Below are 56,507 nucleotides of genomic sequence, written 5' to 3' on the forward strand. Positions count from 1 at the left end.
CTACGTTGATCGAAACATTGACGCGAGCAGGTTGGCGTGGTGCGGGAAGGACGGTCGATGAGCAACAAGAATAAGCTACTCACCGTCTTTTCTGACGCAGAGCAGGAAGCCTTGTACGGCCTACCGGACTTCGACGATGCTCAGCGGCTGGAATACCTGGCGTTGGCCGAATCTGAACTGGCGTTCGCCAGCAGCCGGCCTAGCCTGCAGGCCCAAGTCTATTGCGTCTTGCAGATCGGCTACTTCAAGGCCAAGCATGCTTTCTTCCGCTTCGATTGGCATGAGGTCGAGGACGATTGCGCCTTCGTGCTGAGTCGCTATTTCCACGGCGAAGCGTTCGAACGCAAGGCGATCACCAAGCATGAGCACTACAGCCAGAGGGGTCAGATCGCCGAACTGTTCGGCTACCGGTCGTGGGCGGCTAGCTTCCTGCCGCAACTGGCACAGCAGGCTGAACAGATCGTGCGGCGCGACGTAATGCCAGGATTCGTGGCCGCCGAACTGATCGTTTGGCTCAGCGAGCACAAAATCATCCGGCCCGGCCACACCACCTTACAAGAGCTGGTCAGTGAAGCCCTGTCCACCGAACGCAGGCGCTTGGGCGGCTTGCTGGCAGAAGTGTTGGACGAATCGGCCAAAGCTGCGCTGGGCCAGCTCCTGGTGCGTGACGACACCCTGTCTCAACTGGCAGCGCTCAAGCAGGACGCTAAAGATTTCGGCTGGCGTCAGATGGCAGGGGAGCGCGAGAAGCGCGCCACGCTGAAGTCCTTGCACGGGATCGCCAAGGCGCTGCTGCCCAAGCTCGGCATCTCGCAGCAGAACCTGCTGTACTACGCGAGCCTGGCGAACTTCTATACCGTCCATGACCTGCGCCACCTGAAGGCGGAGCAGACCCGGCTCTACCTGCTGTGCTATGCCTGGGTACGTTACCGGCAGCTCACCGACAACCTGGTCGACGCGATGGCCTTCCACATGAAAAAACTTGAGGACGAGAGCCGCACGGGTGCGAAACAGTCCTTTGTCGCCGAACAGCTGCGACGCCATCAGGAAACGCCGCAGGTTGGCCGCCTGCTGTCGCTGTACGTGGACGACAGCGTGGCCGATCCGACGCCGTTCGGCGAGGTGCGCCAACGCGCCTACAAAATCATGTCCAGGGAATTGCTGCAAAACACGGCGCAGCGCATGAGCGTCAAGCCACTGAACAAACTGGCGCTGCACTGGCAGGCGGTGGACGGCCTGGCCGAACGCATTCGACGCCATCTACGGCCGCTGTACGTCGCGCTCGACTTCGCCGGCACGGCCCCCGATAACCCATGGCTCGCGGCGCTGACTTGGGCCAAGAGCGTGTTCGCCAAGCAGCAGCGCCTATCACAACGGCCACTCGACGAATGTCCGGCGGCAACGCTGCCGAAACGCTTGCGTCCGTACCTGCTGATGTTCGATGCCGAAGGCACGCCGACAGGCCTGCATGCCGATCGTTACGAATTCTGGCTTTACCGTCAGGTCAGGAAACGCTTCCAGGCGGGCGAGCTCTACATTGACGACAGCTTGCAGCACCGGCATTTGTCCGACGAGTTGGTTTCGATGGACGAGAAAGCCGCCGTGCTCGCGCAGATGGACATCCCCTTCCTGCGGCAGCCGGTCAGTGCCCAGCTCGATGCACTGGCGGCCGAGTTGCGTGCGCAATGGGTGGCGTTCAATCGCGAGCTGAAACAGGGCAAGCTGACGCACCTGGAATACGACAAGGACACGCAGAGACTGACCTGGCGCAAGCCCAAGGGGGAGAACCAGAAGGCGCGCGAGCAAGCTCTCTACGAGCAACTGCCATACTGCGATGTCGCCGACGTGTTTCGCTTCGTCAACGGTCAGTGCCAGTTCCTGTCGGCGCTGACACCATTGCAGCCACGCTATGCGAAGAAGGTAGCCGACGCCGACAGTCTGATGGCGGTGATCATTGCCCAAGCCATGAACCACGGCAACCAGGTTATGGCACGTACCAGCGACATCCCGTACCACGTCCTGGAGAGTACCTACCAGCAGTACCTGCGCCAGGCGACGCTACATGTGGCCAACGATTGCATCAGCAACGCCATCGCCGCACTGCCGATCTTCCCGCATTACTCGTTCGACCTCGATTCGTTGTACGGTGCCGTTGATGGGCAGAAATTCGGCGTCGAGCGACCAACTGTGAAGGCGCGCTACTCGCGCAAATATTTCGGCCGCGGCAAGGGCGTCGTCGCCTACACGCTGCTGTGCAATCACGTGCCGTTGAACGGCTACCTGATAGGCGCACACGAGTACGAGGCTCACCACGTGTTCGACATCTGGTACCGCAACACGTCGGACATCGTGCCGAGCGCGATCACCGGCGACATGCACAGCATCAACAAGGCCAACTTCGCCATCCTGCACTGGTTCGGACTTCGTTTCGAGCCGCGCTTCACCGACCTCGACGACCAGTTGCAGGAGCTGTATTGCGCCGATGATCTGGCATTGTACGAGAAATGCCTGATCCGGCCGGCTGGCCAGATCGACCGGCAACTCATCGTCGGTGAGAAGGCGAACATCGACCGAATCGTCGCCACACTGGGCCTGAAGGAAATGACGCAGGGCACGCTGATCCGCAAGCTGTGCACCTATACGGCGCCGAACCCGACGCGGCGCGCAATCTTCGAGTTCGACAAGCTCATCCGCAGTATCTACACACTGCGCTACCTGCGCGACCCGCAACTGGAGCGTAATGTTCACCGCTCGCAGAACCGCATTGAGTCCTATCACCAGCTACGCTCGACCATCGCCCAAGTCGGTGGGAAGAAGGAATTGACCGGCCGCACCGACATCGAAATCGAGATCAGCAACCAGTGCGCCAGGCTGATCGGCAACGCGATCATCTTCTACAACTCGGCGATCCTGTCCCTGCTGCTGACGAAGTACGAGGCAGCTGGCAATGCCAAGGCGCTGGCGTTGATCACGCAGATGTCGCCAGCGGCCTGGCGGCACATCCTGCTGAACGGGCATTACACCTTCCAGACTGACGGCAAGTTCATCGACCTGGATGCGCTCGTGGCGGGACTGGAGCTGGGCTGACGGAAATTTCTGGGATTCCGGCGTACAACCCCTATCTGGAAGACTATCCGGTAGAGCGGTATTACCGCGATGCGCGGATTACCCAGATCTACGAAGGCTCCAGTGAAATTCAGCGGATGTTGATTGCTCGTGAGCTTAAGCATTACGCGTTGTAGCCGCATCACGGGGCAAGCCCGCTCCCACCATACCCGGTAGGAGCGGGCTTGCCCCGCGGAAAAAGCTGTTCTACTCGTCCACATGCACGCTATCAAGGTAACTGCGCACCGCCCATAACGCCTCCTGGCTCAGGTAGTCAGCCATCTTCGGCATGTACACCCGGCCATCCCGCACGGCCCCGTTGCGCACCCGTTCGACAAACCATTCATCCCCCGCCGCGCCTTCATCCAACAGGCGCAGATCCGGTGCGATACCACCCGACTTGGCCTCCAGACCATGGCAGGCGGCACAGTTCTGGTTGTAAGCCGAGGCGCCAATCGACACCGCTTCGTCATGGTCCTTGCTGTTACGGTAGGGATTTTCTGCACGCCACTGCTCGCCGAGTTTCTCCAGGTTTCCGGTATTGACCGCCGTCGGTGTGACGTTGCCATGTGCCAACACGGCGCCGCTGCTGATCAGGCAACCCGTCACGATCAGGCCCGCCCAGGCGTTTTTTGCTGTTGTCATTGTTCTGCCCTCGACTGCTGTTTGCACGCGAACCCCTCTCTGCTGAAAGGGTGTCCGCCAGCCTAGGCCGAGGCAACAACAGGCCCCATGCTGCTTTAGGGGCCGCGTTCTACTCCCTTGGTCGTAACGCTTGTGGAGCAGTGCCAAATCATGCGCCGTTTGGGAAATTTTCCCGTCAATAGCGGGAATTTTTCCGTTTAACCCTCAGGGCCAAGGTTCCAGGCTAAGCAGGCCAAAACCTTCTCTGGGAACTCCAACCATGACAATAAGATCGGTACCCGACCCACGTTCTCCACTGTCTTGCGCTGTGCAGGCGATCATGCTGTTCACCGGCCTCGCCCTGGCCGTGCCCGCGAGTGCGACGCCGGTGAGCTGGGAGGACATTGCTGACGACCACAAGAGCACCGGCAACGTCCTGCAGTACGGCATGGGCACCAATGCCCAGCGCTGGAGCCCGCTGGCCCAGGTCAACGACAGCAACGTGTTCAAGCTGACCCCGGCCTGGTCGTACTCGTTTGGCGATGAAAAACAGCGCGGCCAGGAGTCCCAGGCCATCGTCAACGACGGCGTCATCTATGTCACCGGTTCCTACTCGCGGGTATTCGCCCTCGACGCCAAGAGCGGCAAACGCCTGTGGACTTACAACCACCGTTTGCCAGACAACATCCGTCCCTGCTGTGACGTGGTCAACCGTGGCGCAGCGATTTATGGCGACAAGATCTTCTTCGGCACCCTTGACGCTCAGGTCATCGCCCTGAACAAAGACACCGGCAAAGTGGTGTGGAAGAAAAAGTTCGGTGACCACAGTGCCGGCTACACCATGACCGGCGCCCCGACCCTGGTCAAAGACCAGAAGAGCGGCAAGGTGCTGCTGATTCACGGCAGTTCCGGCGATGAGTTCGGCGTTGTCGGGCAACTGTTCGCCCGTGATCCGGATACCGGCGAGGAAGTCTGGATGCGGCCCTTCGTTGAAGGCCACATGGGGCGTTTGAACGGCAAGGACAGCACCCCGACGGGCGATGTCAAAGCACCGTCCTGGCCGGATGATCCGAGCACCGAAACCGGCAAGGTCGAAGCCTGGAGCCATGGCGGTGGCGCGCCTTGGCAGAGCGCCAGCTTCGATGCCGAAACCAACACCATCATCGTTGGCGCAGGCAACCCCGGCCCCTGGAACACCTGGGCGCGCACCTCCAAAGACGGCAATCCCCACGACTACGACAGCCTTTACACCTCAGGTCAGGTCGGCGTTGACCCGAGCACTGGCGAAGTGAAGTGGTTCTACCAGCACACCCCAAACGATGCCTGGGACTTCTCCGGCAACAACGAGTTGGTGCTGTTCGACTACAAAGGCAAAGACGGCAAGCAATACAAAGCCACCGCCCATGCCGACCGCAACGGCTTCTTCTACGTGGTCGACCGCACCAACGGCAAATTGAAAAACGCCTTCCCATTCGCCGACAACATCACCTGGGCCAGCCACATCGACCTGGACACCGGGCGCCCGGTAGAAAACCCGGGGCAGCGTCCGGCCAAGCCTGAACCGGGGCAGACCAAAGGCAAGCCGGTCGAAGTTTCGCCACCGTTCCTTGGTGGCAAGAACTGGAACCCGATGGCCTACAGCCAGGACACCGGACTGTTCTATGTGCCGTCGAACCAGTGGAAAGAGGAATACTGGACTGAGGAAGTGAACTACAAGAAAGGTTCGGCGTACCTGGGCATGGGCTTCCGTATCAAGCGCATGTATGAAGACCACGTCGGCTCGCTGCGAGCCATGGACCCCACCACCGGGAAAATGGTCTGGGAACACAAAGAACGCCTGCCACTGTGGGCCGGGGTACTGGCAACCAAAGGCAACCTGGTGTTCACCGGCACCGGCGATGGCTACTTCAAGGCCTTCAATGCCAAGACCGGCGAAGAACTGTGGAAATTCCAGACCGGCAGCGGCATTGTCTCGCCGCCGATTACCTGGGAGCAGGACGGTGAGCAGTACATCGGTGTGACCGTTGGCTATGGCGGTGCAGTGCCGCTGTGGGGAGGCGACATGGCAGAACTGACCAAGCCGGTGGCACAGGGTGGTTCTTTCTGGGTGTTCAAGATCCCGGCCTGGGATAGCAAGACCGCGCAGCGTTGAAACCCTCGCGGGGCAAGCCCGCTCCCACCGAAGCCAGTGGGAGCGGGCTTGCTCCGCGAAAGCGCCCCACCAAGGAGCCGCACATGAACTACCTACCGCTACTACTGGCCTTCACCCTCTCCCCCGCCTTCGCCAGCGATGACGAGGCACCGATCCTCAATGGCTGCGTCCTCGCCCCGGAAAGCCAATGCGCCAACGCCGACCTGCGTGGTGCTGACCTGAGCAACCAGGACCTGCGCAAGATTAATCTGGCCGGTGCCGATCTGCGTGGCGCCAACCTGCGCCACACGCGCCTGGACCTGGCCAACCTAGAGAAGGCCAACCTGCAAGGCGCCAACCTCACCCGCGCCAGCCTGCAACAAAGCAACCTGCGCCTGGCCAACCTGCAAGACGCCACCCTGATCGCGGTACAAGGCTGGGGGCTGTTCGCCCAAGGCGCCATCTTCGACAACGCCAACCTCAGCGCCGCTTACCTGGAGTTTGCCCGCCTTTCCGGCGCCCGGCTGCACCACAGCAACCTGCAGGCCGCCGACCTGGAAATGACCTGGCTGAGCAAGGCCGACCTCAAAGGCGCCAACCTGGCTGACGCCAACCTGCAAGAGGCCAAGCTGGGTGAAAGCAATCTTGAGCGTGCCGACCTGCGCGGCAGCCGCCAGCACTACGCCAACTTTCAAGACAGCAATATGGAAGGCTGTCAGGGCTGTCCCGACAGCTGGAACTAAGGTTATTCATTCAGACTGTAGGGCTTGTCCCAGTGGGAGCGGGCTTGACCCGCGATTTGCGGTATCGCGCCAGATCGCGGGGCAAGCCCGCTCCCACCGTTAGGGACGACCCAGCCACCTCATCAAACAGATAAGCCGACAACCCGTGAACAGCCGGAATCAAGCCGCGACGCGCAACAGGCCAGCCTCGATGGCCAGGTGAACCATTTCGGCCTGAGAGCTGACCTGCAGCTTGCTCTTGAGGATGGTGAGGTAATTGGACACGGTCTTGTTGCTCAAACACAGCTGCTGGGCAATCAAACGATTCGAGCTGCCTTTGGCCAACATCAGGAAGATTTCGACTTCACGCGCGGTCAGGTCCTGCAAACAGGCATGCGCGGCTTGCCCGCCGTACGCCTGCACCGCCAGCGCGGTGGCCAGCGGCTGCTCGATGTAAGCCTGCCCGCACAACACCCGGCGTACTGCCTCAAGCACCACCTCAGGTTCAGCGGCCTTGGACAGATAACCGCAAGCACCGGCATCCAGAGCCTGGCGCACCAACCCCAGCTCCGTGTGCTCACTGAAAAATAGCACCCGCAGTTGCGGCAGACGCTGACGCAAGCGCCGGGTGGTTTCCAGGCCACTGATGCCCGGCAGGTCAAAGTCGATGATCACCAGCCCCGGCAACTGCTCGGCCACCTTCAGCAGCGCCGCTTCACCGCTGCCAGCCTCAATGATCGCCAGCCCCTCGAACGTCTGGGACAGCAGTCGGGCCAGCCCCAAACGCAGCATCGGGTGGTCGTCGACCAGTAAAATGGCCATCCCGGCCCCTCCTTCGTGGCTCTGCCCTGGCAAGTTGCATCCATGCTAAATCGCCCCCCTGCCCCCCGGCCTACTACTTTGGTACTGTTTGCGTTGTCGATGGTCGCATTTCCAAAGCGCTATAGCTGGCCTGTAATGCAAGGGTGCAGCAACAACCACAACAATAAGGTGCAAAGCCATGTACAAGATTCTGATCGCCGACGACCACCCGTTGTTTCGCGAAGCCATCCACAGTGTGATCAGCGATGGTTTTCCAGGCAGTGAGGTGATGGAAACCGCCGATCTTGACGGCGCCCTGGCCTTGACTGCCGAGCATGACGACCTCGACCTGATCCTGCTCGACCTGAACATGCCGGGCATGCACGGTCTGGGTGGCCTGATCAACCTGCGCAACAGTGCACCGACGGTACCGGTGGTGATTGTCTCGGCCGAACAGGACAAACAGATCGTCCTGCAAGCCATTACCTATGGCGCGGTGGGTTTCATCACCAAGTCGTCGCCGCGTTCGCAAATGACCGACGCCATCGAACAGATCCTCAATGGCAACGTGTACCTGCCACCCGACATCATCCGCACACAAAGCGCCAACAGCCGCCGCAGCCACAGCGAACACACCCCGTTCGCCCCGGAACTGCTACAGGCGCTGACCCGCAAGCAGTTGCTGGTGCTGCAGCGCATGAGCAAGGGCGAATCGAACAAACAGATCGCCTACAACCTGGACATCGCCGAGACCACCGTCAAAGCGCATGTCTCGGCGATTCTGCGCAAGCTCAATGTGCACAACCGTGTGCAGGCGATCCTTAGCGCAGGCGACATCGATTTCTCCGCTTACCTGCGACGATAGTCGGCAGTAATCGCCGTTATGCAAATTAGCCATTGAAACCGTGCCTGTGCCTGCAGTAAGCTCAGGACCATCACTTGGAGAGTCCCATGTCGCCATCCACCCTCACTCACGCACAACACGCAGGTCGCCCATCGCGTCCCCTGCTGGCTGTGGCCGAGTGCGCGACAATCGCTCCAGCTGCATTTTATTTTGGGTATTGGTTTAGCCACAGGCGCCGCTGATACCCACACCGGCGCCCACTTTCAAGGGGCCGCCGAACACGAGAATACTCAACCCCCGGTCGGCCCCCCGACCGGGGGTTTTGCATTTCAGGCCCCCGGACAACCGAACAGATAACGAGGATTACTCCATGAACTACGCCACTTATTACCGTTACCCAAGCTTTACCGCCTGGCGATTTAGCCAATCCCGTTCGGGCCAGTTTGCCGCCTCCGACCGGTCCAGCACAGGTGGCACAACTACACACAATGCAAATCCGGATCTTTGTCGAACACTTCGATAGGGCCGACCGCGCGGGTCAGAACCCGCCGTCCGCCCAGGGAACATAATCGCCATGCAAACGTCTTCGCTCGCTCTGCCCCTGACCCAACCGCAAGCCGCCAATACTGCTGTCAGCCAACGTCTGCCCAGCGCCCACCTGCTCAAGCAACAGATGCCCTTGAGCTGCGCCCTTGGCCATCAGGTCGAACAGCATCGCCAGGCTGTACGCGCCATCCTTGAAGGCCGTGATCAGCGCCTGCTGGTAATCGTCGGCCCATGCTCGATACACGATCCGAAATCGGCCCTTGAATACGCCGACCGCCTCAAAGCCCTCAGTGACGACGTCAGCGACCAACTGCTGTTGGTCATGCGTGCCTACGTGGAAAAACCACGCACCACCGTCGGCTGGAAAGGCCTGGCCTACGATCCGCACCTCGATGGCAGTGACGACATGCACGCCGGTATCGCCCTGTCCCGTGGGCTGATGCTGGGTATGCTGGAGCGCGGCTTGCCGATTGCCACCGAGCTGCTGCAGCCGATGGCCGCTGGCTACTTCGACGATCTGCTCAGCTGGGCGGCGATTGGTGCACGCACCACCGAATCGCAGATCCACCGCGAGATGGTCAGCGGCCTGGGCCTGCCGGTCGGTTTCAAGAACGGCACCGACGGCGGCGTTGCCATTGCCTGCGACGCGATCCGCAGTGCTGCCCATGCGCACCGCCATTTCGGCATCGATGCGCAGGGCCACCCGGCGATTATCGAAACCTTGGGCAACCCCGACACCCACCTGGTGCTACGCGGCGGCCATCAAGGCCCGAACTACGACGCCGCGAGCATCGCCCAAGCGCGTCAGGGCCTGGCCAAGGCCGGGCTGGCTGCACGGATCATGGTCGATTGCAGTCATGCCAACAGCGGCAAAGACCCGCTGCGCCAGCCTGAAGTATTCGCCGAGGTCCTGCGCCAACGCCTGGCCGGGGATCAGTCGATTGTCGGCATGATGCTCGAAGGTCATCTGTTCGATGGCTGCCAGGCACTGGGTAAAGCGCCGCTGAAGTACGGCGTGTCGATTACCGACGGCTGCCTGGGTTGGGCATCGACGCAACAGATGCTGCTGCAGGCCAGTGAAGCACTGGCTCGGTAGACTCCAGTTAGACGCCAAGAAGCAGAAGCATTGCAGTGACATTTGCGCTAGGCTTGCCGTTCATTCACCAGGAGACTTTCCCATGGCAAAAGCCACTGCCCGCCACATCCTCGTCAGCAGCGAAGAGAAGTGCAACGAACTCAAAGCTCAGATCGAAGGCGGCGCTGATTTCGCCGAAGTTGCCAAGGCCAACTCCACCTGCCCGTCCAGCCGTCAGGGTGGCGATCTGGGTTCGTTCGGCCCGGGCCAAATGGTCAAGGAGTTTGACACCGTGGTATTCAGCGCCCCGCTCAACGTGGTGCAAGGCCCGGTCAAAACCCAGTTCGGCTACCACCTGCTGGAAGTGACCAGCCGTCAGGACTGAGTCCTGCCGATGCGGCCTGTTGCCGTGGCGCGCCGGGTAACCTTACCCGGCCTGCTATTGGCATGCTTGCTGCTGACCTGCCCGGGCCTGCTGATGGCGGCGCCCGGGCATGCCCTCACCGTCTATGGTGAAGCACCGCGTTACCCCGCCAACTTTCAACACTTCGAATACGTTAACCCTGACGCGCCCAAAGGCGGCAGTCTGCGCCGCTCGGCCATCGAGATCGGTCAGTTCGACCATGTGCTGCCCTACATCGATAAAGGCATCGGTGTTGCCGAGGTCGATGGCTGGTTGTATGCGCCATTAGCGATACGCGCCCAGGATGAGCCCTACACCGTGTATGGGCTGGTAGCCCAGCGCCTTGAGCGCGACCCCGACGGGCACTGGCTGCGTTTCTACCTTGATCCCCTCGCACGCTTTGCCGATGGCCAGCCGATTCGCGCCGAAGATGTGCGCTACACCTTTGATCTGCTGATGCATCAGGGAAGCCTGAAATACCGGACGCAGTTCGCCGAGGTCGACAAAGTAGAAATCGAAGGCCCGCGCCAGGTGCGTTTTCTGTTCAAGAGCAACCAGAACCGTACACTGCCGCTGGACCTGGCCACCCTGCCGGTGTTGCCTGAGCACTGGTGGAAAGACCGCGACTTTGCCAGCGGTGGTGGTTTCGAGGCGCCCTTGGGCAGCGGCCCCTACCGTGTCGGGCGGATCGATAACGGCCGCAGCATCACCTTTGAACGCAACCCGCAGTGGTGGGGGCGTGATTTGCCGGTCAGCCGTGGGCGCTACAACTTCGATCAGTTGCGCATCGAGTACTTCGGCGATACCGAGGTGGCGCGTCAGGTACTGCGCGGTGGCGGCTTTGATTACAACCGCGAGTTTTCCGCCACCGGCTATTCGATCGGTTACAACAGCCCGGCGCTCGACGACGGCCGCCTGCAACGCGCGCAACTGGCCAAGGACGCTCCGCAAACCGCCCAGGGTTTTGTCTTCAACCTGCAGCGCCCGGTGTTCAAAGACCGTCGGGTACGCCAGGCCCTGGCCCTGCTGTGGGACTTCGAGTGGAGCAACCGGCAGATGATGCGCAACCTGTACATCCGCCAGCAGAGCTTCTTCGCCAACAGTGCCCTGGCCGCCCGCGCCTTGCCGGATGCACAAGAGCTCAAGCTGCTTGAACCGTTGCGCGGCCTGGTGCCCGATGAGGTGTTCAGCCAGGTGTTCGAAGCACCGCGCACCGACGGCTCGGGGCTGATTCGCGACAAGCAATTGCAGGCCTTGGCGCTGCTCGAGGCTGCCGGCTGGAAGCCGCAAGGCGATCAGCTGGTCAATGCCCAGGGCGAGCCGCTGCAGTTCACCTTCTTGAACGGCCAGGCCGGATTCGAGCGCTTGCTACTGCCCTGGAAACGTACCCTGGCGCAGATTGGCATCACCCTGGAGATCCGCCGCATCGATGCCTCGCAGTACGTCAATCGCCTGATGGCCCGCGACTATGACCTGATTGTCACCGGCTACCCGGTAACGCCATCGCCGGGGCTTGAGCTGTACAACTTCTTTGGCTCGGCGGCGGCCAGCGACCCGGGCTCGAACAACTACATGGTGCTGCAGGACCCGGCGGTAGACCGCCTGCTCGACGGCCTGGTCAAAGCCGAGACCAAGGCCGACATGCTGCGCCATGCCCATGCCCTGGATCGGGTGCTGAGCTGGAACTACTACTGGATTCCCAACTATTACCCCCCCGGCAGCTCGACCGTGTGGTGGAACCGCTTCGGCCTGCCGAAGGTGCAGCCGAGTAACGACGAAGGTCTGGACAGCTGGTGGGAAGTCAGCCCCACGGCGCTGACCAATGTGCAGATGGCCGAGCGCCTCAAGGAGCCGCGATGACGGCTTACATCCTGCGCCGCTTGCTGCTGATCATCCCGACCTTGCTGATCATTCTGCTGGTCAACTTCGTCATCGTTCAGTCCGCACCGGGCGGACCAGTGGAACAGGCCATCGCGCGCTTGCAAGGCATTGGTGGCGGCGCGCCGGGCGCCAGCGTGGAAACTGTGCACAGCAGTTCCAGGGCCAGCCGTGGCCTGGACCCCAAGCTGATCGAAGACATCAAGCGTCAGTACGGTTTCGACAAGTCGGCACCGGAACGCCTATGGCTGATGCTGAACCAATACGCGCGCCTGGATTTCGGCAACAGTTTCTTCCGAGGCGCCAAGGTCACTGACCTGATTCTGGAAAAAATGCCGGTGACCCTGTCGCTGGGCTTCTGGGCCACCTTGATTACCTACCTGGTGTCGATTCCGCTGGGCATCCGCAAGGCCGTGCGCCACGGCTCGGCGTTCGATGCCTGGAGCAGCAGCCTGATCGTGATCGGCTATGCCCTGCCCTCGTTTCTGTTTGCCTTGCTGTTGATTGTAGTGTTTGCCGGGGGCACATCGTTGAACTGGTTCCCCGTGCGTGGCCTGGTTTCGGAAAACTTCGATCAATTGAGCCTGCTGGGCAAGCTGGCCGACTACTTCTGGCACCTGGTGCTGCCGGTCGGCGCTCTGGTGATCGGCGGCTTCGCGACCCTGACCTTGCTGACCAAAAACGCGTTCCTCAACGAAATCACCCGTCAGTACGTGATTACCGCCCGCGCCAAAGGCTTGAGCGAGCGTCGCGTGCTGTACGGCCATGTGTTTCGCAACGCGATTCTGCTGGTGGTGGCCGGCATTCCCCAAGCGCTGATCAGCGTGTTCTTTGCCGGATCGCTGTTGATCGAGGTGATCTTCTCCCTCGATGGCCTGGGGCGCATGAGCTACGAAGCCGCGGTATCGCGGGACTACCCGGTGGTATTCGGTTCACTGTTCATCTTCACCCTGTTCGGCCTGTTGATCCGTTTGATCGGTGACCTGTGCTACACCCTGGTCGATCCGCGCATCGACTTTGCCACGAGGGCCCACTGATGTTCAGCCTCTCGCCCATTTCACGTCGGCGCCTGCACGCCTTTCGCCGCAACCGCCGTGGCTGGATTTCCCTGTGGTTGTTCATCGCCCTGTTGATCCTGAGCATGGGCGCTGAACTGGTGGCCAACGACAAGCCATTACTGATGGGCTACAAAGGGCAGCTGTACTTCCCGGCGTTCAAGCGCTACACCGAACAGACCTTCGGCGGCCAACTGCCGTTCCAGCCGGACTACCGCAGCCAGTATGTGCAGCAACTGATCAAGGAACAGAACGGCTGGATGCTGTTCGCGCCCATCCCGTTCAGCGCCGATACGCCCAACTACGACTTGCAGCAACCCACGCCCAGCCCGCCGTCAGCGGTCAACTGGCTGGGCACCGACGATCAGGCGCGCGACGTGCTGGCGCGAGTGCTGTACGGCACCCGGGTGTCGATCCTGTTCGCCCTGGCACTGACGCTGATCAGCACCGTGATCGGTATCGCCGCTGGCGCCTTGCAGGGCTACCACGGCGGTTGGGTCGACCTGATCGGGCAACGCCTGCTGGAGGTGTGGTCGGGCTTGCCGGTGCTCTACCTGCTGATCATCCTCAGCGGTTTTGTCGAACCCAACTTCTGGTGGTTGCTGGGGATCATGGCGCTGTTTTCCTGGCTGGCACTGGTGGATGTGGTCCGCGCCGAGTTCTTGCGCGGACGCAACCTTGAGTACGTACAGGCCGCGCGGGCACTGGGCCTGCAGGACAGCGGCGTGATTCTGCGGCACATCCTGCCCAATGCCATGAATGCCACCTTCACTTACCTGCCATTCATTCTCACCGGGGCCATCACCACCCTCACCGCCCTGGACTTTCTCGGCTTCGGCATGCCCGCCGGTAGCGCCTCGCTCGGTGAGCTGGTCAACCAGGGTAAGCAGAACCTGCAAGCCCCGTGGCTGGGCTTTACCGCGTTTTTTGCCCTGGCCTTGATTCTGTCGCTGCTGGTGTTCATTGGCGATGCCTTGCGCGAAGCCTTCGATCCACGGGCATAATCGCCCCTTTTGATCTTCAGGGAGCGGCGCATGCCTGCCAGTGACAGCCTCAAGGATTACCAGCAGGTGCGCCAACTGGCGATTCGGTCGTTGTTCGAAATCATCGAGCAGTCCAGTGAAGGCACGCTGATTGTCGACCGCGATGCGCGCATCGTCTGGATGAACGAACGCTACGCGCGGCGCTTTGGCCTTGAAGATGCCACCAGCGTGATTGGCCAGCCCTGCGAAAGCGTGATTCCCGGCAGCCTCATGCGTGAGGTGGTGAACAACGGCCGACCGATTCTGCTCGACATGCTCGACACCCCGAAGGAACCCTTGGTGGTCATGCGCCTGCCGGTGCATGACGCTGACGGCGCGCTGATCGGCGCGATCGGATTTGCCCTGTTCGATGAACTGCGCAGCCTGTCACCGCTGCTCAAACGCTACGCCAGCATGCAGCAGGAACTGGCCTCCACTCGCTCGCTGCTCAAGGCCCGTCAGGCCAAGTACAGCTTTGCTCAATTCATCGGTACCAGCGCCGCCAGCCTCGAAGTCAAACGCCGGGCCCGGCGTGGGGCCAGCAGTGATTCGGCGGTGTTGCTGCTCGGTGAAACCGGCACCGGCAAAGAACTGCTGGCGCATGCCATCCATGCCGCCTCTTCCCGCGCGCACAAGGCGTTTGTCAGCATCAACAGTGCGGCCATTCCGGAGACGTTGCTGGAAGCCGAGTTCTTCGGCACAGCGCCCGGGGCCTACACCGGCGCCGATCGCAAAGGGCGCACGGGCAAGCTGCAGTTGGCTGAAGGCGGCACCCTGTTCCTCGATGAAATCGGCGACATGCCGCTACCGCTGCAAAGCAAGTTGCTGCGCGTGCTGCAGGAGAAGGAATACGAGCCGGTCGGCTCCAACCAGATGATGCGCAGCGACGTGCGGATCATCGCCGCAACGTCCACCGACCTCAGCGCCGCCATGGTCCGGGGCGAGTTTCGTGCTGACCTGTATTACCGCTTGAATGTGCTGCCGATTCAGGTGCCGCCGCTGCGCGAGCGCCTTGACGACCTGCCAGCGCTGAGTGAAACGATCCTCGAAGAGCTGGGTAGCCGCCATGAGCTGGATGACGACGCCCAGGCGCTGCTTGCCCGGCATGCCTGGCCGGGCAATATCCGTGAACTGCGCAATGTGCTGGAGCGCGCCACCTTGTTAGCTGATCAGCCGCGTTTGTCGGCCAAAGACCTGCATGCCGCCCTGGGCAACCTGGCGCCCGTGCAAGCGCAAGTACCACAGCTGAGCTACAAGCAGGCATGTGCCGAGTTTGAGCGGCAATTGTTGAGTAATACCCTGGCGCGTTGTGCCGGCAACGTACCGGAGGCCGCGCGGCAGCTGGGGTTGGGGCGGTCTACCCTGTACAAGAAACTGGTGGCGCTGGGGCTTTCGTCTCAATAGCGAGACTTCTGTTTCTTATTTGAGATTGCTATCGCGGGGCAAGCCCGCTCCTACAAGGCCCTGTAGGAGCGGGCTTGCCCCGCGACCAACCGTCTCACATCAGAGACAATCAATTATAAATTCCTATAAATACTCATATATTTCAATGACTTAACGATCTGGCACGGTTCTCGCTATCTCCTGCAACCCAACAAAAACAAGATTCACCAAGGAGACACTCGATGAGTGTGATCATCGCCCTGGCAGCCCTCGCGCTGCTGATGCTGGCTGCCTACCGTGGTTACAGCGTTATCCTCTTCGCCCCGATTGCCGCCCTCGGCGCGGTACTGCTCACCGACCCTTCCGCTGTGGCCCCGGCCTTTACCGGCGTGTTCATGGAAAAAATGGTCGGTTTCATCAAACTGTATTTCCCGGTGTTCCTGCTCGGTGCCGTGTTCGGCAAACTGATCGAGCTGTCCGGGTTCTCCCGCTCGATCGTCGCGGCAGCAATTCGCTTGCTCGGCACCCGCCAGGCCATGCTGGTGATCGTCCTGGTGTGTGCGCTGCTCACCTACGGCGGCGTGTCGTTGTTCGTGGTGGTGTTTGCGGTGTATCCATTTGCCGCCGAGATGTTCCGCCAGAGCAACATCCCCAAACGCCTGATTCCGGCGACCATCGCCCTGGGGGCGTTTTCCTTCACCATGGATGCCCTGCCCGGCACCCCACAGATCCAGAACATCATCCCCAGTACCTTCTTCAACACCACCGCCTGGGCCGCGCCGTGGCTGGGACTGATCGGCACGCTGTTCGTGTTCTGCGCCGGCATGCTGTACCTGCAACGCCAGCGCAACAAGGCCCTGCGCGCCGGTGAAGGTTACGGCACCGACCTGCGCAACGAGCCGGAAACTGCGGCCGATCTCAAGCTGCCCAACCCATTACTGGCGCTGTCGCCGCTGTTGCTGGTGGGGGTGATGAACCTGCTGTTCACCCACTGGATTCCGGCCTGGTATGGCAAAACCCACAGCCTCAGCCTGCCCGGCATGAGCGCACCGGTACAGACCGACATCGCCAAACTGACCGCAATCTGGGCCGTCGAGGCCGCCCTGCTGCTGGGTATCCTGCTGGTGCTGGTGGCTGGCTTTGGCGCGATCAAGAGCCGCCTGGCCGAGGGCAGCAAAAGCGCCGTCAGCGGCGCGCTGCTGGCGGCGATGAACACCGCTTCCGAATACGGCTTTGGTGCGGTGATCGCCTCCCTGCCGGGCTTTCTGGTGTTGGCTGATGCCCTGCGCGCTATCCCCAACCCGCTGGTCAACGAAGCGATTACCGTGACGCTGCTCGCCGGTATCACCGGCTCCGCATCGGGAGGCATGAGTATTGCCCTGGCAGCAATGTCCGACAGTTTCATCGCCGCTGCCAATGCCGCCAACATTCCCCTTGAAGTGCTGCACCGCGTCGCCGCCATGGCCAGCGGTGGCATGGACACCCTGCCGCACAACGGCGCGGTCATCACCCTGCTGGCGGTCACGGGCCTGACCCACCGCGAAGCCTACAAAGACATTTTCGGCATTACCCTGATCAAGACCCTGGCGGTGTTTGTGGTAATCGCCACCTTCTACGCGACCGGTATCGTCTAAGGAGCACGCTATGCAACTCAACGGCAAAACAGCAGTGGTCACCGGCTCCACCAGCGGCATCGGCCTGGGTATCGCCCACGTCCTGGCGCGTGCCGGCGCCAACCTGATCCTCAACGGCTTTGGCGATGCCAGCGCGGCAATTGCCGAGGTGGCCCGCCACGGTACGCGGGTCGGCCACCACCCGGCTGACCTGGGCGACGTGGCCCAGATCGAAGACCTGTTCGCCTATGCCGAACGCGAGTTCGGCGGTGTCGATATTCTGGTCAACAATGCTGGCATCCAGCATGTGGCGGCGGTCGAAGCGTTCCCCGTAGAGCGCTGGGACGCGATCATTGCGGTCAACCTGTCCGCCGTGTTCCATGGCACACGCCTGGTACTGCCCGGCATGCGTCAGCGCAATTGGGGGCGGATCATCAACATCGCTTCGGTGCACGGCCAGGTCGGCTCCACCGGCAAAGCCGCGTATGTGGCGGCCAAGCATGGCGTGGTCGGGCTGACCAAGGTGGTGGGCCTTGAGACGGCCACCAGCAACATCACCTGCAACGCCATTTGCCCGGGCTGGGTGCTGACACCGCTGGTGCAAAAACAGATCGATGACCGCGCGGCCACCGGCATTGATGCACAACAGGCACAGCACGACCTGCTCGCGGAAAAGCAGCCTTCATTGGCCTTCGTCACTCCCGAACACCTGGGTGAGCTGGTATTGTTCCTCTGTAGCGAAGCTGGCAGTCAGGTACGTGGCGCTGCCTGGAACATCGATGGCGGCTGGCTGGCCCAATGACGGGCGGCCCGGGATCTGGCTGCGGCATCGTCTTTTTTACCTGCAAGGAGGCCTTATGCGCCCTACCCCTTTCACCGCGTTGTTCACCCTGAGCCTGGCGCTTGCTACTTCGGTGCAGGCTGCCAGCCTCAAGGATGTCGCGCCGTATCCCGAGGCTGAAAAAGGCTTTACCCGCCAGGTCATTCACTTGCCTGCGCAAGCGGATGAGTCGGCTTTCAAGCTGGAAGTGCTGGCGGGTAAGCAACTGCAAGTCGACTGCAACCGCCAGCGCCTGGGTGGCACGCTCGAAGAGAAAACCCTGCAAGGTTGGGGTTACAACTACTACCGCCTGGAAAAGGTCGTGGGCCCGGCCTCGACCCTGATGGCCTGCCCGAACAACACCCAGCAGCAAGCCTTTGTCCCCGTGGTAGGTGATGGCTTCCTGCTGCGTTACAACAGCAAACTGCCGGTGGTGGTCTATGTGCCGGAAGGCGTTGAGGTGCGTTACCGCATCTGGTCGGCTTCGCCAGAAGTGAAGCACGCTACAGTGGAATGAAACCACGGTTGGCCCGGGGTTGCCCCGCGATATATTGGGCCTGACAGATCGCTATCGCGGGGCAAGCCCGCTCCTACAACAAGCCCGCGCCTACAGGGGATGTGCATGAACGAAGTGCTGTGGCGCCCGAGCAAGGCGCGCATTCAGGCCAGCCACATGGAGGCCTTTCGCCGCGAGGTCAATCGCAAGCACGGGCTGGCGTTGGCTGATTATCCGCAACTGCACCGCTGGAGCATCGAGCAGCGCGCCGCGTTCTGGCAAACCCTTGCCGATTTTTTCCAGGTGCACTGGCACCAACCCGCCACCGAGGTCCTCGACGAAGGGCCACAGATGCCCGATGCGCGTTGGTTCAGCGGCGCTACGTTGAACTTCGCCGAACACCTGCTCAAGCGTCGCGATAGCCAAGCGGCCTTGGTTTCGCTGCGTGAGGACGGTGAACGCAGGGTCATCAGTCACGCCGAACTGGCCGCACAGGTCGCCGGCTTGCAGCGTAGTTTCCAGGCCGCCGGTATTGGCGTCGGCGATCGCGTCGCCGCGGTCATGCCCAACACCTGGCAGACCCTGGTGGCCATGCTTGCCTGCACCAGCCTGGGTGCAATCTGGTCGTGCTCCTCACCTGAATTCGGCACCCACGGCATTATCGACCGCTTTGGCCAGATCGAGCCCAAGCTGCTGTTGGTGTGCGGCGGCTATCAATACGCAGGCAAGTACATCGATCAGCTCGACAAGATCAATGAGGTGCTAGCCCAACTGCCCAGCCTCGAGCAACTGCTGGTGGTGCCTTACAGCCGTGCGCACAGCCGCGCGGATGAATTTCACTGCAGCGCCCGTGTCAGCCTGTGGGACGATTTCTATCAGCCCGGCGGCGAGCCGCAGTTCACCGCGCTGCCGTTCGACCACCCGCTGTACATTCTGTATTCCAGCGGCACTACCGGCGTGCCCAAGTGCATCGTCCACAGTGCCGGTGGGGTGTTGCTGCAGCATGTGAAAGAACACGGCCTGCACAATGATCTGGGCGCAGATGATGTGTTGCTCTACTACACCACCTGCGGCTGGATGATGTGGAACTGGCTGGCCAGCGGGCTGGCGGTCGGCGCCACGCTGGTGCTGTACGACGGCTCACCCTTCCATCCAGGGCCCGAGCGTTTGCTCGACCTGATCGACAGCGAACGGATCACCGCCTTTGGTACCAGCGCCAAATACCTCGCCGCGCTGGAACAGGCGCACATCCAGCCCCGCCTGAGTCATCGCCTCGACTCGCTCAAGCTGCTGCTGTCCACCGGCTCGCCCTTGTCACCCGAGAGCTACGACTACGTATACCGCGAGTTCAAGTCAGACCTGTGCCTGGCGTCGATGTCGGGGGGTACCGATATTTGCTCCTGCTTCGTGATCGGTAATCCGGTACTGCCCGTTCGGCGCGGGCAGATCCAGTGCAAGAGCCTGGGCATGGCGGTGGCGGTCTGGGACGACAGCGGCCATGCACTGATCGGAGAAAAAGGCGAGCTGGTCTGTACCCGGCACTTTCCGGCCATGCCCCTGGGATTCTGGAACGACCCTCAGGCCGAACGCTTCCATGCCGCCTATTTCAGCCAGTTCCCGGGCGTCTGGGCGCAAGGTGACTATGCCGAGCAAACCGCTGAAGGCGGTATGTTGATTCACGGCCGTTCGGATGCGGTGCTCAACCCCGGCGGTGTGCGTATCGGCACTGCGGAAATCTATCGCCAGGTGGAAAAGATCGACGAGGTGCTGGAGAGCGTCGCCATTGGTCAGCGCTGGCAGAACGATGTGCGCGTGGTGTTGTTCGTGCGCCTGCGCGATGGCCTGGTCCTGGATGAGGCACTGCAGGCGCGGATTCGTCAGGTTATCCGCAGCAACACCAGCCCACGCCACGTGCCAGCGGTGATTGCCGCAGTCAGCGACATCCCGCGGACCATCAGTGGCAAGATCGTCGAGCTGGCGATACGCAATGTGGTGCATGGCGAGCCGGTGAAAAACACCGACGCGCTGGCCAACCCGCAAGCCCTTGAGCAATTTCGTGACCGCCCGGAGCTGCGCGATCAGGCATAATGCGCGGTTTTAGCGCTTTACGAAGGTACCTTTAAATGAAAGCACAGGCCCGGCACATTCTGGTCAAGACCGCTGAAGAAGCCGAACAGCTCAAGCAACGTATCGCCAAGGGCGAAGCGTTCGATGTGCTGGCCAAAAAGTACTCGACCTGCCCGTCCGGCAAACGCGGCGGTGACCTGGGCGAAGTGCGTCCGGGGCAGATGGTGGGCGCCATCGACCAGGTCATCTTCAAAAAACCGCTGCGGGTTGTGCACGGTCCGATCAAGAGCAAGTTTGGCTATCACCTGGTGCAGGTGTTCTACCGCGATTAAAGGCTGTCGCTGCGCCGCCCGGCACGCTGCTGGCGCTGATCGGCCAGATCATTGCGCAAGCCGACAATCAAGTTGGAAATCGCCCTGCTACTAGTCAACTCATCGGCGCAGATACCGGTTACCAACAAATCGACCCGCTCACAGCTGCGGTCAAACACCTTGACCGTCAATGAACGGTCAGATGCCAGGGTGCACTGGCAGCGGGTCGGCAAAAAACTGCTTTCTATAATGTTGCGCAACTCCAGGGTCGAGAGCATCGGTACATCTCCTTGGCAGGTGGCGGGCAACGGTTCCTTGTGCCCGGTTCAGCGATAAGCCTAGGCCATTTCCCCACCCGTCTCAGACCCTTTCTCTATAAGGACCTGGATATTCACCGGCGTGTCGGCCCGGTCGCTCAGGCGCGACGCGCAGCCAGCAGTCCGAACCCTGCGCAGGCAAGCAAGCTTGCACTGACACGGTTGAACAAACGCCGTGGCGCTGGTTGGTTGAACCAGCGTTGCAGGTAAGCGCCCAACCAGGCATAGATGGCAATCGCCGCCCACTCCAGCAGCAGGAACAAGCCGCCCAGCCAGGCAAACTGCTCAGACACTGGCACTGGGCTTGATACCTGGACAAACTGCGGCAGAAAAGCGGTAAAGATCAAGATTGCCTTGGGGTTGCCGGCGGCCACCAGAAACTCCTGGCGCGCCAGCCGCAACGTGCCAGCCTGACGCTCGCTGCTGACCGGGGTAACCGCCACCGGCGCGCGCCACAACTGCCAGGCGATGTAGAACAGATAGGCGGCGCCCGCCAGCTTGATGCCCAGGAACAGGTATTCGCTGGTGTAGAGCACCACCGCCAGGCCCATGGCGGCCAATACGATCATTGCGGCGAACGCCAGCAACCGGCCGATGCCTGCTACACAGGCAGTGCGCAGGCCATAGCGACTGGCATTGTTCAGTGACAACAGGTTGTTTGGGCCTGGCGCCATGTTCAGGGCAAAACAGGCAGGTACGAACAGGGCAAGTAACGACAGGTCCATGAAGGTGCTCCAACAGCGTGAGCAGGCAGGTTCTACTCGGCACGCCCAAGGGTCAAGGTACAGTTGCGCGCAATAACTGTTTGCATGACAAAACCGTCGGAATGATCACTCCATTACCGCAGCATTGGCCAGGCTGAGGGTGTCGAGCGCCAACAGGCTGAAGTGCCCCCGCGACCAGCCACCGGTATCGATATGCCAGATGTTCCCCAGCACCCGTACTTCATGCAACGGGGTATGCCCCACGATCAATGCGCGTAATCCGGCTACCGGTCGCTCGTCATCTTCCGCGAGCCGACGCCGCGACCATTGGCAATATTCCTGCAGCGCCTGCGGCACCGGCCCTTGCAGTTGCTCGCACCACTCGGCCCAACTGGCGCAAGGGCAATCGGCATGCAGCAAGCCGACCGGGCCCTCAGGAGTGTCGACCACCAAGGCCAAGGGCATGCGGGCAAAACGTTCGGCAAACCGTGCCTGTTCGGCTTCCGGCAAGTCGAGGAACCAGCCGCCGCCTGCAGCCCGGTACTGGCCGTAGTCCAGCCAGCCACCGCTGACGTGGGTCACAGCCAGCGCTTCGTGGTTGCCTTGCACAGCGTGAAACCACGGCTGCGCCAGCCAATGCAGGGCCTGGGTGCATTCCGGGCCGCGGTCCACCAGGTCACCGACGCTGAACAAGCGGTCTACCGCAGGATCGAATCCAATCGCTGACAGTTGCGTCTGTAAGCGCTGAAAGTGACCATGGATATCCCCCACGGCGTAGTCGCGACCTTGTGCATTGACAGCAAACCGCTCGATCCTGCTCACGGTACTCCCTCCTGCCCCGCCAGCCTTGGCAGGCGTACAATAAAAATAGTGCAGATCGCTGCACCTGGAGGTGAATCATGCGCCCGGTCCTGAGCTTTTTTGCCCTGAGCCTGCTGGCAACGAGCAGTTTCGCTCAATCAACGCCCGCCAGCTCGGTCGAGGTCAACTACGACAACCCGGAACACTTTCGCGATGCCAGCCTGGACAGCAACGGCTATGAGCGCGGGGCCGATGCGTATGTGATGAAAGAGCTGCGCAGTTACCTGCAGACCCTGGGCAAGCGTTACCTGCCCGCCAACCAGACCCTGCGCATCGATATTCGCGACATCGACCTGGCCGGCCGTTACGAGCCCTGGCACCCGCAAGCCTACACCGTGCGCTTTTTGCGTGAGATCACCTGGCCCAGTATCGACCTGCACTACGTGTTGTCGCAACAAGGCCAGCCGCTGAGCCAGGCGGACGCGCACCTGTCAGACAAACTGTATTTGCAACGTCCCGGTCGCCGGGCCACCAGCGACCGCCTGTATGCGGAAAAAGCCATGCTTGAAGAGTGGTTTCGCAAACAGTTCGCCGTACAGCAGCACACATCCTCCTGAACCGAATGACGCAGGCCGAAGTCTGAACCTGTGTGAACCGTAATGAGGGCAATGCCAATGGTCACTCACTTCAAGGTCGCCGGTCACCTGGCTTGCGGCCACCACGGCAATAATCTGATTTCGACCCGAGAACTCAACCGCGTCAAATGCCGCAGTTGCCGCAATACCGATGCCTATAAAGACGCCCGTCGCGAACAACGCAATGCGGCACGCCGCGCTGCGCGCAAGGCCAAGGCGCAACACAGTGTGATTGACTGGCGCTCGGCGTGGATCGAGCGTCTGACTCAAATGCCAGGCCTACAACGTTTGCCCCGCGGCTTTCATGGCCAGGCTTACGTTTAGCACGCCGATGAATACTGTGTCATTGCACAAGCCGCGGGACCAGGCAGGTCTCGCGGCGTTATCGCAACGACCTATGCGTCAGGCCGGCACGCCGAGGATGATGTGTGAGGCCTTGATCACGGCCGTCGCACTGACACCCGGCGCCAACCCCAACTCCGCTACGGCATCACGCGTCACAATCGAGTAGATCTTGGTGCCGCCTGCCAGCTCGATCACCACTTCGGCATTGACCGCACCATCGTTGACGCTGAGCACTGTGCCTTGCAGGCAGTTGCGGGCAGACAGGCGAATATCGCTCGACTCGGTCATCAGCATCACCCAGGGAGCCTTGACCAGCGCAACCGCCTCTTTACCGACGGCAATGCCAAGGTTGTTGACACTCTCCATGGTCACCACCGCGACCAACTGCTCACCGCCGGGCAACTGCAGGCTGACCTCAGCGTTAACCGCGCCCGCCTGGACTTTGCTGACCTGACCTTTGAAGACGTTACGTGCACTGACTTTCATGACGCGACCCTTTTCTTGACTTTGGAGTTATGTTTTCCGGCGCATGTTCATGGCAGTCGCTATATAAAAACAACTACAGCGATTACTGTGGACCGGTCTTGATGGCCGCCTTAGCGCAGTTTCAGGCGCACAGCCTGGATACCCATCACAGGTATAGCCATCGAAGCCAGCACCAGCCACCAATCCGCATTGTCACGATGGAACGTCTCGACTGCGGCCAGGTACAAGCCGACTGCAGTGACTACGATGCATGCGCTCACCAACAGCAGCCATTTCAAGCCATTCATTGGCCCGAACAAAGCGCTTCGATGGGCCACGCAGAGCAACCAGAAATACATCCAGATCACCGCGCCAATCATGTAAAAACCCAGGACCAACAGGTCACCGACCATCCCTGCCCCATGCATCGTTACGCTCCGCCCAATGATCGGTCGCAGTATTGATTACTGCCTTTTATTCAAGCAATGCCCTGAGTTGTTGAGGAACCGCGACAACCTCACGTGTCTGCGGGGACACACACACCTGCGTCAGGCTGGCAGTAAACGCCACTACTTCGGACGACAGCCGTCCTGCCACTGAAAATGAGAAAGAATGTGCGCCTACCCTCGACACCCGCACTTCAATCGCAAGTTCATCATCCCAGGTGACCGGGTGTAGAAACTCCAGAGAGAACGCTCTGGCCGGTGGCAGTATGTCGAAACCCAACAGGCTTCTGAGCCCTGGCCCTTGCAACCAGACGCCCAGCGCCTCATGAACGGCCTCCAGCACGAAATAGGAAAACCGGGGCGTGTACACAATCCCTTCGGGATCACAGTCGCCAAACAGCACCTTTCTTTTAATGATCACCGGTCTCGACATCACACCCATCCTTAGTCATGAGGGAGAAAATAAAAGCAGCGCAATGGCTGTGGCAGCTTGATCAGCCGTGCGTTCTCGCGCTTGCTGGCCACTGCAGACACAGAATGTAGCAAGCCTTGGGCGTCCCGTGCGAACTCACGGAATCGGCCCCGGTGCTGAAAGAACCCAGGAATCGTTGCCGCCCGCCATACAACTGTCGTCAGACCTATGCGACAATACGCGCAATGTCTGGCCTCAACCCCCGCATTTATCTCCCAACCGTTCGGCCACAGCATGCAAATGCTGCTGTCGGCGTATGCGCGTTGGATTAACTCAAGCTCCGACTGGAGCGAGCTGGAAAAGCTGCACATTGGTATCAAATCGGTATCAGCCGCAATGCCAGCGACGTAAGCTATTGATAGGTAAGCCCTTTGATCTCCACCGCTAACATCACCATGCAGTTCGGCGCCAAGCCGTTGTTCGAGAACGTCTCGGTCAAGTTCAACAACGGCAACCGCTACGGCCTGATCGGCGCCAACGGCTGCGGCAAGTCGACCTTCATGAAAATCCTCGGTTCTGACCTTGAGCCTTCTGCTGGCCAGGTCATGCTCGAGCCGAACGTGCGCTTGGGTAAACTGCGCCAGGACCAGTTCGCCTACGAAGAATTCACCGTGATCGACACCGTGATCATGGGCCACGAGGAGCTGTGGCGGGTCAAGGCTGAGCGTGATCGCATCTACTCGCTGCCGGAAATGACCGAAGAAGACGGCATGGCCGTTGCCGAGCTGGAAACCGAGTTTGCCGAAATGGACGGCTACACCGCCGAATCCCGTGCCGGTGAGCTGCTGCTGGGCCTGGGTATTCCACTGGAACAGCACTTTGGCCCGATGACCGAAGTCGCGCCGGGCTGGAAGCTGCGTGTGTTGCTGGCCCAGGCGCTGTTTTCCGATCCTGAAGTGCTGCTGCTCGACGAGCCAACCAACCACCTGGACATCAACACCATCCGCTGGCTGGAAAGCATTCTCACGGCGCGTAACAGCACCATGATCATCATTTCCCACGACCGTCACTTCCTCAACAGCGTGTGCACGCACATGGCTGACCTGGACTACGGCGAGCTGCGCCTGTTCCCGGGCAACTACGACGAGTACATGACCGCCGCCACCCAGTCGCGCGAGCAACTGCTGGCCGACAACGCCAAGAAGAAAGCCCAGATCGCCGAGCTGCAAACCTTCGTCAGCCGCTTCTCGGCCAACGCCTCGAAAGCCAAGCAGGCCACCTCCCGCGCCAAGCAGATCGACAAGATCCAGCTGGCCGAGGTCAAGCCGTCGAGCCGGGTCAGCCCGTTCATCCGCTTCGATCAGACCAAAAAGCTGCACCGTCAGGCGGTGACCATCGAGAAGCTGTCCAAAGGTTTTGAAGGCAAGACCTTGTTCCAGAACTTCAGCTTCACTGTCGAAGCTGGCGAGCGCGTGGCAATTATCGGTCCGAACGGTATCGGTAAAACCACCCTGCTGCGTACCCTGGTCGGCGAGATGGCCCCGGATGCCGGTGCGGTGAAATGGACCGAAAGCGCTGAGCTGGGTTACTACGCCCAGGATCACGCACACGACTTTGAAGACGATGTGAGCCTGTTCGACTGGATGGGTCAGTGGACTCAAGGCGAGCAGATGATTCGCGGCACCCTGGGGCGCATGCTGTTCTCCAACGACGAGATCCTCAAGTCGGTCAAGGTGATTTCCGGTGGTGAACAAGGCCGTATGCTGTTCGGCAAGCTGATCCTGCAAAAGCCTAACGTGCTGGTGATGGACGAACCGACCAACCACCTGGACATGGAATCGATCGAGGCGCTGAACCTGGCGCTGGAGAACTACCCGGGCACGCTGATTTTCGTCAGCCACGACCGTGAGTTCGTATCGTCCCTGGCCACCCGCATCATCGAGCTGAGCCCGAGCGGTGTAACCGACTTCAGCGGTACTTACGATGACTACCTGCGTAGCCAAGGTGTAGTGGTTTAACACGGCCCCTGTGTAGGAGCGGGCTTGCCCCGCGATTGCGGTTTGTCTGTTTCACCGCATCGCGGGGCAAGCCCGCTCCTACCAGGATCAGATAGTCGTTCCGACAAAAATCGTTAGCCTGCTTTCTTTTAGTTTCACCACCAGCGATCATGGACCCTCTCCCACCGCCCGCCAGCGAACGAGCCCATGTCTGCGCCTCAACCCCTGCCTGCCAGTTCTCTGTCGATCACTCTGCAGATCCTGTCGATCGTCTTCTACACCTTCATTGCCTTCCTCTGCATCGGTCTGCCGATAGCCGTTCTGCCTGGCTATGTGCACGACCAACTGGGCTTCAGCGCGGTCATCGCCGGGCTGACCATCGGCTTGCAATACCTCTCGACCTTGCTGAGTCGTCCGTTTGCCGGGCGTGTGGCGGATACCAAAGGCACCAAGCAGGCAATCATCTATGGGTTGATCGGCATTGCGCTGAGCGGCGTCTTGACCGTCATCTCGGCACTGACGCTTGAGCTGCCGTTACTGAGTCTGCTGACATTGCTCGCCGGGCGTGTGTTTCTCGGCATCGCCCAAGGCCTGATCGGCGTCGCCACCTTAAGCTGGGGCATTGGCGCCGTAGGCGCTGAGCACACGGCACGGGTAATTGCCTGGAACGGTATTGCCTCTTACGGCGCCATCGCCATCGGTGCACCTCTGGGGGTGATCCTGGTGGACCAGCTGAACTTTGCCACCCTGGGGCTGATGCTGGCGGTTCTGGCCGCACTGGCCTTGCTGGTGATCCGCAACAAAGCCTCGATGCCCGTGGTGCGTGGCGAGCGCCTGCCGTTCTGGGCTGCCTTCGGACGGGTTGCGCCCTGCGGCACCGGCCTGACGCTGGCGTCGATCGGCTACGGTACGTTGACCACCTTCGTTACTCTGTACTATCTGGAACAAGGCTGGCAAGGCGCCGCCTGGTGCCTGAGCGCCTTTGGCGTGTGCTTTATTCTCTCGCGGCTGCTGTTCGTCAACGCGGTCAGTCGCTTTGGCGGCTATCCGGTGGCGATTGCCTGCATGAGCACCGAGGCCCTGGGCCTGATGCTGCTGTGGCTGGCACCCAGCCCCGTGCTGGCACTGGTCGGCGCGGGGTTAACCGGTTTCGGCCTGTCGTTGGTGTATCCGGCGTTGGGCGTGGAAGCCATCAAGCAAGTGCCGGTGTCCAGCCGTGGCGCAGGGCTGGGAGCTTATGCGGTGTTCTTCGACCTCGCCCTGGCGATTGCCGGGCCGTTGATGGGCGCGGTGGCCTTGCACTTGGGCTATGCCTGGATTTTCTGTATCGCGGCACTGTTGTCGCTGACGGGTGTCGGTTTGACCCTGCTGTTGGCGCGCCGCGCAGGCCGTTACTGATCTGCAGTGTCGAGCCCGCCGCGGCCGGGGCGGCCCAGGGTGCGGGTAAAAAAGTGCGCTGCTTCGGCCTGCAATGATAAGTGAATGCCTTCGCGGTCAACGCCGTTGGCGTCATTGCACAGCGCTGCCATGTGCTCACGCTGCTCATCGTCGCACGGCGCCATGAACACGAAGTGCCCGGCACCGGCGAGCAAACGGTAATTGGGGGTGATAGGCAGCTTGCGCGCCAGGGCCTGGGCATTCTTGTCGAGGGCTAGCAACTGGTCGCTGTCACCGCTGTAGATCAACGCAGGCACCTTCACTTGAGCCAAGGCGTGGCGGCCGAACATCAGGCTCAAGGGCGCCATCAGCAGCAAGGCATGGATACGCGGATCTGCTTCGGCGCTGAGGTCGGCACGGTCGGCAATTAGCACACCATTGGTTTTACAGGCATCGGCATCCCGTGGTCGCTCCAGGCAATAGTGGCGCAAGCGCTCAAGATCAGGCTGAGCTCCGGAAAGTATCAACGCGGTCTCTCCGCCCGCCGAGTAACCAATCATGCCTACCTGCTTGCCCCTCACATAGGGCGCCAGAAACGGGTCGGCAAGGCTGGCAGTGATCGCCGCGCTGATCTGCAGTGGCCGGCCGTAGAGGTTGCTCAAGGTACCGAGCCGACTATGGTCATGGGCGTTATCACCCGGATGGGTCACCGCCACCACCACAAACCCGCGACGGGCCAGGGCAGTGGCCAGATCGTGCAGGGCCAGCGGTGTACCGGTATTGCCATGGGACAGCATCAGCAACGGGTAGCGACCCATGACAATTGGGGCCCCCTCACTGGCCTCAACCCGATAACCGTCTAGGCGGCTGACACGTTCGGGACCGCTTGAGGGATAAAAGGCCAGCGCATGCACCGTTCGCCCGTCCAGTGGGTCGGCAAACACCAGGCGGTGCAAGCCGACGCTCCAGTGCTGCGCCGGCTCTGCCTGCGCGCAACTGAGCATGCCAAGCCAGCACAGCATCCACACCAGCGCACATTTGCCCATCGGCTTCACCCCGCCCGGCGGGTGAACGGCCGGGTACCGCTCAAGCATAAAGCCAGGCGTTCGCGGACGGATGAAAGCTGCATGAAAAAACCGACAGCAAGCATGGCCTGCTGTCGGTTCTGATGAAACGCGGGTGTCGATCAGGCCGCTGCGAACAGCTCGTTGCTGATCTGCGCCTGGGCGGCGCTCATGGCATTGGCGCGCGGCTCTTCACCGTAGGCCAGGCCGTGGGCACGGACGATTTCCAGATCGGTGATGCCGATGAAGCCGAGGAACACCTTGAGGAAGTCTTCGTGACCGGCGCCGGTCGGCTGGCCAGCGTGCAGGCCACCCGCGGTGGATACCAGAATCACCTTCTTGTCGCCACACAGGCCTTCAGGGCCGGCTTCGGTATAGCGGAAGGTCTGACCGGCAACTGCAACGCGGTCGATCCAGGCCTTGAGCTGAGTCGGGATGGTGAAGTTGTACATCGGCGCGCCAATCACCACCGCGTCCGCGGCGAGAAACTCTTGCAGGGTTTCGCTGCTCAACTGGGCTTCGTGCTGTTGTGCGGCATCGCGCATCGCTTCCGGGGTGCCTGCGGCGACCAGGGTGGCAGCCGAGAAGTGGCTGATCGCGTCGGCAGCCAGGTCACGGTAAACCACTTCTACCGACGGGTCGGCGGCTTTCCAGGCTTCGACCACGCTGCGGCTCAGCTGACGGGAGGCGGAATTGTCGCCCAGAATGCTCGAATCGATATGCAACAGTTTCATGAGACTCTCCTGATTGAAGACCGCATCTGGGCGATCACGATGGAGAGAATCCTACCTGCGCAGCGAATAGCTGATAAGTCAGTAAAAATGCGTTAGTTTGTCCTACTGACAGGACAATGGTGATTGCCATGCAAGACCTCAACGACCTTTTCTACTTCGCCCGGGTGGTCGAAGCCGGTGGTTTTGCTGCCGCCGGCCGCCAGTTGGGGATCCCCAAATCGCGGTTGTCACGGCGTATCGCCGAGCTGGAAGAGCGCCTAGGGACACGCCTGTTGCAGCGCACCACCCGCCAGCTCAAGCTCACCGCAGTCGGTGAGCGCTACGTGCGTCACTGCCAGGCCATGCTGCTGGAAGCGGAGATGGCCGACGAAGCGGTCGCCAGCATGACCAGCGAACCACGCGGACGCTTGCGCGTGTCCTGCCCGGTAGGCCTGGCCCACACACTATTGCCTTCAGTGATCAGCCAGTTTCTGGAGCAGTACCCGCAGGTGCAGCTGGATATGGTACTGCTCAACCGCCGAGTAGACCTGATCACCGAAGGCATCGACGTGGCCCTGCGGGTGCGCGACCTGGGTGATGAAGACCCGGCACTGGTGACCCGTCGTCTGCGTCAGGCACAGATGTACCTGGTGGCCGCCCCGGACTTTGCCGCTGCGCATGCCCCGGTCACCCCCGAGGACTTGTCCGGCTTGCCGGTACTCGGCGCGGTGGATGCCGATCGCCTGGTGCACCTGCGCTTACTCGACGCCCGCGGGCATAAACGCGAAGTGGCCCTGGAGGCACGCCTGGCGATTGACGACTTTGTCGTGCGCAAAACCGCAGCCATGGCTGGCCTGGGCTTCACTGCCCTGCCGATCATGCACTGCGAAGAAGAACTGGCCCGTGGCGAGCTGGTGCGACTGCTGCCAGACTGGTCGCTGCCCGGCGGCTACCTGCAGGCCGTCTACCCCCATCGACGCGGCTTGCTGCCGGCGGTGCGGGTCTGGATCGATCATTTGGTAGCGTCTTTTGCAGACTGTGGAGAGCGGTATGTCTGAGCGCACAATGAGCGAAGCGCAGGTTGCGGCGTATTGCCTGAGCCTGCCCGGCGCGCGGGAAGATTACAAATGGGGCGGTGTGCGGGTGTTCTCGATTGCCGGCAACAAAATGTTTGCTGTGCTCGACCTGGCCGGTGCGGGCTTGTCATTCAAAGTCGACAGCGACCTGTTCCTTGGCTACGCCGACCGCCCTGGTGTGCGCCCGGCGCCGTATCTGGCGCGCGCGCACTGGATCAGCATGGCGCCGCCCTACCCTATGGCGGGCGAAGAACTGCGTGAATTGCTGTAGCGCTCGCACCAGCTGGTCGTCAAACGTCTGCCCAAGCGCCTGCAGCCTGCCCTGCTGATATAACCCCGGTAGGAGCGGGCTTGCCCCGCGATCGTGGAGTGCCTTAAACACCGCTATCGCGGGGCAAGCCCGCTCCTACCGGATAACCGCAACCTTACAGCCAACGCCCGCCGAACAGCAGGTAATCGGCCCAGAACAACTGATGCAGGGCAACGATCAACCAGAAGCTCAACTGAAACGACACTTTGCGGGTCTTGTGCCGAAACGCCTGCTGAGCCAACAGCGCCCCAGGCCAGCCCCCGCAAAGCTCACTGGCATGCAGCACCTTCTCCGGCGTTCGCCACCCCTGATTGCGAGCCTGGTGCTTATCCCGCCAATACAACGCGAAACTCACCAGGCTTACCAGCGGATAAGCCACTGCAGGCAGCCAGGACTGCCCGCTGAGTAGCATCTGCACCGCCCCAACCAAGGGCAACACGCACAGGCCAATGAACACCAGGCCCTTGCTACGCAGGTGCCGAACCGCGCCATCAGGGCTAGCGGCGCGGCGAGTTGTCGATTGCGGACGGCTCATCGGCTCAACCGTGCGCCGTGGACCAATCAACCACACCGAACTGCCAGGTCGCCAGAATGATCAGACCAAACACAATCCGGTACCAGGCGAACATCGCATAGCTGTGGTTAGCAATGAACCGCAGCAAACCACGCACCGCAATCATGGCGAAGATGAACGACACCACAAAGCCAATCGCGAACACTGGGAAGTCACCGGGCTGGAACAGCTCGCGGTACTTGTAGCCCGAGTACACCGCAGCACCGACCATGGTCGGCATGGCCAGAAAGAACGAAAACTCGGTAGCCGCTTTACGCGACAGGCCAAACAACAGGCCACCAATGATGGTCGAACCCGAACGCGAAGTTCCCGGGATCATCGCCAGGCACTGGGCCAGGCCGATCTTCAGGGCATCGCTCCAACGCATGTCATCGACCTGCTCAACGCTGATCACATGCTCACGGCGCTCGGCCCACAACATGATCACACCCCCCACCACCAACGCCACAGCCACGGTGACCGGGTTGAACAGGTATTCGTGGATCAGGTCGGCAAACAACACGCCCAACACCACCGCCGGCATGAAGGCGATCAGCAGGTTGACGGTAAAACGTTGCGCCTGGCGCTCCTTGGGCAAGCCCAGCACCACGTCGAAAATCTTCCGGCGAAACTCCCAGACCACCGCCAGAATCGCCCCCAACTGGATAATGATGTTGAAGGCCATCGCCCGCTCACCACCAAAGTTGATCACGTCCGCGACCACGATCTGGTGACCGGTGCTGGAAATCGGCAAGAACTCGGTCAAGCCTTCGACAATACCCAAAATGACGGCCTGAAAGCCGGTCCAAAGATCCATTATTCCCCCACGAAGCGATGCCCAAGGCATGCCCCCGTTATAGTTTCCACAAGCCAAAGCGGATTCGAGTGCCCGGTCGATTGCCGCGACAGTTGGTCGCAAAGCCAACAGAAAAGTTCAGTCACCCTTCAGGTTTGTCCCGACCGGGCCGAAATCCTATCAGACCTCTGGAAAAAGCGCTGCTGGTCGGCACTACACATCTGCAGCCCATCAAGCACTTAGGCCTTGGTCGAGTAGGTGGATGAAAAAAACCATGGTGGGATGCGCAAGACAATAAAAAGAATGCGGGGTGACCGTTGCATGAAGACTCTACGCACTATGTCGATCAGCCGCCGCTTGTGGCTGATTCTGATCGTGGCAGTGGTGATGTTGTTGGCCCTGGGCATGTTGATGCTCAGGCAGATCCACGGTGACCTGTACCTGGCAAAGGCCGAGAAGACCCGCCATGTCGTGGAGGCCGCCGCCGGCGTACTGGCCTACTACCAGGGCCTGGAAGCGGCCGGCAGCCTGAGCCGTGAAGCGGCCCAGCAGCAAGCCTTGAGCGTGGTACGCGGCCTGCGTTACGACCAGAACGACTACTTCTGGATCAACGACCTGGGGCCGAAGATGATCATGCATCCGACCAACCCCAAGCTCGACGGCCAAGACCTTTCAGCGATACGCGACCCGGACGGCTTCGCCCTGTTCAGCGAAATGGTGGTGTTGGCCAAGGCACAAGGCGCAGGCAGCATTGACTACCGCTGGCCCAAGCCGGGTGCCAGCGAGCCGGTGGAAAAAACCTCCTATATCCAATTGTTCAAGCCGTGGGGCTGGGTTATCGGCTCCGGGGTCTATATCGACGACATGCAGCAGGAGTTCATGCGCCAAGTGCGAGACGCCTCGCTGTTGGGGCTTGGCATTGCCGCGGTCATGACCTTGCTGGTGGTGCTGATCGCTCGCAGCATCGCCCGGCCATTACAGGAAGCCGTGGATGCCATGGCCATGATTGCCAGCGGTGAAAGCGACCTGACCCGGCGCCTGGATACCCATGGCCGCGATGAAGTGACGCAACTGGGCGAACACTTCAACCGTTTTACCAGCAAGCTGCAGGGGGTTATCGGCCAACTTCAGGGCGCAGCCCACGCCCTCGGGCAATCGGCGGTCGATGTCGGCAGCAACGCTAACCAGGCTCAGCAACACAGCGAGCAGCAATCGGCGCAGATGGAACAGGTAGCGACCGCCATCAATGAAGTGAGCTACGCCGTGCAGGACGTCGCCAGAAACGCCGAACAAGCCTCCAGCGAAATGCGCGACGCACAACAGCGTGCCGAACAAGGCCAGCAAAGCATTCACGGCAGTTTGCAGCAGATTGATCAGTTGTCGGCGACCATCGATGAAGCCGTCACCGTGATCCAGACCCTGGCCAGCCAAAGCACACGCATTGGCAGCGTGCTGGAGGTGATCCGCTCGATCGCTGAGCAAACCAACCTGCTGGCCCTGAACGCCGCCATCGAAGCCGCCCGCGCCGGTGAGCAAGGGCGCGGGTTTGCCGTGGTTGCCGATGAGGTTCGCCTGTTGGCTCAGCGCACTCAGCAGTCGACCGCAGAAATCCAGAGCATGATCGAGCATTTGCAGGGCCAGTCGGAGGCGGCAGTCAAAGCGATCGACGCCAGCAGCACCGCATCGCGCCAGACCATCGAACAGGCCAGCCAGGCGGGCACCAGCCTCGACGCCATCAGCACGGCGCTGCATAACCTCACCGCCCTCAACGCTTCGATTGCCAGCGCCACGTTGCAGCAATCGCATGTGGTGGAGGACATCAATCGCAGCGTGACCGAAACCGCTGACTTGTCTCAGCACACCGCCCTGGCGGCGCAGCAATCGAGCAACGCCGGTAAAGCGCTGAACCAGCTGAGCACGCAACTGGAGCAATTGCTGCGTCAGTTTCGGGTGTGATTCAGCACCTGATATTTCTGCCAGTAGACCCTCAGCGGCGTTGGTTTCAAGGTAAAGCCTCCATCATCCAAGGAGGCTTTACCCTGCAGGGAACTGGCAAAAGGGTGGCCGAAAGCCATACGCCAGCGGTTGGACGGGCTGCGTAGCATTCGCCGCTACTAATCAAGCAGACTGATTCATCTGCTGTGCTTGCTGAGCGCGAGCAAACGCCACCAGGATGGCAGAAACGACTCGAGCAGGTACAATCGCCGCCCTCCCCCCGAATGTGCCAAGGAACGCCGATGTCCGGCCTTGAACTCATCGCCGCGATACTCGGCGTTACTGCCGTGTGGCTCACGGTCAAACAGAATGCCTGGTGCTGGCCGATCGGCCTGGTCATGGTGCTGATCTATGGCTGGCTGTTCTATGAAGTGAAACTCTACTCGGGCATGCTTCTGCAGTTGGCCTACGCGGTGCTGCAGCTGTATGGCTGGTGGCAGTGGAAACGTCCGGATCAGGTCAAGGCCGCGCGTCAGGTGTCGCGCCTGCACGCCCCGGCGCTGCTTGGCGGGTTGCTGTCGGGGCTGGTGCTGAGTGTCTGCCTCGGGGCAGCCATGGCTCACTGGACCGACGCAGCCCTGCCCTGGCTGGATGCCACGCTGACCGGTTTCAGCCTGGTCGCGCAGTTGTGGATGGCCCAGAAGCGCCTGCAGTGCTGGCCATTGTGGGTGGTGGTGGATGTGATCTACGTCGGTCAGTACCTGCACCAGCAGCTGTACTTCACCGCCGGATTTTTTGCGGTGCTCACCCTGATCGCCGTGCGCGGCTGGCTCGAGTGGCGCCGCGACCCGGCGTTGGTCAGCCTATGAAAGTCCTGGTACTGAGCGGCCCCGAGTCCAGCGGCAAAAGCTGGCTCGGCAGCCAGATCCAGGCGCGCTTTGGCGGTGAACTGGTGGGCGAATATGTCCGCCACTTCATTGATGAACAAGGCCGGGATACTTGCTACGCCGACATTCCAACGATCGCCCATGGCCAACTGGCCTGGGAAGACGCCGCACGTGCCCGCCAGCCCGAGCTGCTGATCCTCGATACCCACCTGTTGAGCAATATGCTATGGAGCCGTGTGCTGTTCGGCGATTGCCCGGCCTGGATTGAACAGGCGTTGCTGGATCGTCGCTATGACCTGCACCTGCTGCTCGACCCTGCAGGCGTCAACTGGGTCAGCGATGGTCAGCGCTGTCAGCCTGCGCTGCAGCAGCGCCAGGCGTTCTTCACCGATAGCCTGGCGTGGTTGCAGCGCCATCAGCAACCCGTCAACGTGATTGGCGGCGACTGGCCGCAGCGCAGCGTGGCGGCATTGACTGCGGTAGCGCAGCTGCTTGAAGGCTGATCGCCAGGCCATCGATTGTTAACCCCCTGATACACCCCAGCACCGCAAAGCCCCCGCAATTGGGCACTCATCCCCAAAGCCGGGGGTGGTGTTAAGGCGCTGATACACCCCACGCAAATGCCCTTTGAGCAAGGCCAGCGGCGCAATAAACGCTGCCGAGGCCAAAATCTGTCTCAAGGTTGATACAACTGAATCCCTCGGCGCTTAGCTTTGTTACATAAGCTTTTGATTTTCAAACACTATCAAAAAGCGGCACAGCTTCTGCTCTTCTCCTCGCAACGCTGACTAGGCCAGCGAACCGAAGAAGGGAGCGCCACCGTGAGGAAATTAGATAAAGGCATTTATCGCCTCCTGCTGGTCGGATGTGCTTTAGGATCAAGCTTCAGTGTGCCGGTCCAGGCCGAAAACGGGATTATCATCATTACCCGCGACGTGCAGACGCGCAACGCCATGCGCCCGCCCCTGGTGCCTGATCCCAATCCTGTCACCGTCAACGCCAACCCCTCCGCGCATATCCTCAAACAAACCAATGAGCTCAGTGATGGCGACTTTGCCGGGATCAGCAGCGGCTCTGGTATCAGCGCCATGGTTACCCAACAGACCAGCAACTTGGGTGCCAACATCAGCAACCAGACACAACTGCCCAACCTGGCCGGTGGCCGCGCAACAGGCGGCGGTAACGGCATCTCCAACATGGTCAACTCCAGCGTGCAGAAAGGCCTGGCGCCGCTGCAGATCCTGACCGGCGGAGGCAAGTGAGATGAGGCACACACTGCTGATTGTGGCGATGTTTTGCAGTGCACCGGCCTTCGCCCAGCCCCCCGTGACCAGCTCAGTCCCCATGATCAACAACGCCAATATCGACAGCTCCGGTAAGCAGTACCAGGGCAATTTTGCGGTCAACCAGGCGGCTGGCGATCTGCAGCAACAGGTCAACGCCCGGGCCATCGCCGTGGGCCACAACGCCAGCGCCACCACGCACATTCGCCAACGCCTGCATACCGTCGTAGACCCCAACATGGCGGCCAACTCGGGCATCCAGGGCGACGCCTTCAGCCATGGCAGCGGCGCACTGGGTGTGAACCAGAGCGCAGGTGCCGCCAACCAGCAAGCCAACGCACTGCGCATCACCCTCAGTGCACAACCACAAAGTATCGACGACAGCGTCCTCATGCAGCAGAACGTGGCGCTGCTCAACAGCTCCGATCCAACTGCCTCTAACCCCGGCTATCGCCAGGTCACGACCAGTGACCGGGCCTTCACCGGTAGCCGTGGGGTGATCCAGTTGAATCAGAGCGCCGGGGTGGGAAACCGAACGGCCAACTCCCTGAGCGTACGGGTCGCGGACTGACCCAAATAGGTAGAAACAACACTTAACCTAAAATAAAGTACGGAGAATCACCATGAAACCCTCGATGGCACTCAAGCCTCTGGTTTTCGCAATTGCTGCGATCATGGCTGTTGCTGTACAAGCTGAACAGAACGACCGGCGTGGTAATGGCCATCACCATGGCAACCACACTCCTCCACCTAAAGCGTTTTATGTCGACGCCACTGCTAACGCTCACGACAAGCAAAGCAGCACCAACAACAAAATCGTCAACAACGGCACGATAAACGAAGCCGAAATGAGCGAGTCTGCCACCGGGACCAGCGGTAACGTGGGTGTCAACGTGGCGGCAGGTGCTGGTAACCAACAGGACAACGCCGCGGCCATTGCCAACGCCGGCTCCGACTCCAGCGCGATCGACAACAGCTTCGTCTTCGGCACCTCCGAAGCCACCGCCAGAGTCAGGCAATACAGCAACAACAACAAGGTCTACAACAACGGCAGCTCCAACTCTGCGATCATGAACGGATCGGGCAGTGAAGGCAGCGGCAACATGGGCATCAACATTGCTGGCGGCGACCTGAACCAGCAGAAAAACACCATGGCCATTGCCAACACCAATGCACCTCTGGGTAATGCCACTGCCACCGCCAGTGCCGACCAAGACGGCCCAGGCCTGACGGTGATCAACGATGCTGACCGCACCTACCGCGTAGACACGCTGACGGTGACCAAAACTGCCACTGGCCGTACCTCGTACCAGAAAGACACCGAAGCCAGCGGCAGCCAAAGCCAGTCCTCGAACTTCGAGGTTAATGGCAACAGCAGCTGGACGGCGAACGGCAATAGCCACTTTGACGCCAACGGCAGCAAAAACCATGAAGCCAGCGGCTCCAAGGGCGGTACTCTGTTTGCCACGCTGGAAGCCCATGTGGATGGTGACAGGAGCTCCGAGTGGGACTATGGTCGTCGCAACGAAGGCTCCCGTAGCAGTGAGTTCGAAGCCAACCTGAACGCAACGTTGAACGTCGAAGTCAACAAAACCTGGAACAAAGAGTCGCACTCTGATTGGGATAAAGAGTTCAACTCTAACTTCGAGAAATCCTTCGAAACCACGTTCCATAAAGACGGCAACCAAGCGTCTGAGTCTGAGTACGAACACGAGAAGCACTTCCTCGAAACCAGCTCCTATGATTTGAGTAACTCCTACTCTTATCAAGTGCTGACCCCAACCGGCTGGGCCAACCCTGTAACCAACACCGCAACCCTCAATGGTTCGGTCAATGGCAACAGTGGCAACCTGGGCGTGAACGTGGCTGCTGGTGTAGGCAACCAGCAAAGCAACTCGCTGGCCATTTCCAACCAATCGTTCTGATTGGCGAAGCCTGGAGGCCCCCTTCGGGGGGCCTTTTCTCAACCGAACCAGTAGGCGTTCCGACTATGCGCATTTTCGCCTTGGCGTTTCTCCTTTGCCTTGCCAGTGTGAGCGAAGCGGCGCAGATGCCGCTTTCCGTCCTACCCGGCGGTGCGGTGATATACAAGCCGATCCAAAGCGTGCGCGAGCGCAAGTTCGTCGACCTGGTGCAACAGAAAACCGACTTCAGTTGCGGCGCTGCTGCGCTGGCAACCATCTTGCGCCAGGCCTATTGGCTGGACGTGGATGAAGCACAGATCATCGAAGGCATGCTGGCTCACTCCGATCAGGACCTGGTCCGTGTCCAGGGCTTTTCGATGCTCGACATGAAACGCTATGTAGAAAGCCTGGGCATGCGCGCCCGCGGTTACCGGGTACAACCCGACACACTGAAGAGCATCCAGATTCCAGTGGTCGTGCTCATGGATATCCGAGGCTACAAACACTTTGTCGTCATGCAGAAAGTCCATAACGGCTGGGTGTATATCGGCGACCCGGTACTGGGCCATAAACGCTTCACCATCGACGACTTTGTCAAAGGCTGGAACGGCATCATCTTCGCCGTGATCGGCAAGGGTTACGACAAGACCAACGCCTTGCTCGACCCACCCATGCCACTGACCGCCAAAGACCGCATCAACAACTTCACCCCGGTGCAGGACGCACAGTTAATGGATTTCGGATTCATTCAAAGCGACTTCTTCTAATGACAAGGAGCACGACGCTCCGGGAGCATCCCATGAAGACTCCAACCTGGCTGGTCGTGGCTTGCCTGGCCGTCAGCCTGCCGACCCAGGCAGAAATTTTCAAACCCATCGAATTGAAAGACCATGAAATGGCCAACCTGCGTGGCCGTTATGTCATGCCCGGACGCATCATCAGCTTTGGCGTAGTCATGACCAGCACCTGGCAGAACGCCAAAGGTGACGTCATCGGCGCACGGTCAGAGATGCAAATCCAGCAGTCGACCATCAAGCCACAGTTCTATGTGTCGATGATCAACGAAAAAGGCAATGGCCCCACGCGCGGGCAAGGCTCAGGGCCCGGCACCGGCACGGTAACCGGCGGCAGCGGCCTCAATACCACCGAAGGCGTCACACAGATCGTGCGCGCGGCCGGTGACAACAACACCGCTTACAACAAAGTTGACATCAACGTCACCAAGGGCAACCAGGCGCCTGCAACGCAACAACAGGGCAGACCGTTAGTCGCCGGCACCACCATGACTGGCAACAATGGCGCGGGCTCGCTGAGTGTGTCCTCGACCGGTACCGGCGTGCAACTGAACATCATCGCCAACAACAACCAGGGCGCCACCATGCAACGCCTGGCTCAGGGTGGCCTGATGCAGAACACCACATTGCTCGGCGGCGGCAACCAGGTCAGAAACTTCACATCCCTCAACGTCGTGCTGCGAGACAACGTAGCGAGCGCGGGAGCCGTGAGTGGCAACCTTGACCAGCTCAAAGGTCTTCGCACTCTCGGATTCTGATCTACGCTCAGTCTCATCAAATGCAGTTAGAAGGGACGGCTAACCCATGCACCGTTTGTTATCGCTCAGAGCTATTGTCTGTATCAGTAGCCTGGCCCCGGCGACAATGCTCTACGCAGCACCGGACCCCCAGGTCGAAGCACTAAAACAAGAACTGATGGAGTTGAAACAGCGTTACCAGGCACAACAGCAAGCGCTGATGGTACTTGAACAACGCGTGCGTCAAGTCGAGGAAACACCCGCTGCCCCTGCCCCCAAACGCCTGACCAAATCTCCTGCCGACCCCACCAGGAGTGCGCAGACGGTGGCTGCCGGTGCGCCTGGTACCTCGGGCAGTTCCTATGGCCAGTCGCTCCAGGAAAACTCCGAACCCGCACAAAGCGTGTCCAACCTGTACGACGAAGCCAGCGGCTTTTTCGGCGGTGGCAAGTTCAGCGTCGAAACCGGCCTGACCTACACGCACTATGACACCCGCGCCCTGGTCCTTAACGGTTTCCTGGCGCTGGACTCGATTTTCCTTGGCAACATCAACCTTGACCGCATCAAGGCCGACAACTGGACCCTGGACCTGACCGCACGCTACAACCTTGACCAGCGTTGGCAGTTCGACATCAACGTTCCGGTGGTGTACCGCGAGTCCACTTACTCGTCTGGCGGCGCAGGCGGTGCCGGCCCGGTTACCTCAGACGCCACCGTGACCCGCGACCCGACCATCGGCGATGTCAACGTCGGCGTGGCCTACAAATTCCTCGATGAGTCCGAAAACTGGCCTGATGCGGTGTTCACCCTGCGGGTCAAAGCCCCCACCGGTGATGATCCGTACGGCATCAAACTGGTCAACGACCCCACCAACGACAACCTGTCGGTACCTGAAGACCTGCCGACCGGCAACGGCGTCTGGGCGATCTCACCGGGTATCTCACTGGTCAAGACCTATGACCCTGCCGTGCTGTTCGGCAGCCTGTCGTACACCTACAACATGCAGGACTCGTTCAGCGACATCAGCCCCACCATCAACACCAAAGTGCCTGGTGACGTGAAACTCGGTGACTCCTGGCAGATCGGTGTCGGTATTGCCTTTGCCTTGAACGAAAAAATGAGTATGTCGTTCTCGTTCTCCGACCAGTTTGCCAACAAAAGCAAGATCAAACCTGATGGTGGCGACTGGCAGGATGTGCCGAGCAGCGACTACAACGCGGCCAACTTCAACATCGGCATGACCCTGGCGGCCACCGACAGCCTGACCATCGTTCCGAACCTGGCCATCGGTCTGACCGACGACTCGCCAGATTTCTCCTTCAGCCTGAAATTCCCGTACTACTTCTGATGTGATGTAGGAGCGGGCTTGCCCCGCGATCGCGGTTTTCCAGACACACCGCGATCGCGGGGCAAGCCCGCTCCTACAGGCGCAACCTTCAGCGAATCTGATGTTTGTGCAACAACCGATAGAACGTAGGCCGGGAGATCCCCAGCACCTTGGCGGCAATGCTCAAATTGTCACTGTGACGGGTCAGCACATCGCACAACGCCTGACGCTCGGCCAGATGCTTGTAATCCTCAAGCGTCCCCATACTCGCCGCAAACGCATGCTGGGGCAGCAAGCCCAGGTCCTGCGCCTCGATCTGCCGCCCTTCGGCCAATACCAGGCCACGCCTGACCCGGTTAGCCAGCTCACGCACATTACCCGGCCAATCATGCTTGCCCATCGCCACCAAGGCGTCCTCGCTGAAACTGCGCGGCCGCCGCCCGGTTTCCAGACTGTAGAAATGGGCAAAATGGTTGGCCAGCATCGACAGATCGCCGTGTCGGTCACGCAACGGCGCAGTGACCACTTGCAGAACGTTGAGGCGGTAATACAAATCCTCACGGAAGCGCCCGGCGGTAATCGCTTTTTCCAGATCCACATGAGTGGCCGCCAGCACCCGCACATCGACATCGATCGGCTGGCTGCCGCCTACCCGCTCGATATGTTTCTCCTGCAGGAAGCGCAGCAGGTTGGCCTGCAGTTCCAGGGGAAGATCGCCAATTTCGTCAAGAAACAGCGTTCCGCCGTTGGCCGCCTCGATACGCCCGATCTTGCGCTGATGCGCTCCGGTAAACGCACCCTTCTCATGGCCGAACAGCTCGGACTGAATCAGATGTTCCGGAATCGCCCCGCAGTTGATCGCCACAAAGGGTTTGTCATGGCGCTGCGACTGCCGATGCAGGGTGCGTGCAACCAGCTCCTTGCCGGTACCACTTTCGCCGCGGATCAGCACCGGCGATTCGGTCGGCGCCAGTTTGCTGAGCAATTTGCGCAATTCACGAATCGGCCGGCTGTCACCGAGCAGCTCATGTTCAAGTTCTTCGGCCTGCACACTGCCTTTGCCGCGCAGACGCGCCATGCCGAACGCCCGGCCAATGGTGACTTGCACCCGCGAGACATCGAACGGCAAGGTGTGAAAGTCAAAGAACCATTCACAGACAAAGTCACCGACGTTCTGCATGCGCAGCTCATCGGCGCTGAGCACCGCGATCCACTCGGTTTTGCTGCGGGTGATCAGGTCCTTGACTGCATCCGGGCGCTTGAGGTGCGAGGCCTGCAGACGCAGCAAGCCGACATCGCAAGGATGCTCAAGGGCCGAGGACAATGTACAGCTGTGGACATCCCAGCCGACATTGCGCAAGCCCGGCAATAAACGGTGGCAATCATCGCAGGGGTCGACGATCAGCAGACGGCGATTGGAAGCAGGCTCTAGCATGACCTTTCCTTGGCGCCAATTGTCGGAATATTAAATAGAAACAGCACGTTGGCAGGCCCGTTTGTAACAGTAGCAACGATGTGTCAGGCGCCCACTACCGTTTGTCCGTAAAGCGTCAAAAGGCAGGCGCGGGCGGGAATTTTCTTGAACTTTCAACGTCTGTGGATGCACACCTACATCATGTTTTTTGCAGATAATTAAAAAAAATCAACATTGCTTGTGACTCCAGCCGCTACTGCGTGCATCAGTACAAGTAACTCACCGCCAACGCGGTTGTTAATTATCTTGTTTGGGCCCACAGAGAGACCGAACCCATGAACGCCCCGCTCCGTGTCAACGAAGCACTGCTGATTGCCGACCACGCTTTCGAACCCTTCCAGTGTGTTGCTTGGGATTCGCCTAACGGTACAGGTGAACTGAGCCTGGCAGTGATCGACCGGACCAGCACTCGCATCGGCAGCAAACAGGTACCGAGCAGCACCTACTCGGACCCGGCGCAACTGGCCAGCCTGATTGAAGAAATGCGCGCTGATTTGAAAAAACAAGGTTGTGACCTGCAACCCTGGTCGATGCCGAAATAAGTAGTATCGATATCCGCGTTATATTGGCTGCGCATCTATGCGATGCGCGGTCAATACGTTAGTTGTTACAAAAGTTACACTGCGACAGTTCGTCGCAATTACCTTTGCATACTGTTCGGTATGCGTTGGCTTATTCAAGCACCTTGAAACTTTCCAGTGAGCGATAGTCGGCGTGTAATTGTTGCGCCAATAACTTCGCGCGCCCCAAACGCACCGGCGAACGTTCCATATCCACCACCACACTGGGACATGGCAATGGCTGCAACGGCGTCCAGGCCTTGAGCCGACCGTCGGTCAACAACAGGCAACGCTGCTGCTCATGAGGATGCTGACGCTGGCGCGCCAGCAACCAGCTGCGCGCCTCTTCAACCGCAGCCAACAACGGCGTACCACCCCCTGCCCCCAGGCCATCAAGCCAAGGCTGCAAGGCGGCCGAAGCTTTCAAGCCGTGACGCTGCCAACGCGGCGTTGCACCGCTGGCAGTGAGCAAGGCCAGACGCGCACGCTGGCGATAAGCCTGATCGAAGAGCCCGGCGAGCAGACCCTTGGCATGGCTCAAGGCCTGGTAACGCCGGGTCGAGGCCGAGGCATCGACGATCACCAGCCACAGTTCATGGGCGCTGGCGGTGCGTTGCTGCCAGCACAGATCGCGGCGCTGACGCGGGCGGCCCTTGAGCAACGTCGCTGACCACGCCACCTTGCCCTGCGCTGCATCACGGGCTCGCCCGCGCGGTCCTTGTTTGATCGCCCCAGGTTTGGGCCTGGCATCCGCCGTATGGGTGCGACAGATGCTCAGGGCTTTTTTGCCCAGTTCGGCACCTCGCGCCGGGCTCCGGTAGCCATGGCTTGCGGCGGCATTTCCCCCCAGGCGCCCTGCCCCTGGGCGGCGCTGTCCGCCTGCCCGCCCTGTGGTTCGAGTGCCGGGCTGTGTGCCGAGGATTCAGGCGTCTGGCGACGGCGATGACGCAAGGCGAATTCAGCCACCGCTTCAATGTCTTGCACCTCGATCTGGCCAGCGCCGCGCCAGGCCGCATGGGCGCGGGCAGCACGCAACCAGACCAGGTCGGCACGTACGCCATCGACTCCGGCAGCAAAACACCGCTCGGTAATCAATGCCAGCGCCTGGTCATCCAAGGCAATGCGAGGTAACTGCTCACGGGCAGCCTGACAGCGCTCACGCAACTGCGCCTGAGCGCTGGCCCAGTGTGCGCAAAACGCCTCTGGGTCAGCATCGAAATCCAGACGCCGGCGGATAATCTGCCCCCGGGCTGCCGGGTCTGGTTGGCCATCGAGCGCTACGTTGAGGCCAAAGCGATCAAGCAATTGCGGGCGCAGTTCACCCTCTTCCGGGTTCATCGTGCCTATCAGTACAAAACGGGCGCTGTGGCGGTGCGAGATGCCGTCGCGCTCAATGCGGTTGGTACCACTGGCTGCAACATCCAACAGCAAGTCCACCAGATGGTCGGCCAGCAGGTTGACTTCATCCACATACAGCACGCCACCGTCGGCCTTGGCCAGCACGCCGGGCGAAAACTGTGCCTTGCCTTGTGCCAACGCGGCGTCCAGATCTAGGGTGCCAACCAGACGTTCTTCGCTGGCCCCGAGCGGCAAGGTCACGAACGGCCCTTCATCGAGCAGATCAGCCAGCCCGCGTGCCAAAGTACTTTTGGCCATGCCGCGCGGACCTTCGATCAACACCCCACCGATTTTCGGGTCGATCGCGGTCAGGCACAGGGCAAGCTTCAGTGGCTCGGCGCCAACCACGGCAGACAGGGGAAAATGTGCAGGTTCAGTCATTTCAGGTCTCTTCTTCGCTGTCCAGCAGCTGCTCTTCAAGGGCTTCGCGGTAGTCCCCCGGCGCCTCCCACAGGCCTCTCTGCTGGGCTTCAAGCAAGCGCTCGGTAATGTCGCGCAGGGCTTGCCGGTTGTGCTGGTGCAAGAATGCGCGGGTTTGCGCGTCGAGCACATAGGCGTCGGCCAAGGCCTGGTAGTGGTGATCGTCGATCAAATGCGTGGTGGCATCGAAGGCGAACAGGTTATCGACGGTTGCGGCCAGCTCGAAGGCACCTTTGTAGCCATGGCGTTTGGCGCCGTCGATCCACTTCGGGTTCAGCGCCCGAGCGCGGATAACCCGGTTCAGCTCTTCCTTCAAGGTGCGAATGCGCGGGCGATCCGGCTGGCTGTGGTCACCGTGATAACTGGCAACTGGCTGGCCGCCCAGGCTTTCGACGGCCGCCAGCATGCCACCCTGGAACTGGTAATAGTCATTGGAGTCGAGCAGGTCATGCTCGTGGTTGTCCTGGTTTTGAATCACTGCCTGAACATGCTGCAGACGCCGGGCAAAATCGGCGCGCGCCGGTGTACCTTCATCGCTGGCGCCGTAGGCGTAGCCGCCGTGGTTGAGGTAAACCTCGGCAAGGTCTTTACGCTCGACCCACAGCTGCCCGTCGATGGCATTTTGCACGCCGGCGCCGTAGGCACCAGGTTTGGCGCCGAACACTCGCCAGCCCGCCTGGCGCGCCGCCTGCTCGGCACTCAGCCCCTGAGCTTGCAGCTCGGTACGTTCATTGCGCACCCTGGCGGCAAGCGGGTTGAGGTCATCCGGCTCATCCAGCGCGGCGACCGCCTGCACGGCAGCATCGAACAGTTTGATGAGGTTACCGAAGGCGTCGCGGAAGAATCCGGAGACCCGCAAGGTCACATCCACCCGCGGCCGGTCGAGCAGGCTCAAGGGCAGGATCTCAAAGTCGTCGACACGCTGGCTGCCGCTGGCCCACACCGGGCGCACACCTAACAGCGCCATGGCCTGGGCAATGTCATCGCCACCGGTGCGCATGGTTGCCGTGCCCCATACCGACAAACCGAGCTGACGCAAGTGATCGCCGTGATCCTGCAGATGACGCTCAAGGATCAGGTTGGCCGAGGCAAAGCCAATGCGCCACGCCGTGGTGGTCGGCAGGTTGCGCACATCCACGGTAAAGAAATTGCGCCCGGTCGGCAGCACGTCAAGGCGCCCACGGCTGGGTGCGCCACTCGGGCCGGCGGGGACGAAGCGCCCTTGCAGGGCAGCCAGCAGCCCTTGCAGTTCTGCCGGGCCGCAAGCGTCCAGTTGCGGTGCAATGGTCTGCTGCAACGCCGTGAGTACGGCTCGCACATCGTCCCAGGCAGGCTCATCATCCAGCGCGACAGTGCCTGCCAAGGCCTGCTCAATGCACTGGCCAGCAAGCAGTTCCAAACGTTCGCGGGTATCACCGCTGGTACGCCAGAGCGCCTCACTCTGTGCTTGCAACAGTGCCGGACGCGGCCCCTCCCAGGGTTGGCCGAGGTCGCAGTCGAGCGGGTCGAAAGCCAAGGCCAGCGCCCGTGCCAGGGCGCGCAGCAAACTGGCATTGGCACCACGGCCATCACCGCGTGCAACGCGCAACAAGGCCAGCAAGGTGTCGATGCGCAAGCGCCCGCTTGGCGACTCGCCGAACACATGCAGGCCGTCACGGATCTGCGACTCTTTCAGGTCACACAGATAGGTGTCCAAGCGCGGCAGCCACACCGCCGCATCATCCAGAGCACCTTCGAGCTGCAGCTCGCGGTCGATATGGTTGTCGCGCACCAGCTCGAGAATATCCCGTTGCAGTTCGCGGGCGCGCCGCGGGTCGAGCAACTGCGCTTCGTAGTACTCATCGGCCAAGGCTTCGAGGTGCCGCAACGGGCCATAGGTTTCGGCCCGGGTCAGCGGCGGCATCAGGTGGTCGATGATCACCGCCTGGGTACGCCGTTTGGCCTGGGCACCCTCGCCCGGGTCGTTGACGATGAACGGATAGATGTTGGGTAATGGCCCGATCAGCGCATCCGGCCAGCAACTGGCAGACAACCCGACGCCCTTGCCCGGCAACCATTCCAGGTTGCCGTGCTTGCCGACATGAATCAGCGCGTCGGCAGCAAAGCCATGGCGCAGCCAGAAGTAAAACGCCAGGTAGCCATGCGGGGGCACCAGATCAGGGTCGTGGTACACCGCGCTTTGATCGAGTTGATAGCCGCGTGCTGGCTGGATGCCTACAAAGGTCAGGCCAAAGCGCAGACCGGCGACCATCATCCGCCCGTTGCGGCACATCGGGTCCTGCTCGGGCTCGCCCCAGCGTTCACGCACGGCGTCCTGATTAGCTTGCGGTAGCGCAGCGAACGCAGCCCGATAGTCCGCCATGGCCATGCTTTGCAGGCAGGGGCGCTGGTCGAGGCTGTCGAGGTCATTACTGACGCCGCCGAGCAGCGCCTGGATCAGTGCCGTGCCGTTCTCTGGCAGATCGCTCAGCGGATAGCCCTGATCACGCAGGGCACGGAGGATGTTCAGCGCCGCTGCCGGGGTGTCGAGGCCAACGCCGTTGCCAATCCGGCCATCACGGGTCGGGTAGTTGGCAAGGATCAAGGCCACGCGCTTGTCCTGATTAGGCAACTGCGCCAGTACGCTCCAGCGCCGCGCCAGTTCTGCGACAAAGTCCATGCGCTCGGCATGCGGGCGGTAGCAGACCACATCCGACTGGCTGCGCTCACTGCGCCAGGCCAGGTCCTTGAAACTGATCGGCCGGGTGATGATACGCCCGTCCAGCTCCGGCAAGACGATGTGCATGGCCAGGTCGCGCGCCCCGAGCCCCTGCTCGCTGGCTTCCCAGCCCGGCTGGTTGTCTTGCGCGCAGATCGCCTGCAGCACCGGAATATCCCGGCGAAACGGCCGCAGGTGCGGTTGTTCCGGGCTGGATTGGGCAAACCCGGTGGTGTTGATGATCAACGCCGCCTCGACCGCGTCCAGCCAGTCCTCTACTTGACTCAGGCAGCCCGCCTCCTTGAGGCTCGCCAGCGCAATCGGCAAAGGATTCAGCCCAGCGGCGTGCAGGCGTTCACAGAACGTATCGATAAACGCGGTGTTCGCCGCTTGCAAATGCGAGCGGTAAAACAGAATTGGCACCACCGGTTGATCGACCTGCCACTCGGCAAACCAGTCAGCCAGTTCAGCACTGGCTTTACGCGGGTGATACACCGACGTGCGCGGCAACTGCTGCGGCTCGCACCAGGCGTAATCGCGCTGCAGGTACTCGCTGGCCAGGTAATTGAACAGGTGAAGGGCATTAGCCTTGCCGCCCTGGCGCAAGAAGTGCCAAAGCCGCTCGGTCTGCTCCGCTGGCACCGTGCTCAGGCTGCTGAGCTCCGGGTCCGGGCGATCATCACCCGGTACCAGAATCAGTTGTACGCCACGGGCCGCCAGCTCGAGCAACTGCTCGACGCCATAGCGCCAATAACCGACGCCACCATGCAGCGACACCAGAATGACCTTGGCATGGCGCAGCACCTGGTCGACATAAAGGTCGACCGAGGCATGGTTCTGAACCTGCATCGGGTTGGCCAGACGCAGGCTGGGGAAATCTTCTGGCAACTGTTGGGCGGTTGCCGCCAACAGTGCCAGGTGTGAATCACCGCTGCAGAGAATGACCAGCTCGGCGGGGGTTTGGCCGAGGTCGGCAATACTGTCGTCCGGTACAAAACCACCGGGCTGGGTCCGCAGCAAATGCATGGGTCAGGCGCCCAGGGCAGCGCGCAGGCTCGCTTCCAGCGCAGCGGCATCGAGCTCCTGGCCAATCAGCACCAGGCGCGTGATGCGCGGCTCTTCGCTACGCCAGGCGCGATCGAAGTGTTTATCGAACCGCGTGCCCACGCCTTGAATCAACAAACGCATGGGTTTACCCGGAATCGCGGCAAAGCCTTTGACCCGCAGAATGCCATGCTGCACCACCAGTTGCGTCAGGGCGTCGAGCAGCAGGCTGTCGTCGGCTTCAGGCAGCTCGATGGAGATCGAATCGAAGGCATCGTGGTCATGATCGTCGTGATCGTCACCATCATGGTGGCTGTCGTGGTGGGTACGACGGCCATCAATGTGCGCTTCGGACTCAGCGCCCAGGCCCAGCAACACCTCCAGCGGCAGGCGGCCACTGCTGGCCTCGATGACTTTGACCGCTGGCGGCAGTTCTTCCTCGACTTCGGCGCGCACCTTGGCCAGGTCGTCGGCAGCGATCAGGTCGGCCTTGTTCAGTACAACCAGGTCGGCACTGGCCAACTGGTCGGCAAACAGCTCATGCAGCGGCGACTCGTGGTCCAGGTTAGGGTCGAGTTTGCGCTGCGCATCGACCTGCTCCGGGTAGGCGGCGAAGGTACCGGCGGCCACCGCCGGACTGTCGACAACGGTGATCACTGCGTCAACGGTGCAGGCGTTGCGGATTTCTGGCCACTGGAAGGCCTGTACCAGTGGTTTGGGCAGCGCCAGACCGCTGGTCTCGATAAGGATGTGGTCCAGATCACCGCGCCGCGCCACCAGCTCACGCATCACCGGGAAGAACTCTTCCTGCACGGTGCAGCACAGGCAGCCATTGGCCAGTTCGTAGACACGGCCACTGGCCTCTTCTTCAGTGCAACCGATGCTGCACTGCTTGAGAATTTCGCCATCGATACCCAGCTCACCGAATTCGTTGACGATCACCGCAATGCGGCGCCCCTGCGCGTTGTCGAGCATGTGCCGCAGCAGTGTGGTTTTGCCCGAGCCGAGGAAGCCGGTAACGATCGTGACGGGAAGTTTGGCCAGTGTTTTCATGCGGATGCCCTTGGCAGGATGGCGGGCATGCGCGACGAGAGCCACAGGCTGTATTGCCTGGGCGCGTTCGCCACCGGATCACCCCGCCCGGTTGATGTCGAAAACGGTTCGAGGCAGGTCTCCTGGCTTGCATGCTACTGGCCGTTGGCCAGTTGAACGACGCCTTCCCGCAGCGATGCAGTGGCTGTGTCGAACCGTTCAATGCTTACAGTTGCGGGGGCAGCCGCGGCTTTAACCGCGTTCCCGTCTTAGCTTCGGCCAACGCCGAAGAACCTCGAAGGCGCAAGGCTACGCATGCACGCGAGGCGGGTCAATGCCTGGAGCCTTAATGTCAACGCGACAAACCGCAGCCTGCAGCCTCAAACAAACATGTTTAAAGCAATAGCGTAACTTGTAAGTTATTTCCTGTTTATACACAAACTCACAACCCTACAGACAAACAACTCAGCAACATAGAATTACAAATACCGATTTGATAATTCAAAGAAACGCGACAAGCATGATTACCACCAAGCAACCAGCCACACAAGAAAGGAACTCTTGTATGCCTGAGCATTACCAAAACACCCCAATAAGTGTGATTTTCACATGAGCGCTAACACAGCTCTACGGCATTCGGACAATGCCGTAATGCTTGAACTTTCCATGCAGCTGAAAGCGTATCAGTATGTCAGTTGCCTCCAGTATCCGGCGCTACCCGTTACGCAACTGGGCGGCGAAACCTGTGATGCATTCAATGCCAGCTGGGACAGGTTAGAAGCGGACGCTTATTTAGGTGCGCAACACGGTATCCGCAAGCGCAGAATCTGCAAGTTCGAGTATCTTCAGCGAGAAAGACGCTGGAAGCCCCTCGACGATTGTCGCTTCTACCAATCCGCAACCGACAACCCGCTGCTGGGTGGGCTCGAGCGTATCTATGCGCGCAGCGAGCCGGAATTCACTGGTTCGCCGGTGCTCATGGCCTTGCTGGCCGCCGACCTGACGTTGATGGACTTCACCGTTGGGCCGCACGACTGGCAGGTGACCTGTCACCAGTTCAGAACCCTTTGCGACCCACACAATCAAGGCCAGGCTACACCCGAAGGTCGTCACCGCGACGGGCATGACTTCGTTTTTCAGCACCTGATCAAACGCGAGTCAGTCACAGGAGGTGAAAGCCGAATATACCGCGAACACGCAGAACTTGTATTCAGTGCAACGCTGACCCGTTACATGGAAACAATCGTGTTGAATGATCGCGCACTCTTGCATGAAGTTTCCCCACTGCAAACGTTTAAAGGCGCACAACAGGGTTGGCGTGACATGTTGATTATCGATTTCGACAGGATAAACCACTGATGAAAGGTTCAGCTTCTTTAGCCGCCACCTGCCCCAGCACGTACAACTATATTATCGAACAGTTCAATCAGGCACTTGTCAGGCGCCACACAACACTTTCACTTACCGCCAATGAAAACATACTGTCTGAAACCGCACGAACACTCGGACAAAACCGTCATTACGACCGCTATTTATTCAACGCGGAAACTGCGACGGGACACCATTACGCGGCTGAGTTCAACGGCATGCATGTCGAACATTTTCCCGAGGTCGATGAGCTCAAGGCCCTGGCCACCGAGGCTACACAGTCGATGTTCAACGCCGCGTTCGTGGAGTACCGAGTGCTTTCCGGCGTTCATTGCACGCTGAGCGTGCTGGCCACCCTCACCAACCCCGGCGACACGGTTTTCTCCCTGGCGCCAGCGTGCGGCGGGCATTTCGCCAGTCGGCCAATGGTGCACAACATCGGCAGGCGCAGCCGCTTTTTGCGCCTGGATAACCACGGCCAGATCGATCTGGCCGGGTTCGACGAACAGCTTCACGGGCTGGGCCACCAACCTGCGGCGGTGTTGCTCGATCACGGCCTGACAACCGCTGTGATCGCCATCAGACCGTTGCGCGAGCTGCTCGACCGCCACGGTTTCAGGCGCACCCTGATCATTTACGACGCTTCCCATACCCTCGGCCTGATCGCCGGCCAAACCTTTGCCAACCCGCTCGATGAAGGTGCGGACATTCTGCAGGGCAATACCCACAAGTCACTGCCCGGTCCACACCGGGCGTTGATTGTCTGTCGGCGCGCCGACCTGGCGCAGCAAATCGAGCAGTCGATCAGCGCGGGCCTGGTGTCCTCGCCCAACCTGCCAAGCCTGCTGCAACTGTTCATGACCCTGGTGGAAATGCACCACTACGGCAAGGCCTACGCCCAACGCATGTGCAGCAATGCCCGACGCTTGCAAGGCGCGCTGGCGGACGTTCCCGGCTGGACCGTACAGCCCACCGACACCCATCTGCTGCTGCTCGAAGGCGCTCGCTGCGATCAGGCCGCACAACAGCTCAACGAGCTGGGGATACGGGTCAACAACAAACGCATCGGCAGCCGCGAGTGCTTGCGTTTCGGGGTTCAGGAAATCACCCGCCTGGGTATCAGCGGTCAGGACCTGGACGCCCTCGCAGCCATTGTCGGCAACGTGTTGAGCAACAGCATTGACCCTGCCGACCGTCATCGCCTGGCGCACATTTGCCAGCGCCTGAACCGGGTGCATTACAGCTTTGATCAGCAGGTGCAGCCATGAGCGCACCTGGCTGCCTGATTATCGGCAACATACGCGACGGAGAGTATGAAGGACTGATTGCCGAAGGCATCACCCCCGTGCTGATTGCCGACACCAGCACAACCGCCAAGATTGCCAACCCAGCACTGCTGCCTGCCACGGCGAAGTACGACTTTTCCAAAGGGCTGAGCGCTGAGCTGGTCAAGCTGACGCAACAGTTGTTGGACGAGCATGCGTTCACCAGTGTGCTGAATTTCCGTGAAGGCTATGTAGCAATCACCGCCAGGCTGTGCTCGGCACTCCCAGCCTTGGCCCATCTGCATCGCAACGTCGAAAACACCCTGGACAAAGCCTTGCAACGTCGATGTTTCGAGCAATCGAGCAACCCAGACCTGCAGGTGGTTTCTCAGCACGTGCAGATCGAGGATCTGCTCGGCCGCCCGCACGCGCTGCCCTACCCGTTCATCCTCAAACCGGCGAACCTCTACAGCAGCCTGTTTGTACGCTGCATCCATAACGCTGAAGAGTTGCTGGCGTACAGCTGCAATGAATGGCCGGCACTGCAGCGTTATGTAGCCGGTAAACACCTGAGCTCGGATCAGTTGCTGCTGGAGGAGTACCTGCAAGGCTCGAACCATTCGATTGATTGTGCCATCAGCCCTGACGGTTCGATCAGCAGCTTCCCGATTGTTGATGTGATCACCGGAGTGGACATGGGACGCGGCGATTTTCATCACTTCGCCCGCTACAGCCCTTCGCTGCTCGAGCCTGACCTGGACCTGAAGCAGCGCTGCCATCAACTGGCCCACGATGCAGTGAATGCCTTGGGGCTCAAAGGCACCTTTGCCCATGTCGAGTTCATCCTGACTGCCCGCGGGCCGAAAGTGCTGGAGGTCGGTGCGCGTCCGGGCGGCAGCCGCATTCATGTGACCCGCCAGACGTGGCAATTGCCGCTGGAGGTCTGCTATCACCGCGCCCTGTCCGGGCAGGCGTTGCCTCAGGCTGGCGCCGTGCTGCGCCCGTTCGGCATCGTCACACCGTTTGCCCGCACAGATCGCACTTACGACGGCCTGCATCAGCTTGAACGCCTGCGCATGCTAGCGGGCTTTCAGCGTTGGTATGCCTATGTGCAGCCAGGCGAACGCATCGGCCCGGTCAGCAGTGGCTTTCAGAATTACCTGTATATTGAGTTCCACCAAGATGACACCGCCAGCTTGCGCCAATCGCTGCTGGCCGTCGCCGACTGTGACCTGTATGCCGAAAAGCCCGCAGCAACTCAGGGTAAACACGTGCTGCTGATTGGAGGACGCGACTCGGGGTTGGACTGGGACACAGCGCAGCGCTTTTGCTTCACCCTTGTCCAGCACCCTGCACAGCTGACCGACTATCAGCGTGAACACGCAACCCTGGTGATGACATCCGACCTCGCGGATCTGGACAGTTACCGCGACACGATCGAACGGCTACACCAACAACAGCCGTTCGCTGCCGTCGTTTCGTTTTGCGAAGCCGGCCTGCTGCCGGCCTCGCAGTTGGGGGCGCAGCTAGGCATCACCCACAACAGCCTGCACAGTGTCGAAGTCAGCCGCGACAAACTGCGCTTGCGCCAGCTGTTGCACAACAGCCCCTACGCCTTGCCGGCTGCGGCTATCAGCAGTCGCGAGCAAGCCCGCGCCTTTGTCCGCCAGCATGGCCCAGCGATCGTCAAGCCTGTCTGCGGTTCCGGCAGTCAGGGCGTCTATGCCATCGACACCGTCGAAGCCGTCGAACTTCTGCCATTGACGGGACACAACCTGATCGAAGCGTTCGTCAGCGGCGAGGAGTACAGCGTTGAATCGCTGAGTCTGGACGGCCAACACCAGATCCTCGGCATCACCCGAAAGTACACCAGCGGCGCCCCGAGCTATATCGAAACCGGGCATGACTTCCCCGCGTGCCTGGACGACGCCCACCGCAGCCAGATCGAGAGCGCCGTACTGTGGCTGCTCGAACGTATTGGCAACCGCTGGGGCCCGGCGCACAGCGAAATCAAGATCGATGGCCAACGCCTGCATGTCATCGAAACCCAGACCCGCTTCGGCGGCGACCAGATCTGGGAAATGGTCTGGAAAACCACGGGTGTCCATCTGGCGGCCGCGACCATTACCGCGATGACCGGCTGCCCATTGCCCGCGCAAACAGGCACTTACCAGCAAATGGCGATCCGCTTCATCGAAGCGGCTGTAGGCTGTGATCCGGCACAGCTGCACACACAACTACTGCAATACCCTTTTGCCCTGCGGGCAACCCTGCACTCCGAGTCCTTTGGCCGTCCCATCCAATGCTCCGGCGACCGCCATGGTTATGTGCTGCTGGGCTGTCGTGACGACCGCGAGCGGGCCTCCTTCAACAGCGTGATCTCCCACCCACCGTTCATCCACCAAGGACAGGCGCAATGACCCACAACGACCACCTGTATTACCTCGATGGCCCAATCAGCGCGAATTTCCCGTCAATTGCCTTTTCCACCAACGTCTACGACAACCCGGCGGACATTCTGGGCTCGATCACCGATCTCGCCCGTTACTTCAATGCCGTGGAGTTCGAGATCGGCGAAGATGCCGAATCAGTGTTCTGGTCAATGAGCGACGATCAGCGCCTGACGCTGGCTCGGCAAATCCGTCAATTCACCGAACAGCACTCTATCACCCTGACGGTGCATGCCGGATGGTGGGGCCGTCAGTACAACCTATGTGCCAGCGATCCGGGCGAGCGTGCCCAAGCGGTGAACTGCCTGAGCGCCGCCGTGGTGTTTTCGCGCGAGGCCGGGGCCAGCAGTGTCACCTTCCACCCTGGTTACAGAGACCACCTGGATAATCAGGGGCTGCTGACCAACCTGATCAGCGCCATCAACCAGGTCACCGACCGCTGTGATACCGGCACACTCGCGCTGTGCCTTGAGAACATGGGGGGGCAACGCCCGAGTTTTCCGGTGTTCACTGTCGAAGAACATGTCCAATTTCATGCCCAGACCGGCTGCTTCCTAACCATCGACGTCACTCACCTGTGCTCGTTATTCCCTTACGGTCCCAGCCTGTTCGCTGCTATCGAAGCGCTAGCGCCGATCACCCGCCACCTGCACATCGCCGACCTCAACGACACCCATCATCAGCACTTGCCGCTCGGCGAAGGCAACCTGCGCCTGAGCGATGTGCTCAACCGCTTTGCCCGTAACGGCTATCGCGGGGTGGCGGTGGTAGAAGAGTTCATTCCACGCTTCTCCACCGAATACTATCTGGAGAAGGCGCTGGCCTATAAGGCCGGCGTGCATGAACTGTGTACCAGCCGTCATGCCGGTTGACGTCAGCCGCGCTGTGGCAGCACCACGCCGCGAAATCGCCTGCGCCATCGCTGATGCCCTGCCGTTCGTGTTCTCGCTGCTGCTGACCTTCAGCCTGATCGGCATGCTCGGACGGCGCAGCGGTCTGGACCTGTCGGCGCTGGTGGTGTTCA

52 protein-coding genes, 5 pseudogenes and 1 riboswitch (2 of these 58 cut by a window edge) are annotated in these 56,507 nt (G+C 60.7%); of the genes and pseudogenes, 40 read left to right on the forward strand and 17 right to left on the reverse strand.

Going from position 1 to position 56,507, the window contains the following annotated elements; all coding sequences use genetic code 11:
* From ACP6KB_RS13560 to ACP6KB_RS13570, 3 genes and pseudogenes are all read left to right on the forward strand, one after another.
* On the forward strand, positions 1-74 hold the 3' portion of the coding sequence (locus tag ACP6KB_RS13560) for a recombinase family protein (RefSeq protein WP_010465829.1). Its footprint begins 529 nt before the window's first position; only the last 74 of its 603 coding nucleotides appear in the window; the start codon falls outside the window, past its left edge; it ends in the stop codon at positions 72-74.
* Complete coding sequence (locus tag ACP6KB_RS13565) at positions 58-3,087, forward strand: Tn3 family transposase (protein ID WP_065761565.1); 3,030 nt, start codon at positions 58-60, stop codon at positions 3,085-3,087. The genes ACP6KB_RS13560 and ACP6KB_RS13565 overlap by 17 nt, the downstream gene beginning before the upstream one ends.
* 32 nt (positions 3,088-3,119) lie before the next feature.
* Positions 3,120-3,242, forward strand: a pseudogene (locus ACP6KB_RS13570) (acyl-CoA dehydrogenase family protein); the annotation flags it as partial.
* A 70-nt stretch (positions 3,243-3,312) separates the two neighbouring features.
* On the opposite strand, the gene pedF reads toward ACP6KB_RS13570, so the two are convergent.
* Positions 3,313-3,750 carry a cytochrome c-550 PedF gene (pedF, locus tag ACP6KB_RS13575; protein ID WP_442114226.1) on the reverse strand — a complete coding sequence of 146 codons (438 nt, stop codon included), beginning with the start codon at positions 3,748-3,750 and terminating at the stop codon, positions 3,313-3,315.
* A 319-nt stretch (positions 3,751-4,069) separates the two neighbouring features.
* On the opposite strand from pedF, the gene exaA reads away from it, so the two are divergent.
* Both exaA and ACP6KB_RS13585 read left to right on the forward strand, forming a co-directional pair.
* Positions 4,070-5,881, forward strand: a complete 1,812-nt coding sequence (gene exaA / locus ACP6KB_RS13580) for a quinoprotein ethanol dehydrogenase (RefSeq protein ID WP_442114304.1) — start codon at positions 4,070-4,072, stop codon at positions 5,879-5,881.
* A gap of 83 nt (positions 5,882-5,964) precedes the next feature.
* Complete coding sequence (locus ACP6KB_RS13585; protein WP_442114227.1) at positions 5,965-6,603, forward strand: pentapeptide repeat-containing protein; 639 nt, start codon at positions 5,965-5,967, stop codon at positions 6,601-6,603.
* A gap of 159 nt (positions 6,604-6,762) precedes the next feature.
* Here ACP6KB_RS13585 and ACP6KB_RS13590 read toward each other — a convergent pair whose 3' ends face one another.
* Positions 6,763-7,404 (reverse strand): response regulator, encoded by a 642-nt coding sequence (locus tag ACP6KB_RS13590; RefSeq protein WP_442114228.1) that lies wholly within the window; start codon positions 7,402-7,404, stop codon positions 6,763-6,765.
* 178 nt (positions 7,405-7,582) lie between these two features.
* Here ACP6KB_RS13590 and ACP6KB_RS13595 point away from each other — a divergent pair, with 178 nt between their 5' ends.
* The 12 genes from ACP6KB_RS13595 (at position 7,583) to ACP6KB_RS13650 (ending at position 20,917) form a co-directional block, all read left to right on the forward strand.
* Positions 7,583-8,248, forward strand: a complete 666-nt coding sequence (locus ACP6KB_RS13595) for a response regulator (protein ID WP_442114229.1) — start codon at positions 7,583-7,585, stop codon at positions 8,246-8,248.
* Positions 8,249-8,801: 553 nt separating this feature from the next.
* Entirely contained in the window at positions 8,802-9,869 is a 1,068-nt protein-coding gene (locus ACP6KB_RS13600) for a 3-deoxy-7-phosphoheptulonate synthase (protein ID WP_442114230.1), read from the forward strand.
* A gap of 82 nt (positions 9,870-9,951) precedes the next feature.
* Positions 9,952-10,233 carry a peptidylprolyl isomerase gene (locus ACP6KB_RS13605; RefSeq protein WP_133212906.1) on the forward strand — a complete coding sequence of 94 codons (282 nt, stop codon included), beginning with the start codon at positions 9,952-9,954 and terminating at the stop codon, positions 10,231-10,233.
* Positions 10,234-10,242: 9 nt separating this feature from the next.
* Positions 10,243-12,111 carry an extracellular solute-binding protein gene (locus ACP6KB_RS13610; RefSeq protein WP_442114231.1) on the forward strand — a complete coding sequence of 623 codons (1,869 nt, stop codon included), beginning with the start codon at positions 10,243-10,245 and terminating at the stop codon, positions 12,109-12,111.
* Positions 12,108-13,166, forward strand: a complete 1,059-nt coding sequence (locus tag ACP6KB_RS13615; protein ID WP_442114232.1) for a microcin C ABC transporter permease YejB — start codon at positions 12,108-12,110, stop codon at positions 13,164-13,166. Before ACP6KB_RS13610 ends, ACP6KB_RS13615 begins: the two co-directional genes overlap by 4 nt.
* A complete protein-coding gene (locus tag ACP6KB_RS13620; RefSeq protein ID WP_442114233.1) occupies positions 13,166-14,188 on the forward strand; it encodes an ABC transporter permease in 1,023 nt (340 codons plus the stop codon). The genes ACP6KB_RS13615 and ACP6KB_RS13620 overlap by 1 nt, the downstream gene beginning before the upstream one ends.
* 30 nt (positions 14,189-14,218) lie before the next feature.
* Entirely contained in the window at positions 14,219-15,610 is a 1,392-nt protein-coding gene (locus tag ACP6KB_RS13625; RefSeq protein WP_442114234.1) for a sigma-54 interaction domain-containing protein, read from the forward strand.
* Positions 15,611-15,831: 221 nt separating this feature from the next.
* On the forward strand, positions 15,832-17,223 hold the full coding sequence (locus ACP6KB_RS13630; protein WP_442114235.1) for a GntP family permease: 1,392 nt from the start codon (positions 15,832-15,834) through the stop codon (positions 17,221-17,223).
* Positions 17,224-17,233: 10 nt separating this feature from the next.
* Positions 17,234-18,004, forward strand: coding sequence for a 3-hydroxybutyrate dehydrogenase (hbdH, locus tag ACP6KB_RS13635; RefSeq protein WP_442107243.1), 771 nt, complete (start codon positions 17,234-17,236; stop codon positions 18,002-18,004).
* A gap of 55 nt (positions 18,005-18,059) precedes the next feature.
* Complete coding sequence (eco, locus tag ACP6KB_RS13640) at positions 18,060-18,539, forward strand: serine protease inhibitor ecotin (RefSeq protein WP_442107245.1); 480 nt, start codon at positions 18,060-18,062, stop codon at positions 18,537-18,539.
* A 105-nt stretch (positions 18,540-18,644) separates the two neighbouring features.
* Positions 18,645-20,606, forward strand: coding sequence for an acetoacetate--CoA ligase (locus tag ACP6KB_RS13645; protein WP_442107247.1), 1,962 nt, complete (start codon positions 18,645-18,647; stop codon positions 20,604-20,606).
* Positions 20,607-20,641: 35 nt separating this feature from the next.
* The gene (locus ACP6KB_RS13650; protein ID WP_038611202.1) at positions 20,642-20,917 is read left to right on the forward strand and encodes a peptidylprolyl isomerase; all 276 of its coding nucleotides are present in this window, start codon (positions 20,642-20,644) and stop codon (positions 20,915-20,917) included.
* Here ACP6KB_RS13650 and ACP6KB_RS13655 read toward each other — a convergent pair.
* From ACP6KB_RS13655 to ACP6KB_RS13665, 3 genes are all read right to left on the reverse strand, one after another.
* Positions 20,914-21,174 carry a DUF1652 domain-containing protein gene (locus tag ACP6KB_RS13655; RefSeq protein ID WP_442107249.1) on the reverse strand — a complete coding sequence of 87 codons (261 nt, stop codon included), beginning with the start codon at positions 21,172-21,174 and terminating at the stop codon, positions 20,914-20,916. The two genes, ACP6KB_RS13650 and ACP6KB_RS13655, sit on opposite strands and share 4 nt — an antisense overlap.
* A gap of 137 nt (positions 21,175-21,311) precedes the next feature.
* Positions 21,312-21,938, reverse strand: a complete 627-nt coding sequence (locus ACP6KB_RS13660; protein ID WP_442107251.1) for a LysE family translocator — start codon at positions 21,936-21,938, stop codon at positions 21,312-21,314.
* Between the two features lie 105 nt (positions 21,939-22,043).
* Positions 22,044-22,739 (reverse strand): metallophosphoesterase, encoded by a 696-nt coding sequence (locus tag ACP6KB_RS13665; protein WP_442107253.1) that lies wholly within the window; start codon positions 22,737-22,739, stop codon positions 22,044-22,046.
* 77 nt (positions 22,740-22,816) lie between these two features.
* On the opposite strand from ACP6KB_RS13665, the gene ACP6KB_RS13670 reads away from it, so the two are divergent.
* Positions 22,817-23,335: a DUF3016 domain-containing protein gene (locus ACP6KB_RS13670; RefSeq protein ID WP_442107255.1), complete on the forward strand. Its 519-nt coding sequence runs from the start codon at positions 22,817-22,819 to the stop codon at positions 23,333-23,335.
* Positions 23,336-23,392: 57 nt separating this feature from the next.
* Positions 23,393-23,677 carry a hypothetical protein gene (locus ACP6KB_RS13675; RefSeq protein WP_442114305.1) on the forward strand — a complete coding sequence of 95 codons (285 nt, stop codon included), beginning with the start codon at positions 23,393-23,395 and terminating at the stop codon, positions 23,675-23,677.
* A 78-nt stretch (positions 23,678-23,755) separates the two neighbouring features.
* On the opposite strand, the gene ACP6KB_RS13680 is transcribed toward ACP6KB_RS13675, so the two are convergent.
* From ACP6KB_RS13680 to ACP6KB_RS13690, 3 genes are all read right to left on the reverse strand, one after another.
* On the reverse strand, positions 23,756-24,184 hold the full coding sequence (locus tag ACP6KB_RS13680) for a TOBE domain-containing protein (RefSeq protein ID WP_442107257.1): 429 nt from the start codon (positions 24,182-24,184) through the stop codon (positions 23,756-23,758).
* Between the two features lie 110 nt (positions 24,185-24,294).
* Positions 24,295-24,591 (reverse strand): hypothetical protein, encoded by a 297-nt coding sequence (locus ACP6KB_RS13685; RefSeq protein ID WP_442107259.1) that lies wholly within the window; start codon positions 24,589-24,591, stop codon positions 24,295-24,297.
* Between the two features lie 46 nt (positions 24,592-24,637).
* The gene (locus tag ACP6KB_RS13690) at positions 24,638-25,042 is read right to left on the reverse strand and encodes an acyl-CoA thioesterase (RefSeq protein WP_442107261.1); all 405 of its coding nucleotides are present in this window, start codon (positions 25,040-25,042) and stop codon (positions 24,638-24,640) included.
* 149 nt (positions 25,043-25,191) lie between these two features.
* Here ACP6KB_RS13690 and ACP6KB_RS13695 point away from each other — a divergent pair.
* The 3 genes and pseudogenes from ACP6KB_RS13695 to ACP6KB_RS13705 form a co-directional block, all read left to right on the forward strand.
* Positions 25,192-25,432, forward strand: a pseudogene (locus ACP6KB_RS13695) (site-specific integrase); the annotation flags it as partial.
* 20 nt (positions 25,433-25,452) lie between these two features.
* Positions 25,453-27,039: an ABC-F family ATPase gene (locus ACP6KB_RS13700; protein ID WP_442107263.1), complete on the forward strand. Its 1,587-nt coding sequence runs from the start codon at positions 25,453-25,455 to the stop codon at positions 27,037-27,039.
* 186 nt (positions 27,040-27,225) lie between these two features.
* On the forward strand, positions 27,226-28,416 hold the full coding sequence (locus ACP6KB_RS13705; protein WP_442107265.1) for an MFS transporter: 1,191 nt from the start codon (positions 27,226-27,228) through the stop codon (positions 28,414-28,416).
* Here ACP6KB_RS13705 and ACP6KB_RS13710 read toward each other — a convergent pair.
* Both ACP6KB_RS13710 and ACP6KB_RS13715 read right to left on the reverse strand, forming a co-directional pair.
* Positions 28,410-29,441 (reverse strand): alpha/beta hydrolase family protein, encoded by a 1,032-nt coding sequence (locus tag ACP6KB_RS13710; protein ID WP_442107267.1) that lies wholly within the window; start codon positions 29,439-29,441, stop codon positions 28,410-28,412. The two genes, ACP6KB_RS13705 and ACP6KB_RS13710, sit on opposite strands and share 7 nt — an antisense overlap.
* Positions 29,442-29,581: 140 nt before the next feature.
* Complete coding sequence (locus ACP6KB_RS13715; RefSeq protein WP_442107269.1) at positions 29,582-30,193, reverse strand: FMN-dependent NADH-azoreductase; 612 nt, start codon at positions 30,191-30,193, stop codon at positions 29,582-29,584.
* 128 nt (positions 30,194-30,321) lie between these two features.
* On the opposite strand from ACP6KB_RS13715, the gene ACP6KB_RS13720 reads away from it, so the two are divergent.
* A complete protein-coding gene (locus ACP6KB_RS13720; protein ID WP_442107271.1) occupies positions 30,322-31,230 on the forward strand; it encodes a LysR substrate-binding domain-containing protein in 909 nt (302 codons plus the stop codon).
* Positions 31,223-31,582 (forward strand): annotated as a pseudogene (locus tag ACP6KB_RS13725) (MmcQ/YjbR family DNA-binding protein). The gene ACP6KB_RS13720 and the pseudogene ACP6KB_RS13725 overlap by 8 nt, the downstream one beginning before the upstream one ends.
* Before the next feature lie 91 nt (positions 31,583-31,673).
* On the opposite strand, the gene ACP6KB_RS13730 reads toward ACP6KB_RS13725, so the two are convergent.
* Together ACP6KB_RS13730 and ACP6KB_RS13735 are read right to left on the reverse strand one after the other, a co-directional pair.
* Complete coding sequence (locus ACP6KB_RS13730; protein WP_442107273.1) at positions 31,674-32,093, reverse strand: DUF1294 domain-containing protein; 420 nt, start codon at positions 32,091-32,093, stop codon at positions 31,674-31,676.
* A 4-nt stretch (positions 32,094-32,097) separates the two neighbouring features.
* Entirely contained in the window at positions 32,098-32,928 is an 831-nt protein-coding gene (locus ACP6KB_RS13735) for an undecaprenyl-diphosphate phosphatase (protein WP_442107275.1), read from the reverse strand.
* A 390-nt stretch (positions 32,929-33,318) separates the two neighbouring features.
* Between ACP6KB_RS13735 and ACP6KB_RS13740 the strand changes: the two are divergent.
* From ACP6KB_RS13740 to ACP6KB_RS13785, 10 genes and pseudogenes are all read left to right on the forward strand, one after another.
* Positions 33,319-34,005: pseudogene (locus ACP6KB_RS13740) on the forward strand (cache domain-containing protein); the annotation flags it as partial.
* A 267-nt stretch (positions 34,006-34,272) separates the two neighbouring features.
* Positions 34,273-34,863 (forward strand): annotated as a pseudogene (locus tag ACP6KB_RS13745) (methyl-accepting chemotaxis protein); the annotation flags it as partial.
* Between the two features lie 281 nt (positions 34,864-35,144).
* On the forward strand, positions 35,145-35,711 hold the full coding sequence (gene pnuC / locus ACP6KB_RS13750; RefSeq protein WP_442107277.1) for a nicotinamide riboside transporter PnuC: 567 nt from the start codon (positions 35,145-35,147) through the stop codon (positions 35,709-35,711).
* Positions 35,708-36,232, forward strand: a complete 525-nt coding sequence (locus ACP6KB_RS13755; RefSeq protein WP_442107279.1) for an AAA family ATPase — start codon at positions 35,708-35,710, stop codon at positions 36,230-36,232. The genes pnuC and ACP6KB_RS13755 overlap by 4 nt, the downstream gene beginning before the upstream one ends.
* Before the next feature lie 318 nt (positions 36,233-36,550).
* A complete protein-coding gene (locus ACP6KB_RS13760) occupies positions 36,551-36,991 on the forward strand; it encodes a hypothetical protein (RefSeq protein WP_442107281.1) in 441 nt (146 codons plus the stop codon).
* A 1-nt stretch (position 36,992) separates the two neighbouring features.
* A complete protein-coding gene (locus ACP6KB_RS13765; RefSeq protein WP_442107283.1) occupies positions 36,993-37,583 on the forward strand; it encodes an adhesin in 591 nt (196 codons plus the stop codon).
* Between the two features lie 52 nt (positions 37,584-37,635).
* On the forward strand, positions 37,636-38,937 hold the full coding sequence (locus ACP6KB_RS13770; protein WP_442107285.1) for a heme utilization protein: 1,302 nt from the start codon (positions 37,636-37,638) through the stop codon (positions 38,935-38,937).
* Between the two features lie 65 nt (positions 38,938-39,002).
* On the forward strand, positions 39,003-39,683 hold the full coding sequence (locus ACP6KB_RS13775; RefSeq protein WP_442107287.1) for a C39 family peptidase: 681 nt from the start codon (positions 39,003-39,005) through the stop codon (positions 39,681-39,683).
* 32 nt (positions 39,684-39,715) lie between these two features.
* Positions 39,716-40,468, forward strand: a complete 753-nt coding sequence (locus tag ACP6KB_RS13780; protein ID WP_442107289.1) for a hypothetical protein — start codon at positions 39,716-39,718, stop codon at positions 40,466-40,468.
* 46 nt (positions 40,469-40,514) lie between these two features.
* Entirely contained in the window at positions 40,515-41,795 is a 1,281-nt protein-coding gene (locus tag ACP6KB_RS13785) for a hypothetical protein (RefSeq protein ID WP_442107291.1), read from the forward strand.
* 88 nt (positions 41,796-41,883) lie between these two features.
* Here ACP6KB_RS13785 and ACP6KB_RS13790 read toward each other — a convergent pair whose 3' ends face one another.
* Positions 41,884-43,209, reverse strand: a complete 1,326-nt coding sequence (locus ACP6KB_RS13790; RefSeq protein WP_442107293.1) for a sigma 54-interacting transcriptional regulator — start codon at positions 43,207-43,209, stop codon at positions 41,884-41,886.
* A 314-nt stretch (positions 43,210-43,523) separates the two neighbouring features.
* On the opposite strand from ACP6KB_RS13790, the gene ACP6KB_RS13795 reads away from it, so the two are divergent.
* Complete coding sequence (locus ACP6KB_RS13795; protein ID WP_442107295.1) at positions 43,524-43,790, forward strand: hypothetical protein; 267 nt, start codon at positions 43,524-43,526, stop codon at positions 43,788-43,790.
* 130 nt (positions 43,791-43,920) lie between these two features.
* Here ACP6KB_RS13795 and ACP6KB_RS13800 read toward each other — a convergent pair whose 3' ends face one another.
* The 4 genes from ACP6KB_RS13800 to cobW are packed head-to-tail and all read right to left on the reverse strand — an operon-like array spanning position 43,921 to position 50,421.
* Positions 43,921-44,535 carry a vWA domain-containing protein gene (locus ACP6KB_RS13800; protein WP_442114306.1) on the reverse strand — a complete coding sequence of 205 codons (615 nt, stop codon included), beginning with the start codon at positions 44,533-44,535 and terminating at the stop codon, positions 43,921-43,923.
* Positions 44,536-44,582: 47 nt separating this feature from the next.
* Complete coding sequence (locus ACP6KB_RS13805; RefSeq protein ID WP_442107297.1) at positions 44,583-45,587, reverse strand: ATP-binding protein; 1,005 nt, start codon at positions 45,585-45,587, stop codon at positions 44,583-44,585.
* A 1-nt stretch (position 45,588) separates the two neighbouring features.
* The gene (gene cobN, locus ACP6KB_RS13810; protein ID WP_442107299.1) at positions 45,589-49,350 is read right to left on the reverse strand and encodes a cobaltochelatase subunit CobN; all 3,762 of its coding nucleotides are present in this window, start codon (positions 49,348-49,350) and stop codon (positions 45,589-45,591) included.
* Between the two features lie 3 nt (positions 49,351-49,353).
* Entirely contained in the window at positions 49,354-50,421 is a 1,068-nt protein-coding gene (gene cobW / locus ACP6KB_RS13815; RefSeq protein WP_442114307.1) for a cobalamin biosynthesis protein CobW, read from the reverse strand.
* A 95-nt stretch (positions 50,422-50,516) separates the two neighbouring features.
* Positions 50,517-50,713, reverse strand: a riboswitch (cobalamin riboswitch).
* 338 nt (positions 50,714-51,051) lie between these two features.
* Here cobW and ACP6KB_RS13820 point away from each other — a divergent pair.
* The 5 genes in view from ACP6KB_RS13820 to ACP6KB_RS13840 are tightly spaced (each overlapping or abutting the next) and all read left to right on the forward strand, a layout consistent with a single transcriptional unit that may run on beyond the window.
* Complete coding sequence (locus ACP6KB_RS13820) at positions 51,052-51,759, forward strand: 2OG-Fe dioxygenase family protein (protein ID WP_442107301.1); 708 nt, start codon at positions 51,052-51,054, stop codon at positions 51,757-51,759.
* Positions 51,759-53,036, forward strand: a complete 1,278-nt coding sequence (locus tag ACP6KB_RS13825) for a hypothetical protein (protein ID WP_442107303.1) — start codon at positions 51,759-51,761, stop codon at positions 53,034-53,036. Before ACP6KB_RS13820 ends, ACP6KB_RS13825 begins: the two co-directional genes overlap by 1 nt.
* On the forward strand, positions 53,033-55,453 hold the full coding sequence (locus tag ACP6KB_RS13830; protein ID WP_442107305.1) for an ATP-grasp domain-containing protein: 2,421 nt from the start codon (positions 53,033-53,035) through the stop codon (positions 55,451-55,453). Before ACP6KB_RS13825 ends, ACP6KB_RS13830 begins: the two co-directional genes overlap by 4 nt.
* Positions 55,450-56,355: a sugar phosphate isomerase/epimerase family protein gene (locus tag ACP6KB_RS13835; RefSeq protein ID WP_442107307.1), complete on the forward strand. Its 906-nt coding sequence runs from the start codon at positions 55,450-55,452 to the stop codon at positions 56,353-56,355. The genes ACP6KB_RS13830 and ACP6KB_RS13835 overlap by 4 nt, the downstream gene beginning before the upstream one ends.
* Positions 56,324-56,507, forward strand: partial view of an AzlC family ABC transporter permease gene (locus ACP6KB_RS13840; RefSeq protein ID WP_442107309.1) — the start only. 536 nt of this gene lie beyond the right edge of the window; only the first 184 of its 720 coding nucleotides appear in the window; it begins with the start codon at positions 56,324-56,326; the stop codon falls past the right edge of the window. The genes ACP6KB_RS13835 and ACP6KB_RS13840 overlap by 32 nt, the downstream gene beginning before the upstream one ends.

This window comes from Pseudomonas sp. NUPR-001, assembly GCF_052147955.1.
GTDB lineage: Bacteria > Pseudomonadota > Gammaproteobacteria > Pseudomonadales > Pseudomonadaceae > Aquipseudomonas.

Coding starts and splice junctions, on each gene's coding strand:
- ACP6KB_RS13610 (WP_442114231.1), top strand. CDS start 10,243: ATGCGGCCTGTTGCCGTGGCGCGCCGGGTAACCTTACCCGGCCTGCTA.
- ACP6KB_RS13645 (WP_442107247.1), top strand. CDS start 18,645: ATGAACGAAGTGCTGTGGCGCCCGAGCAAGGCGCGCATTCAGGCCAGC.
- pedF (WP_442114226.1), bottom strand. CDS start 3,750: ATGACAACAGCAAAAAACGCCTGGGCGGGCCTGATCGTGACGGGTTGC.
- ACP6KB_RS13730 (WP_442107273.1), bottom strand. CDS start 32,093: ATGAGCCGTCCGCAATCGACAACTCGCCGCGCCGCTAGCCCTGATGGC.
- ACP6KB_RS13650 (WP_038611202.1), top strand. CDS start 20,642: ATGAAAGCACAGGCCCGGCACATTCTGGTCAAGACCGCTGAAGAAGCC.
- ACP6KB_RS13680 (WP_442107257.1), bottom strand. CDS start 24,184: ATGAAAGTCAGTGCACGTAACGTCTTCAAAGGTCAGGTCAGCAAAGTC.
- exaA (WP_442114304.1), top strand. CDS start 4,070: ATGCTGTTCACCGGCCTCGCCCTGGCCGTGCCCGCGAGTGCGACGCCG.
- ACP6KB_RS13620 (WP_442114233.1), top strand. CDS start 13,166: ATGTTCAGCCTCTCGCCCATTTCACGTCGGCGCCTGCACGCCTTTCGC.
- ACP6KB_RS13820 (WP_442107301.1), top strand. CDS start 51,052: ATGCTTGAACTTTCCATGCAGCTGAAAGCGTATCAGTATGTCAGTTGC.
- ACP6KB_RS13625 (WP_442114234.1), top strand. CDS start 14,219: ATGCCTGCCAGTGACAGCCTCAAGGATTACCAGCAGGTGCGCCAACTG.
- ACP6KB_RS13715 (WP_442107269.1), bottom strand. CDS start 30,193: ATGAAACTGTTGCATATCGATTCGAGCATTCTGGGCGACAATTCCGCC.
- pnuC (WP_442107277.1), top strand. CDS start 35,145: ATGTCCGGCCTTGAACTCATCGCCGCGATACTCGGCGTTACTGCCGTG.
- ACP6KB_RS13735 (WP_442107275.1), bottom strand. CDS start 32,928: ATGGATCTTTGGACCGGCTTTCAGGCCGTCATTTTGGGTATTGTCGAA.
- ACP6KB_RS13565 (WP_065761565.1), top strand. CDS start 58: ATGAGCAACAAGAATAAGCTACTCACCGTCTTTTCTGACGCAGAGCAG.
- ACP6KB_RS13805 (WP_442107297.1), bottom strand. CDS start 45,587: ATGACTGAACCTGCACATTTTCCCCTGTCTGCCGTGGTTGGCGCCGAG.
- ACP6KB_RS13595 (WP_442114229.1), top strand. CDS start 7,583: ATGTACAAGATTCTGATCGCCGACGACCACCCGTTGTTTCGCGAAGCC.
- ACP6KB_RS13660 (WP_442107251.1), bottom strand. CDS start 21,938: ATGGACCTGTCGTTACTTGCCCTGTTCGTACCTGCCTGTTTTGCCCTG.
- ACP6KB_RS13825 (WP_442107303.1), top strand. CDS start 51,759: ATGAAAGGTTCAGCTTCTTTAGCCGCCACCTGCCCCAGCACGTACAAC.
- ACP6KB_RS13710 (WP_442107267.1), bottom strand. CDS start 29,441: ATGGGCAAATGTGCGCTGGTGTGGATGCTGTGCTGGCTTGGCATGCTC.
- ACP6KB_RS13720 (WP_442107271.1), top strand. CDS start 30,322: ATGCAAGACCTCAACGACCTTTTCTACTTCGCCCGGGTGGTCGAAGCC.
- ACP6KB_RS13670 (WP_442107255.1), top strand. CDS start 22,817: ATGCGCCCGGTCCTGAGCTTTTTTGCCCTGAGCCTGCTGGCAACGAGC.
- ACP6KB_RS13830 (WP_442107305.1), top strand. CDS start 53,033: ATGAGCGCACCTGGCTGCCTGATTATCGGCAACATACGCGACGGAGAG.
- cobN (WP_442107299.1), bottom strand. CDS start 49,350: ATGCATTTGCTGCGGACCCAGCCCGGTGGTTTTGTACCGGACGACAGT.
- ACP6KB_RS13795 (WP_442107295.1), top strand. CDS start 43,524: ATGAACGCCCCGCTCCGTGTCAACGAAGCACTGCTGATTGCCGACCAC.
- ACP6KB_RS13765 (WP_442107283.1), top strand. CDS start 36,993: ATGAGGCACACACTGCTGATTGTGGCGATGTTTTGCAGTGCACCGGCC.
- ACP6KB_RS13615 (WP_442114232.1), top strand. CDS start 12,108: ATGACGGCTTACATCCTGCGCCGCTTGCTGCTGATCATCCCGACCTTG.
- ACP6KB_RS13590 (WP_442114228.1), bottom strand. CDS start 7,404: ATGGCCATTTTACTGGTCGACGACCACCCGATGCTGCGTTTGGGGCTG.
- cobW (WP_442114307.1), bottom strand. CDS start 50,421: ATGAAAACACTGGCCAAACTTCCCGTCACGATCGTTACCGGCTTCCTC.
- ACP6KB_RS13785 (WP_442107291.1), top strand. CDS start 40,515: ATGCACCGTTTGTTATCGCTCAGAGCTATTGTCTGTATCAGTAGCCTG.
- ACP6KB_RS13630 (WP_442114235.1), top strand. CDS start 15,832: ATGAGTGTGATCATCGCCCTGGCAGCCCTCGCGCTGCTGATGCTGGCT.
- ACP6KB_RS13690 (WP_442107261.1), bottom strand. CDS start 25,042: ATGTCGAGACCGGTGATCATTAAAAGAAAGGTGCTGTTTGGCGACTGT.
- ACP6KB_RS13770 (WP_442107285.1), top strand. CDS start 37,636: ATGAAACCCTCGATGGCACTCAAGCCTCTGGTTTTCGCAATTGCTGCG.
- eco (WP_442107245.1), top strand. CDS start 18,060: ATGCGCCCTACCCCTTTCACCGCGTTGTTCACCCTGAGCCTGGCGCTT.
- ACP6KB_RS13755 (WP_442107279.1), top strand. CDS start 35,708: ATGAAAGTCCTGGTACTGAGCGGCCCCGAGTCCAGCGGCAAAAGCTGG.
- ACP6KB_RS13675 (WP_442114305.1), top strand. CDS start 23,393: ATGGTCACTCACTTCAAGGTCGCCGGTCACCTGGCTTGCGGCCACCAC.
- ACP6KB_RS13780 (WP_442107289.1), top strand. CDS start 39,716: ATGAAGACTCCAACCTGGCTGGTCGTGGCTTGCCTGGCCGTCAGCCTG.
- ACP6KB_RS13685 (WP_442107259.1), bottom strand. CDS start 24,591: ATGCATGGGGCAGGGATGGTCGGTGACCTGTTGGTCCTGGGTTTTTAC.
- ACP6KB_RS13600 (WP_442114230.1), top strand. CDS start 8,802: ATGCAAACGTCTTCGCTCGCTCTGCCCCTGACCCAACCGCAAGCCGCC.
- ACP6KB_RS13835 (WP_442107307.1), top strand. CDS start 55,450: ATGACCCACAACGACCACCTGTATTACCTCGATGGCCCAATCAGCGCG.
- ACP6KB_RS13655 (WP_442107249.1), bottom strand. CDS start 21,174: ATGCTCTCGACCCTGGAGTTGCGCAACATTATAGAAAGCAGTTTTTTG.
- ACP6KB_RS13585 (WP_442114227.1), top strand. CDS start 5,965: ATGAACTACCTACCGCTACTACTGGCCTTCACCCTCTCCCCCGCCTTC.
- ACP6KB_RS13775 (WP_442107287.1), top strand. CDS start 39,003: ATGCGCATTTTCGCCTTGGCGTTTCTCCTTTGCCTTGCCAGTGTGAGC.
- ACP6KB_RS13605 (WP_133212906.1), top strand. CDS start 9,952: ATGGCAAAAGCCACTGCCCGCCACATCCTCGTCAGCAGCGAAGAGAAG.
- hbdH (WP_442107243.1), top strand. CDS start 17,234: ATGCAACTCAACGGCAAAACAGCAGTGGTCACCGGCTCCACCAGCGGC.
- ACP6KB_RS13705 (WP_442107265.1), top strand. CDS start 27,226: ATGTCTGCGCCTCAACCCCTGCCTGCCAGTTCTCTGTCGATCACTCTG.
- ACP6KB_RS13790 (WP_442107293.1), bottom strand. CDS start 43,209: ATGCTAGAGCCTGCTTCCAATCGCCGTCTGCTGATCGTCGACCCCTGC.